The organism is Deinococcus multiflagellatus (assembly GCF_020166415.1).
GTDB lineage: Bacteria > Deinococcota > Deinococci > Deinococcales > Deinococcaceae > Deinococcus > Deinococcus multiflagellatus.
Window position 1 is genome coordinate 1 of the sequence record NZ_JAIQXV010000014.1, and the last position, 55,648, is coordinate 55,648.

At 68.9% G+C, this 55,648-nt stretch carries 53 protein-coding genes and 1 tRNA gene (1 of these 54 cut by a window edge); 24 read left to right on the top strand and 30 right to left on the bottom strand.

The window, feature by feature from the left end:
- Window positions 1-167: 167 nt before the first annotated feature.
- The 4 genes from K7W41_RS15315 to hisB all read right to left on the bottom strand — a co-directional run bounded on the left by K7W41_RS15315 (window position 168) and on the right by hisB (window position 3,314).
- The gene (locus tag K7W41_RS15315) at window positions 168-782 is read right to left on the bottom strand and encodes a hypothetical protein (protein ID WP_224610231.1); all 615 of its coding nucleotides are present in this window, start codon (window positions 780-782) and stop codon (window positions 168-170) included.
- Between the two features lie 149 nt (window positions 783-931).
- The gene (locus K7W41_RS15320; RefSeq protein ID WP_224610234.1) at window positions 932-1,969 is read right to left on the bottom strand and encodes a branched-chain amino acid aminotransferase; all 1,038 of its coding nucleotides are present in this window, start codon (window positions 1,967-1,969) and stop codon (window positions 932-934) included.
- 125 nt (window positions 1,970-2,094) lie between these two features.
- Entirely contained in the window at window positions 2,095-2,730 is a 636-nt protein-coding gene (gene hisH / locus K7W41_RS15325) for an imidazole glycerol phosphate synthase subunit HisH (RefSeq protein WP_224610235.1), read from the bottom strand.
- Complete coding sequence (hisB, locus tag K7W41_RS15330; RefSeq protein WP_224610237.1) at window positions 2,727-3,314, bottom strand: imidazoleglycerol-phosphate dehydratase HisB; 588 nt, start codon at window positions 3,312-3,314, stop codon at window positions 2,727-2,729. Before hisB ends, hisH begins: the two co-directional genes overlap by 4 nt.
- A gap of 132 nt (window positions 3,315-3,446) precedes the next feature.
- Between hisB and ddrA the strand changes: the two genes are divergently transcribed.
- Complete coding sequence (gene ddrA / locus K7W41_RS15335; protein WP_221089043.1) at window positions 3,447-4,049, top strand: single-stranded DNA-binding protein DdrA; 603 nt, start codon at window positions 3,447-3,449, stop codon at window positions 4,047-4,049.
- Window positions 4,050-4,248: 199 nt separating this feature from the next.
- Window positions 4,249-5,025, top strand: coding sequence for a methyltransferase domain-containing protein (locus tag K7W41_RS15340; protein WP_224610239.1), 777 nt, complete (start codon window positions 4,249-4,251; stop codon window positions 5,023-5,025).
- 295 nt (window positions 5,026-5,320) lie between these two features.
- Here the strand turns inward: K7W41_RS15340 and K7W41_RS15345 are convergent, their stop codons facing one another.
- The 7 genes from K7W41_RS15345 to K7W41_RS15375 form a co-directional block, all read right to left on the bottom strand.
- Window positions 5,321-5,821 carry a hypothetical protein gene (locus tag K7W41_RS15345; protein ID WP_224610241.1) on the bottom strand — a complete coding sequence of 167 codons (501 nt, stop codon included), beginning with the start codon at window positions 5,819-5,821 and terminating at the stop codon, window positions 5,321-5,323.
- 85 nt (window positions 5,822-5,906) lie between these two features.
- Complete coding sequence (gene hrpB, locus K7W41_RS15350; protein ID WP_224610243.1) at window positions 5,907-8,393, bottom strand: ATP-dependent helicase HrpB; 2,487 nt, start codon at window positions 8,391-8,393, stop codon at window positions 5,907-5,909.
- A gap of 588 nt (window positions 8,394-8,981) precedes the next feature.
- Complete coding sequence (locus tag K7W41_RS15355; RefSeq protein WP_224610245.1) at window positions 8,982-9,614, bottom strand: HAD family hydrolase; 633 nt, start codon at window positions 9,612-9,614, stop codon at window positions 8,982-8,984.
- 34 nt (window positions 9,615-9,648) lie between these two features.
- On the bottom strand, window positions 9,649-10,644 hold the full coding sequence (locus K7W41_RS15360; RefSeq protein ID WP_224610247.1) for an NAD(P)/FAD-dependent oxidoreductase: 996 nt from the start codon (window positions 10,642-10,644) through the stop codon (window positions 9,649-9,651).
- Window positions 10,641-11,357: an SDR family oxidoreductase gene (locus tag K7W41_RS15365; protein ID WP_224610249.1), complete on the bottom strand. Its 717-nt coding sequence runs from the start codon at window positions 11,355-11,357 to the stop codon at window positions 10,641-10,643. The genes K7W41_RS15360 and K7W41_RS15365 overlap by 4 nt, the downstream gene beginning before the upstream one ends.
- A 117-nt stretch (window positions 11,358-11,474) precedes the next feature.
- The gene (locus K7W41_RS15370) at window positions 11,475-11,852 is read right to left on the bottom strand and encodes an inorganic diphosphatase (protein ID WP_224610251.1); all 378 of its coding nucleotides are present in this window, start codon (window positions 11,850-11,852) and stop codon (window positions 11,475-11,477) included.
- Entirely contained in the window at window positions 11,849-13,726 is a 1,878-nt protein-coding gene (locus tag K7W41_RS15375; RefSeq protein WP_224610253.1) for an N-acetylmuramoyl-L-alanine amidase, read from the bottom strand. The genes K7W41_RS15370 and K7W41_RS15375 overlap by 4 nt, the downstream gene beginning before the upstream one ends.
- A gap of 35 nt (window positions 13,727-13,761) precedes the next feature.
- On the opposite strand from K7W41_RS15375, the gene K7W41_RS15380 reads away from it, so the two are divergent.
- The gene (locus K7W41_RS15380) at window positions 13,762-14,934 is read left to right on the top strand and encodes a GTP pyrophosphokinase (protein WP_224610255.1); all 1,173 of its coding nucleotides are present in this window, start codon (window positions 13,762-13,764) and stop codon (window positions 14,932-14,934) included.
- Window positions 14,935-15,026: 92 nt separating this feature from the next.
- On the top strand, window positions 15,027-15,863 hold the full coding sequence (locus K7W41_RS15385; RefSeq protein WP_224610257.1) for a glycine-rich domain-containing protein: 837 nt from the start codon (window positions 15,027-15,029) through the stop codon (window positions 15,861-15,863).
- A 264-nt stretch (window positions 15,864-16,127) separates the two neighbouring features.
- Here K7W41_RS15385 and tilS read toward each other — a convergent pair whose 3' ends face one another.
- On the bottom strand, window positions 16,128-17,729 hold the full coding sequence (gene tilS / locus K7W41_RS15390) for a tRNA lysidine(34) synthetase TilS (RefSeq protein WP_224610259.1): 1,602 nt from the start codon (window positions 17,727-17,729) through the stop codon (window positions 16,128-16,130).
- A gap of 128 nt (window positions 17,730-17,857) precedes the next feature.
- Between tilS and K7W41_RS15395 the strand changes: the two genes are divergently transcribed.
- Both K7W41_RS15395 and K7W41_RS15400 read left to right on the top strand, forming a co-directional pair.
- Window positions 17,858-18,349: a peroxiredoxin gene (locus tag K7W41_RS15395; RefSeq protein ID WP_224610261.1), complete on the top strand. Its 492-nt coding sequence runs from the start codon at window positions 17,858-17,860 to the stop codon at window positions 18,347-18,349.
- A 9-nt stretch (window positions 18,350-18,358) separates the two neighbouring features.
- A complete protein-coding gene (locus K7W41_RS15400) occupies window positions 18,359-19,132 on the top strand; it encodes a hypothetical protein (RefSeq protein WP_224610263.1) in 774 nt (257 codons plus the stop codon).
- Between the two features lie 58 nt (window positions 19,133-19,190).
- Here K7W41_RS15400 and K7W41_RS15405 read toward each other — a convergent pair whose 3' ends face one another.
- From K7W41_RS15405 to kamA, 3 genes are all read right to left on the bottom strand, one after another.
- Entirely contained in the window at window positions 19,191-20,552 is a 1,362-nt protein-coding gene (locus K7W41_RS15405) for an acetyl ornithine aminotransferase family protein (protein WP_224610265.1), read from the bottom strand.
- 290 nt (window positions 20,553-20,842) lie between these two features.
- On the bottom strand, window positions 20,843-21,118 hold the full coding sequence (locus K7W41_RS15410; protein WP_224610267.1) for a four helix bundle protein: 276 nt from the start codon (window positions 21,116-21,118) through the stop codon (window positions 20,843-20,845).
- A 56-nt stretch (window positions 21,119-21,174) separates the two neighbouring features.
- Entirely contained in the window at window positions 21,175-22,614 is a 1,440-nt protein-coding gene (kamA, locus tag K7W41_RS15415) for a lysine 2,3-aminomutase (protein ID WP_224610269.1), read from the bottom strand.
- A gap of 166 nt (window positions 22,615-22,780) precedes the next feature.
- Between kamA and K7W41_RS15420 the strand changes: the two genes are divergently transcribed.
- The 4 genes from K7W41_RS15420 (at window position 22,781) to K7W41_RS15435 (ending at window position 24,875) form a co-directional block, all read left to right on the top strand.
- Window positions 22,781-23,242: an Lrp/AsnC family transcriptional regulator gene (locus tag K7W41_RS15420; RefSeq protein WP_224610271.1), complete on the top strand. Its 462-nt coding sequence runs from the start codon at window positions 22,781-22,783 to the stop codon at window positions 23,240-23,242.
- A gap of 40 nt (window positions 23,243-23,282) precedes the next feature.
- Window positions 23,283-23,867 (top strand): hypothetical protein, encoded by a 585-nt coding sequence (locus tag K7W41_RS15425; protein ID WP_224610273.1) that lies wholly within the window; start codon window positions 23,283-23,285, stop codon window positions 23,865-23,867.
- A 67-nt stretch (window positions 23,868-23,934) separates the two neighbouring features.
- Complete coding sequence (locus K7W41_RS15430) at window positions 23,935-24,501, top strand: hypothetical protein (protein WP_224610275.1); 567 nt, start codon at window positions 23,935-23,937, stop codon at window positions 24,499-24,501.
- Window positions 24,501-24,875, top strand: coding sequence for a DUF6915 family protein (locus K7W41_RS15435; protein WP_224610277.1), 375 nt, complete (start codon window positions 24,501-24,503; stop codon window positions 24,873-24,875). The genes K7W41_RS15430 and K7W41_RS15435 overlap by 1 nt, the downstream gene beginning before the upstream one ends.
- Window positions 24,876-24,878: 3 nt before the next feature.
- Here K7W41_RS15435 and K7W41_RS15440 read toward each other — a convergent pair whose 3' ends face one another.
- The 8 genes from K7W41_RS15440 to K7W41_RS15475 form a co-directional block, all read right to left on the bottom strand.
- Window positions 24,879-25,778, bottom strand: a complete 900-nt coding sequence (locus K7W41_RS15440; RefSeq protein WP_224610279.1) for an ATP-grasp domain-containing protein — start codon at window positions 25,776-25,778, stop codon at window positions 24,879-24,881.
- A 10-nt stretch (window positions 25,779-25,788) separates the two neighbouring features.
- Window positions 25,789-26,805: an anthranilate phosphoribosyltransferase gene (gene trpD, locus K7W41_RS15445; protein WP_224610431.1), complete on the bottom strand. Its 1,017-nt coding sequence runs from the start codon at window positions 26,803-26,805 to the stop codon at window positions 25,789-25,791.
- Between the two features lie 5 nt (window positions 26,806-26,810).
- The gene (locus K7W41_RS15450; protein WP_224610281.1) at window positions 26,811-27,467 is read right to left on the bottom strand and encodes an anthranilate synthase component II; all 657 of its coding nucleotides are present in this window, start codon (window positions 27,465-27,467) and stop codon (window positions 26,811-26,813) included.
- Window positions 27,464-27,814: a four helix bundle protein gene (locus tag K7W41_RS15455; RefSeq protein WP_224610283.1), complete on the bottom strand. Its 351-nt coding sequence runs from the start codon at window positions 27,812-27,814 to the stop codon at window positions 27,464-27,466. Before K7W41_RS15455 ends, K7W41_RS15450 begins: the two co-directional genes overlap by 4 nt.
- 50 nt (window positions 27,815-27,864) lie before the next feature.
- Window positions 27,865-29,307 (bottom strand): anthranilate synthase component I family protein, encoded by a 1,443-nt coding sequence (locus K7W41_RS15460; RefSeq protein WP_224610285.1) that lies wholly within the window; start codon window positions 29,305-29,307, stop codon window positions 27,865-27,867.
- A 282-nt stretch (window positions 29,308-29,589) separates the two neighbouring features.
- The gene (locus K7W41_RS15465) at window positions 29,590-33,978 is read right to left on the bottom strand and encodes an SNF2-related protein (RefSeq protein ID WP_224610287.1); all 4,389 of its coding nucleotides are present in this window, start codon (window positions 33,976-33,978) and stop codon (window positions 29,590-29,592) included.
- Window positions 33,979-34,120: 142 nt separating this feature from the next.
- Window positions 34,121-35,251 carry a PQQ-dependent sugar dehydrogenase gene (locus K7W41_RS15470; protein ID WP_224610289.1) on the bottom strand — a complete coding sequence of 377 codons (1,131 nt, stop codon included), beginning with the start codon at window positions 35,249-35,251 and terminating at the stop codon, window positions 34,121-34,123.
- A 70-nt stretch (window positions 35,252-35,321) separates the two neighbouring features.
- Entirely contained in the window at window positions 35,322-35,603 is a 282-nt protein-coding gene (locus K7W41_RS15475; RefSeq protein ID WP_224610291.1) for a YiaA/YiaB family inner membrane protein, read from the bottom strand.
- 207 nt (window positions 35,604-35,810) lie between these two features.
- Here K7W41_RS15475 and K7W41_RS23805 point away from each other — a divergent pair, with 207 nt between their 5' ends.
- Entirely contained in the window at window positions 35,811-35,993 is a 183-nt protein-coding gene (locus K7W41_RS23805; protein ID WP_224610293.1) for a tyrosine-type recombinase/integrase, read from the top strand.
- A 79-nt stretch (window positions 35,994-36,072) separates the two neighbouring features.
- Here the strand turns inward: K7W41_RS23805 and K7W41_RS15485 are convergent, their stop codons facing one another.
- From K7W41_RS15485 to K7W41_RS15495, 3 genes are all read right to left on the bottom strand, one after another.
- On the bottom strand, window positions 36,073-37,446 hold the full coding sequence (locus K7W41_RS15485) for a deoxyguanosinetriphosphate triphosphohydrolase family protein (RefSeq protein ID WP_224610295.1): 1,374 nt from the start codon (window positions 37,444-37,446) through the stop codon (window positions 36,073-36,075).
- A 17-nt stretch (window positions 37,447-37,463) separates the two neighbouring features.
- Window positions 37,464-37,694, bottom strand: coding sequence for a hypothetical protein (locus tag K7W41_RS15490; protein WP_224610296.1), 231 nt, complete (start codon window positions 37,692-37,694; stop codon window positions 37,464-37,466).
- 407 nt (window positions 37,695-38,101) lie between these two features.
- A tRNA-Ala gene (locus K7W41_RS15495) sits at window positions 38,102-38,176 on the bottom strand.
- A 123-nt stretch (window positions 38,177-38,299) separates the two neighbouring features.
- On the opposite strand from K7W41_RS15495, the gene K7W41_RS15500 reads away from it, so the two are divergent.
- Both K7W41_RS15500 and K7W41_RS15505 read left to right on the top strand, forming a co-directional pair.
- A complete protein-coding gene (locus K7W41_RS15500) occupies window positions 38,300-39,613 on the top strand; it encodes an HD domain-containing protein (protein ID WP_224610298.1) in 1,314 nt (437 codons plus the stop codon).
- A gap of 77 nt (window positions 39,614-39,690) precedes the next feature.
- Entirely contained in the window at window positions 39,691-41,160 is a 1,470-nt protein-coding gene (locus K7W41_RS15505; protein WP_224610300.1) for a glycoside hydrolase family 13 protein, read from the top strand.
- Window positions 41,161-41,226: 66 nt separating this feature from the next.
- On the opposite strand, the gene K7W41_RS15510 is transcribed toward K7W41_RS15505, so the two are convergent.
- Window positions 41,227-42,417 (bottom strand): molybdopterin molybdotransferase MoeA, encoded by a 1,191-nt coding sequence (locus K7W41_RS15510; RefSeq protein ID WP_224610303.1) that lies wholly within the window; start codon window positions 42,415-42,417, stop codon window positions 41,227-41,229.
- 58 nt (window positions 42,418-42,475) lie between these two features.
- Here K7W41_RS15510 and K7W41_RS15515 point away from each other — a divergent pair, with 58 nt between their 5' ends.
- On the top strand, window positions 42,476-43,582 hold the full coding sequence (locus K7W41_RS15515; protein ID WP_224610305.1) for a CAP domain-containing protein: 1,107 nt from the start codon (window positions 42,476-42,478) through the stop codon (window positions 43,580-43,582).
- Between the two features lie 107 nt (window positions 43,583-43,689).
- The gene (locus tag K7W41_RS15520) at window positions 43,690-44,169 is read left to right on the top strand and encodes an FKBP-type peptidyl-prolyl cis-trans isomerase (protein WP_224610307.1); all 480 of its coding nucleotides are present in this window, start codon (window positions 43,690-43,692) and stop codon (window positions 44,167-44,169) included.
- 123 nt (window positions 44,170-44,292) lie between these two features.
- On the opposite strand, the gene K7W41_RS15525 is transcribed toward K7W41_RS15520, so the two are convergent.
- From K7W41_RS15525 to K7W41_RS15535, 3 genes are all read right to left on the bottom strand, one after another.
- On the bottom strand, window positions 44,293-44,808 hold the full coding sequence (locus K7W41_RS15525; RefSeq protein ID WP_224610309.1) for an HD domain-containing protein: 516 nt from the start codon (window positions 44,806-44,808) through the stop codon (window positions 44,293-44,295).
- Between the two features lie 196 nt (window positions 44,809-45,004).
- The gene (gene trxB, locus K7W41_RS15530; protein ID WP_224610311.1) at window positions 45,005-45,973 is read right to left on the bottom strand and encodes a thioredoxin-disulfide reductase; all 969 of its coding nucleotides are present in this window, start codon (window positions 45,971-45,973) and stop codon (window positions 45,005-45,007) included.
- 75 nt (window positions 45,974-46,048) lie between these two features.
- Window positions 46,049-46,579: a DUF6174 domain-containing protein gene (locus tag K7W41_RS15535; protein ID WP_224610313.1), complete on the bottom strand. Its 531-nt coding sequence runs from the start codon at window positions 46,577-46,579 to the stop codon at window positions 46,049-46,051.
- Window positions 46,580-46,675: 96 nt separating this feature from the next.
- Here K7W41_RS15535 and K7W41_RS15540 point away from each other — a divergent pair, with 96 nt between their 5' ends.
- The 9 genes from K7W41_RS15540 to K7W41_RS15580 all read left to right on the top strand — a co-directional run.
- The gene (locus tag K7W41_RS15540) at window positions 46,676-47,524 is read left to right on the top strand and encodes a 1,4-dihydroxy-6-naphthoate synthase (RefSeq protein WP_224610315.1); all 849 of its coding nucleotides are present in this window, start codon (window positions 46,676-46,678) and stop codon (window positions 47,522-47,524) included.
- 396 nt (window positions 47,525-47,920) lie between these two features.
- Window positions 47,921-49,159, top strand: a complete 1,239-nt coding sequence (locus K7W41_RS15545; protein WP_224610316.1) for a PQQ-dependent sugar dehydrogenase — start codon at window positions 47,921-47,923, stop codon at window positions 49,157-49,159.
- Window positions 49,159-50,592, top strand: a complete 1,434-nt coding sequence (locus K7W41_RS15550; protein WP_224610318.1) for a superoxide dismutase family protein — start codon at window positions 49,159-49,161, stop codon at window positions 50,590-50,592. The genes K7W41_RS15545 and K7W41_RS15550 overlap by 1 nt, the downstream gene beginning before the upstream one ends.
- Before the next feature lie 240 nt (window positions 50,593-50,832).
- Window positions 50,833-51,771, top strand: coding sequence for an ABC transporter ATP-binding protein (locus K7W41_RS15555; protein WP_221088187.1), 939 nt, complete (start codon window positions 50,833-50,835; stop codon window positions 51,769-51,771).
- Window positions 51,772-51,811: 40 nt separating this feature from the next.
- Window positions 51,812-52,585, top strand: coding sequence for an ABC transporter permease (locus K7W41_RS15560; RefSeq protein WP_224610320.1), 774 nt, complete (start codon window positions 51,812-51,814; stop codon window positions 52,583-52,585).
- Window positions 52,586-53,029: 444 nt separating this feature from the next.
- On the top strand, window positions 53,030-53,431 hold the full coding sequence (locus tag K7W41_RS15565) for a globin domain-containing protein (protein WP_224610321.1): 402 nt from the start codon (window positions 53,030-53,032) through the stop codon (window positions 53,429-53,431).
- 444 nt (window positions 53,432-53,875) lie between these two features.
- A complete protein-coding gene (locus K7W41_RS15570) occupies window positions 53,876-54,073 on the top strand; it encodes a hypothetical protein (protein WP_224610323.1) in 198 nt (65 codons plus the stop codon).
- Between the two features lie 84 nt (window positions 54,074-54,157).
- Window positions 54,158-55,327 carry an LLM class flavin-dependent oxidoreductase gene (locus K7W41_RS15575; RefSeq protein ID WP_224610325.1) on the top strand — a complete coding sequence of 390 codons (1,170 nt, stop codon included), beginning with the start codon at window positions 54,158-54,160 and terminating at the stop codon, window positions 55,325-55,327.
- 112 nt (window positions 55,328-55,439) lie between these two features.
- Window positions 55,440-55,648, top strand: partial view of an aliphatic sulfonate ABC transporter substrate-binding protein gene (locus K7W41_RS15580; RefSeq protein WP_224610327.1) — the start only. Its footprint extends 766 nt past the window's final position; 209 of the gene's 975 nt are visible here — the first part of the coding sequence; the start codon lies at window positions 55,440-55,442; its stop codon lies off the right edge, out of view.

The following is a 55,648-nucleotide window of genomic DNA, read 5'->3' on the forward strand; positions in this document are numbered from 1 at the left end:
AGCCTCTCTCCATAGGACCTCCTCCCCAAACTGGATTGATGGCGCGGCCAGGAGCTCTCTCCCACCGCGCCCCGCCTCCCGCTACCCTTAGACCTTCACCAGCCAGCCTTCCGGCGCCGGGCGGTCCCCGGACTGAATCCCCGTCAGCTTGTCCTATAGACCCCTGTTTACGGGAAGGTCAAGGTCTCGCCTGCACTGGTGGTCACCGTCAGCGTGGGCCGTTGTGGATCAGAAACGTCCACACGGCAGCTCACGATGTTCCTGGGGGCGGGCCCGGTACCCTGCTTCAGGCAGTCGCCCCCTTTGGCCTTGCCGTTCACACTGTCAGCGTAAACGCTGAGGTAAGTGTTCATCACGTATGAGCGAATGGCGGCCTCCTGCGCCTCCCCACGGGCTTCCAACAGGCCTGGAATCAGCGAAGTGGCCAGGAACACGACTTGCAGGCCCACCGACAGCACCAGATGAACGCCGATGATGCCCCACTTCAGGGGCTGAGCCAGGGCGGGTCTGGCCCAGTCCTGGGCGGCCTCTTTGGCGAAGGTGTCGCGGTAGTGCATCAGCAAAAAGGCAGTGACAACCAGGGCAACGACAGTGCCCGCCGTCCCCCACGACTCGGTGAACAGGGAAACCGCGCTGGCCCCCACCAGCCACGCCACATGCAGCGGAATGCGGTTGAGGTAGGTAAACCCGGCCCCAGGCGCAATGAAGGTCAAGAACAGGCCCAACCAGTAGTTTGGGCGGCGCGCTGGAATGGGGGCGGCAGCCACAGGCAAAGTGGTCATTTTATGAGAATGAAGTCAAGATTCTTACTTTTCTCTTTAATCAAGTCCCTTTTGTCATTCAAGCTTTGGCCACGACAGCAACGAGAAAGCTGAGGGGCGCGGCCAGGATCTCTCCCCCACCGCGCCCCGCCTCCTGGTCCCCGCTGCCCTTAAACCCTCACCAGCCAACCTTCCGGCGCCGGGCGGTCGCCGTACTGAATCCCCGTCAGCTCGTCGTACAGGCGCCGGGTGACGGGGCCCACTTCCGTTTCGCTGTAGAACACGTGGAACTTCTCGCCATGCTGAATCCCGCCAATGGGCGTGATCACGGCCGCCGTGCCGCACGCGCCGGCCTCGCTGTACTCGTTGAGGCGGTCAATGTACACGTCGCCCTCCACCACCTTCAGGCCCAGGCGGTGCTCGGCCAAGTGCAGCAGGCTGTACTTGGTGATGCTGGGCAGGATGCTGGGCGACTGGGGCGTCACGAAGGTCTGCCCGTCTTTGGTGATGGCGAAGAAGTTGGCGGCGCCCACCTCTTCAATCTTGGTGTGGGTGGCGGGGTCCAGGTAAATGGCGTCAGCGAAGTGGCGCTCCTTGGCCTCAAAGCCGGGGAGCAGGCTGGCGGCGTAGTTGCCCCCCACCTTGGCCGCCCCGGTGCCGTGCGGCGCGGCGCGGTCATAACTGGACGTGATGAAGTTGTGCGGGGTCAGGCCGCCCTTGAAGTAGGCGCCCACTGGAATGGCGAACACGCCGAACAGAAATTCCGGCGCCGAGCGCACGCCGATGTTGTCGCCCACGCCGATCACGTAGGGGCGCAGGTACAGCGCGCCGCCCGTGCCGTAGGGGGGAATCCAGTGCTCGTTGGCCTTCACCACCTGCCGGCAGGCGTCAATGAACTGCTCGGTGCTGACTTCGGGCATCAGCAGGCGGCGGCAGCTGGCCTGCATGCGCGCGGCGTTCTGGTCGGGGCGGAAGAGGTTCACGCTGCCGTCGGCGGCGCGGTACGCCTTCAGGCCCTCAAAGCACTGCTGCCCGTAGTGCAGGGCCGTTGAGCCCTCGCTGATGTGCAGCACGTTGTCCAGGGTCAGCTGGCCGCTGTCCCACTGCCCGCCGCGCCAGTGCGACAGGTAGCGTTCGTCGGTGCGGATGTAGCTGAAGCCCAAGGTGGACCAGTCGAGGTTCACAGGCGGACGGGTCTGGGTCGTCATGCCCCGATTGTGGACCACGGCGCCGGAACCGGTCCACCAGGAGCGGACAGCAGAAGGGTGCAGCGTAGCTGACGGCGCGGACAGCCTACGAACAAGCACCCAGTCCACGCTCCACGCTCCACGCTCTACGCTCCGCCCTCCAGCACATAGCGCCGGAACCGCTCCAGAATCGCCAGGCCCACCGCCCCGCTCTTTTCCGGGTGAAACTGCGTGGCATGGACGTTGCCCTGGCTGAGGGCGGCCCAGAACGGCACGCCGTACTCGGTCAGCGCCCCGGCGTCCACTTCCGTTTCAATGGGCACGTAGTAGGAATGCACAAAGTACGCGTAGGCCGGGCAGGCGAGGTCGCGCAGCAGAGGACTATCGCCCACCTTGTCCAGCGAGTTCCAGCCCATCTGCGGCACCTTCAGGCCCGGCAGGTGCTCAAAGCGGCGCACGGTGCCCGGCACCAGCCCCAGGCCCCGCACCCCAGGCGCTTCCTCAGAGCCGTCCAGGAGCATCTGCATCCCCACGCAGATCCCCAGCAGCGGCGTGCCGGCGTTCGCGGCGTCCAGCACCGGCTGGCGAAAGCCGCTCTCGTCGAACGCCTCCATCACCTGCCGGAAGTGGCCCTGGCCCGGCACCACCACCGCCCGCGCGCCGGGCACGTCGGCGGGGTCGGCGCTGACCTTCACCGTCATCCCGGCCCGCTCCAGCGCCTTGGCCGCGCTGCGCACGTTGCCCGCACCGTAGTCCAGCAGCAGCACCTCCGGCGCGCTCACAGGCTCCCCTTGGTGCTGGGCATGGCGTCCGAGGTCAGCTCAAGCGCGTCGCGCAGGGCGCGGGCCAGGGCTTTCATCACCGCTTCAATGACATGGTGGGCCTCGCGCCCGGCCAGCAGGCGCACATGCAGCGTGATGCCGCCGTGGTTGCACAGGCCGCGCAGAAACTCGCGCAGGTGGTAGTGGGTCATGCCGCCCGCTGTGCCCCACACATCCAGCGTTTCCGGCTCAAAGGCCAGATGCGCGCGCCCGGACAGGTCCACCACCACATGCGCCAGGGTTTCGTCCATGGGCACGAAGGCGCTGCCGTAGCGCTCAATCCCTTTGCGGTCGCCCAGCGCCTGGGTCAGCGCCTGCCCCAGGGTGATGCCGGTGTCTTCAATCAGGTGGTGGGGCTCAATGTGCAGGTCGCCCTCGGCCTGCACGCTCAGGCCCAGGCGGGCGTGGCGGGCCAGGGCGTCGAGCATATGGTCAAAAAACCCGTGCCCGGTCCGGGGCGGGTCATAGGCGGCAGTCTCAAGGTCCAGGCGAACAGTGATGGTCGTTTCGCTGGTCTGGCGGGTCACGGTGGCCGAGCGGCTCATGGCGCGCATGCTAGAGCGTGGAGGCGCCTCCAGACCGTGGCTTGTCGAGGGGGCGGCAGGCGGCGCCTGAGCAGAACACCCGCCCGCCTATTCTGCCTTGACCGTAATTCTATTCTGTTATAAACTAAATACATGAAACTGAGCGATGTTCAGAAACGACTCCAGGCCCCGTTTCCCGCTCATATGGTGGCGTGGAAGCCCGGTGTCATCAGCAAAGACCGGAAACGCGCCCTGATGCTGGCCCACATTGACGCCCGCGCGGTGCAAGACCGCCTGGATTCCATCTGCCCCGATGGCTGGAGCTTCGAGGTGGAAGTCGTGCCCGGCACCCGCCTGCCCACCGTGAAGGGCCGCCTGACCGTGCTGGGTGTGACCCGCGAGGACATCGGCGAGGCCCAGGAAGGCGACCTGGGCACCCTGAAGGCGGCCAGCAGCGACGCCCTGAAGCGCTGCGCTGTGCATTTCGGCATTGGCCGCTACCTGTATGACCTGCCCAAGACCTGGGCCGACTGGGACGACGCCAAGCGCGCCCCCACCACCACCCCCGAACTGCCCGACTGGGCCCGCCCCGATCACGAGCGCACCCCCGGCGGCGCCCACCTGATGCAGGCCATGGAACAGCTGCGCTACGAACTGCCCGAGGACCTGGAACTGCAGCGCGAAGTGTACAAGCACCTGAAGGCCGCCCTGGGCAGCCTGCACCCTGGTTCGCCCCAGACCGGGCGCGCCGCATGATCTGGCGTGGCCGCGAAGGCGACCGCCCCGGTACCCGGCAACTGCTGGCCTTTACCCTCTCGCTGTTCCTGCTGATGCTGCTGGGCGGCACCCTGGCCCGCCTGCTGTAAGTCCCGCCCCAGGCGGGATTTTTTTTGCCCCTGCCTTGTTACCACTAAAGTACGGACAGTTGCCCGCAGCCACCCCTTACGCTGGCCGCATGACCTGGAACCCCGACGTGTACGACCAGTTCAAGGCCGCCCGCAGCGCCCCGGTGCAGGATCTGCACGCGCTGATTCCAGACAGGCCCTACCGCCGGGTGGTGGACCTGGGCTGCGGCACCGGCGAGCACACACTGACCCTGGCCCGCCGCTTCCCCGACGCCGAAGTGACCGGCCTGGACAGCAGCCCCGAGATGCTGGCGCGCGCTGCCGCGCACGAAGCCCCCAACCTGCGCTTTGTGCCGGGAGACATTGCGGCGCTCTCCGGCGACTTTGACCTTATTCACGCCCATGCTTCGCTCCAGTGGCTGCCCGACCACCCGGCGCTGCTTTCACGGCTGTGGACCCACCTGACCCCGGGCGGCGTGCTGGCCGTGCAGGTGCCCGCCAACCACGACCACCCCAGTCACCGCCTGCTGAGCGAGACCGCCGCCGATTTTGCAGCCGCGCTGGGCGGCTATACCCGCTTTGGCACCGCGCACGGCGCCTCGCCGGTCCTGAGCCCGGCCGCCTATGCCGAGCATCTGGACGCCCTGGGGGCGCAGGCCATTACAGCCCTGAGCAAGGTGTACCCGGTGGTGCTGGACGGCGCTGAAGGCCTGATTGCCTGGACACGCGGCACGGCGCTGGTGCCCTACCTGTCGCGGCTGGACGACGCCACCGGGGCGCGCTTCCTGGCCGCTTACCGGGCGAGGTTGCAGGCCGCCTATCCCGGCGAGCGGCTGTATTACGCCTTTACCCGCGTGCTGTTCGTGGCGAGCAAACCGACGGCGTAAGGCCGGGCGCGCTGGGTGACAGCCGCAATGCTCACAACAGGCCCCAGCGCGCCTTCCGGGCGAACGGGGTGGGTGACTCGGATAGAGGGCCGGCGCTGGCGGAACTCGGGGGCTCTTGCCTGGCCCAAGGCTGGAACATGCTGCTCCTGTCAATCAGACCACCGCAGCGGCTCATCCTTGCGGGTCAGAGAATTCCCCTTGCCACGGGCACCCGCGCCCGCCTCACAGCGGTCACTCGCGCTGCTCGCCCCACATAACCTGAAGGCGAACCCTTCAAGTCATGTGGCTACCACTATCAGTCCAGCAGGTCCTTGGGGTCCAGGTTCTGCTCCACCAGTTGCGGGGTCAGCAGCATCACGAGGCGCGACATCTGGCCCGAGCGGTCCCTCACGTTGCCCTCCATGAGGTACAGATTCTTGAACATGCCGTCGCCCAGGCGGTACATGTTCATCACCTCGCCGTCCTTTTTGGCGGCCTTCAGGAAGATCAGCTGCCGCGCGCCCACGAACTCGCCCGCCTTGCCCTTGGGGTTCACCAGCAGAATGGCCCAGTGCTCCGGGCTGCGCTTGGGCATATACATGAACATCAGGGCCTCGGTGGGCACGCCCGCAGGCTGAGCCCACATCTGCATAATCAGCTCCGTGCCCATGCGGCTGTCAATCACGGGCTTGGTCTTGGCCTGCCCGGTGGCGTACGACCACATGGTTTTCGAGTAGTCAGCGGCCTGGGCCAGCCCGGCGGCGCCCAGGGCAGTGGCGGCGAGAGTGGTACGGGAAAAGCGGGCGAGCGTGTTCATCGCCTCCCAGCATGGCAGCCCCCGGCCGGGCATGGGGCCGCAGGTGCGGCCCTCTGGGGGGGGCATGCCCCCAGCGCTGCCCGGCCTAAACGCCGCGCTTTTTGGTGCCGCGCATGGGCGCGTGGTTCCAGGGATCGTCGGGCCAGGGGTGCTTGGGATACCGGCCGCGCAGGTCCTTGCGCACCTCGAAATACGACGAGTTCCAGAACGAGCGCAGATCCTGCGTGACCTGCACCGGGCGCCCGGCCGGCGACAGCAGGTGCAGCAGCACGGGCGTGCGGCCCCCGTTGACGGCCGGCGTCTCGGCCAGCCCAAAGAGTTCCTGCAACTTCACGGCCAGGATGGGCGCCTCGCCGGGGCGGTAGGTCAGGCGAATGCGGCTGCCGGTGGGCACGGTGAGGTGGGTGGGGGCGAGCTCATCCAGCTGCGCGGGCCGGGGCCACGGCAACAGGGCCTGCAGGGCGGGCAGCAGGTTCAGGCGACCCAGATCCTCGCGGGAACGGGCGCTGCCCAAGTGCGGCGCGAGCCACACGTCCAGCGTCGCCAGCAGGCCCGCGTCGGTCAGGTCCGGCCAGCTGTCGTCCGGGCGCCAGTGGCGCAGCGACCCCACCCGGTCCCGCAGGGCCTGGGCCTCGGGGCCAAAGGTCAGCACGCCCAGGCCCTCCTCCCGCACCGCGCCCAGCAGCGCGGCCGTGCGGGCCTCCTGGGGCAGGTCCCGCAGGGGCCGCGTCTCCAGCACCAGGGCGCCAAAACGCCGCTCCTGCTGCGCCACCAGCGTGCCCGCGCGGCTGTCCCAGCGCACAGCGTCCACCCACGGCGCCCCGGCGCTCAGCACGGCCGGGTCCAGGGGCGCGGCCAGGAAGATGCGCCCCTCGGCCTGCGCGGCGTCCAGGTGGGCCACTGCCAGCGCGCAAGTACCCGCCAGCGCGTCGCCTTCGGGCAGGGCCGCGCCCTGTCCCCCCGCCAGCAGAAAGCGCCCCCGCCGCAGGCCCGAATGGGCTTCGCGTGCCAGGGCGGCCCGCTCGGGGTAGGCACGCGCCACCAGGGCGCCCACAGCGAAAGGGTCCGGCGCCGCGTCGTCCGGGCGCACGCCCAGCAGCGCGCGCCACTGCCTGGAAAGGCGCTCGATGCGTTCCAGCACAGCCACGTCGCCCCCATGGCCCTCCCGGCGGCGCCACGCGCGCAGGGCCGCCACCCGGTCGGTCAGGTCCGCGCCGCTGCCCGGGGGGAGGGGGTCGCGTTCTTCCAGCAGCGCGGCCACATCGGCGGCCAGGGCGGGGGTCTCCTGGCCTGTCAGCAGGTGGGCGAGGCGCGGGTGGGTGGGAAAGTCCAGCAGGCGCTTGCCCTCCGGGGTGATGCGGCCACGGTCGTCCAGGGCGCCCAGGCCCCGCAGCAGCTCGCGGGCCGAGGCCACCCGGCGCTCGGGCGGCAGGTCCAGCCATTGCAGGGCGGCCGGGTCCGTTACGCCCCACTGCGCCAGTTCCAGGGTCAGCGGCGCGAGGTCGGCTTCCAGCAGTTCGGGCGGGCGGGCGGCGGGCAGCAGCGCCTGGGTGCGCTCGCTCCAGAGGCGGTAGGCCACCCCCGGGGCCGTGCGCCCGGCGCGGCCCGCCCGCTGCGCCGCTGCGTCCTGCGTGACCCTGCCCGTGACCATGCGCGAGAGCCCGGTGGCCGGATCGAACTGCGCCCAGCGGCTCTGGCCGCCGTCCACCACCACCCGCACGCCCTCAATGGTCAGCGAGGTCTCCGCGATGCTGGTCGCCAGCACCACCTTGCGCCGCCCCTCCGGGTCCGGGCGCAGGGCGCGTCCCTGCTCGCGCACCGGCAGGTCGCCGTACAGGGGCAACACGGCGGCGTCCACCCCAGAGAGCAGGCCCATCGCCCCGCGAATCTCGCGCACGCCGGGCAGAAAGGCCAGCACGTCGCCCTCGTGCTCGGCCAGGGCCGCGCGCACCTGCCGGGCCACGGCGTCTTCCACGCGCCCGGCAGGGTCGACGGCCAGATAGCGCACCTCCACGGGGTAGGCCCGGCCCGCACTCTCGACCAGCGGCGCCCCCAGGCGCCCGGGCAGTGCGGGGTCCAGCGTGGCGCTCATGACCAGCACGCGCAGATCGTCGCGCAGGGCGCCCAGCAGGTCGCGCAGCAGGGCCAGGGCGAGGTCGGCGTTCAGGGACCGTTCGTGAAACTCGTCCAGAATGACCAGCCCCACCCCCGCCAACTCTGGATCGCGCTGCAGCCGCCGCGTCAGGATGCCCTCGGTGACCACCTCCAGCCGGGTGCCGGGTGACACCTGCGCCTCGAAGCGCACCCGGTAGCCCACCGTTTCCCCCACCCGCTCCCCCAACCCTTCCGCCAGCCGCGCCGCCACCGCCCGCGCCGCCACCCGCCGGGGCTGCAGCATGATGATCTTTTGCCCGGCCAGCCACGGTTCGTTCAGCAGGGCCAGGGGCAGGGCGGTGCTTTTGCCGGCGCCGGGGGGGGCCTGGAGGACGACGAGGGGGTGGGTGTGGAGGGCGGTTTGGACGGCGGGAATGACGGTGTGGATGGGGAGGGTGGGGGGGGTCACGGGGGGCATGGTACGGGGGGACGAGGGGGGTGAAGGTGGCATGGGGGGTTGGTGGAAGCTTGGCCCGGGTTGCCCCACCCCCCCAGCCCCCCTACCCCGGAGGGGCAGGGGGGAGCGGCGCTGCGCTGGGCAAGAGTTTCTACTGACGTTGGCTGGGCTTACCTCTTCGGTAACGTGTCCGGCCTCGACGCCATCCTCCGAGACCGCGCAATGGCCCGCGCCCTTCGGGCACGACGGCCTCGTCTGGACCTGGGCGGTAGAGGGGCAAGAAGGCGTGGTGCGTGCGAGAAGGTTCTACTTTGAACAGCAGCAAAGGCCATAGCCGCTTTTGCCTTTCAAAAGTAGAACCTCGCATTTTCAGCGTCCCCACCCTTCACCCCTACGGGGCGAGCAACGGAAGCCGTCGTGCGCGCAGCGCGCGGGCGTCCGCAGATGGGCGGAGAAAGGCGACGGCGTACAACGCGGGGCGAAGCCGGGCCGCCCCAAATCGTCAGTCAACGTTTGCCAGCGCAGCGCCGCTCCCCCCTGCCCCTCCGGGGTAGGGGGGCTGGGGGGGTGGGGCATACACGCAAACGACCCCGCCCAAAAACCCCCCCCTCACCCCAACCCCACCACCCCCCACAAATCCTTCAGCACCACCTCCGGCACCTCCCCCCCCAACCCATGCCCCGTCGGCAAATACGCCGCCCGCACCCCCACCTGCTGCGGCCCCCACACATCGTTGCGCGGCGAATCCCCCACAAACCACGTCTCCGCCGCCGCCACCCCCAGCCGCGCCAGCGCCAGCTCGTAGATACGCGGGTCCGGCTTGCTGAGCCCCACCGACTTGCTGATCACCACGTCGTCCACCAGCCCGGTCAGGCCGCAGCGGTCCAGGCAGGCCTGCTGCACCGCTGGCCAGCCGTTGGTGACCACCCCCAGCCGCACCCCCCGCGAGCGCAGTTCACGCAGAACCTCGTGGGCGTGCGGCATGGGCACGGCGTGGGCCATGTGGCCGGAGTAATGGTCCAGCAGGGCCTGGGGATCATGGGGCAGCCCAAATTCATTCACCAGCTGGGGCACCACCTCGGTCTTGGACCGGTAGCCGAAATCATCCAGTTCCACGAACCGCTCGGCATAGCCGTCTGGCAGGGCAAAGCGCGCGGCGTGCTCGGCCAGCCACGCGCGCAGGGTGGCGGCGCGGTCGTGCAGGGTGCCGTCCAGATCAAAAAGCATGGCGCGTGGGGACATGGGGAGCATCTTACACACGATGCTCAGCGGAGGCTCAGGAGGCTTCGCCCTCCCCTTTCGGTTCATCGGGCGATTTGTGGAAGGCCGCGCCCATGTGCCGCACCTCCTCGTGAATCAGGGTGGTGTTCAGCGACACGGCGGCGATCATGCCGCTGGCCGCCGCGCTCATGACGTACTGCGGCGCGCCGGTCATGTCGCCCGCCGCCCATACGCCGCGCACGCTGGTCATGCCGTGTTCGTTGACCACCACGCGGCCCTTGTCGTTCAGTTCGCAGCCCAGGGCGGCGGGCAGGGTGCTGCGCTGCTGCTGTGTGGGGTTCAGGAACAGGGCGTCCAGGGACAGCGAATCAGCGGAAGTCGCCTCTGAGGCCGGTGGGTCCGCCAGCGGCGCCCGGAAGCGCACGCGCACATCCTGCCGCCCGCCCAGCCGCAGAATCGGCGCCGTGTGCACCGGGATGCCCACGCGGCGCAGGTCCTCGCGTTGCTCGTCGGTCAGTTCGTCGGGCCCGTCGGTCAGCAGGGTCACGCGTTCCGACCACGAGCGCACACTCAGGGCGAGGTGGTGGCCCTCCTGCCCCGAGCCCAGCACGCCCAGCCGGGCGTCCTTGTTGGGCCAGCCGTCGCAGTAGGGGCAGTGGTGCACGGTGGCCCCCCAGCGTTCACGCAGGCCGGGCACGGTGGGCAGCACGTCGCGCACGCCCGTGGCAAACAGCACCCGGCGCGCACGCACCCAGCGGCCTTCCAGGCGCAGGGCAAAGCCGTCCGGGTCGGGGGCCACCTCGCGGGCCAGTTCGGGCCGCACCGTGACCGCGTAGGGCGAAAGGTCTCCCAGCCCCAGCGTCTTGAGGGTCACGGGCGTGGCGCCGTCGCGGGTAAACACCCCGTGGGCGGCCTGGGCCCGCACATTGCGCGGCGGGCCGCCGTCCAGCAGCAGCACCCGGCGCCCGGCGCCCCCCAGCACCAGCGCGGCGTTCAGGCCGGCGGGCCCAGCGCCCACCACCACGGCGTCATACAGGGCGGCGGCACTCACGCGCCGGCCTCGTGGGGGCGGGCGGCCTGGGGCCCGGGGCGCACGCTGAGGTCCGGCAGGGTGGCGTCGCGCGGGGCGTTTAAGGCAAAGGCGATGGTGGCCGCCACGGTTTCAGGCTGGATGAACGCCTCTGGGGTGTAGGGGGCGCCCTCCTGCGTGCGGACCTTTTCCTGCATGGGGGTGGCGGTGCGCCCCGGGTACACCGAGGTCACGCGCACGCCGTGCGGGGCCTCTTCTTCGCGCAGGGCGTCGGCCAGGGCGCGCAGGGCGAACTTGCTGGCGGCGTAGCTGCCCCAGCCCGCATTGGCCCGCAGGCCCGCGCCGCTGTTCACGAACACCACCACGCCCTGTTCGGCGCGCACTTGGGGCAGCAGCACCCGGGTCAGTTCGGCCGGGGCCACGGTGTTCACCGCCAGGGTGTGGGTCCAGACCACGTGCCCCTGCCCGGCCACGGCGCCCAGGTCCACCACCCCGGCGTTGTGGACGAGGTTCGTAACCCGGCCCAGCCCCGCCAGCGCCCCTTCAAAGGTCTCGGGACGAGTCAGGTCCAGGGGCAGCGGCTGGGCGCCCAGTTCGGCACACAGGCGCTCCAGCGCGGCCCCGCCCCGGCCACCCAGAATCAGGTCGTGGGTGGGGGCCAGGGCGCGGGCCAGCGCCGACCCGATGCCCCCGGAAGCGCCAGTGATGAGCGTGACGGGCCGGTGTGTGGTCATGGGGCTGACCTTATCTCACCTTCGGCGGAACCGTTTGCGGTCGAGTCCAGGCGAAACGAGCGGGGACTGGCCGGGCTCCGGGCGCAGGGGGACCAGAGGGGGCCTGGGCCAGTGCGGTCAAGGGCCAGAGGGCGCCGGGCTGGCTTCAGGCCGCACCAGCCGCGTGTGGAAGTACTGTTCCTGAAACCGGATGATGGTCGCAATCGCGTCGTCACTCCAGTGGGTGCCGTCGCGCGCCACCACCAGCTTGTCCTCGGCGTCATTCAGGCGCTCAATGACCGCGATCACCTCGCCCTCGGCCTCGGGCACGGCCGCGTCCCAGCCCAGCAGGTAGGCGTCCACGGGCTGGCCATCACCGCTCTGGGTACCGGGCAGTTCGCCGTAATTCACCGGGTAGCGCAGGTCCGGGTGGCGCGGGTGCACCGAGCCCAGTGGGCGGTCCACCACCACGCGCACGCGCTGGCCCAGGTAGGCGCGCAGGTCTGGCCGGGTCACGGCGCGCCCCCCGCCTGCGCGGCGTACAGGTCGGCCACCCCCTGGGCAATGGCCTGGGCCATGCGCTCTTGTCCGTCGGGGCTGTGGAGCAGGCGCAGGTTACCGGGGTCGGTCAGGTAGGCCAGTTCCACCAGCACACTGGGCTGGGTGGTGGGGCGCGTCAGGGCCAGGTCGGCGCCGGGCTTCAGCCCTGCCCCCGGCCCCAGGTCTGGCAGCCGGGCGCGCAGGGCGGAGAGCAGCGCCGCCGCCAGGGGCTGCGCCTGCGGGTGGGTGAAGTACACCTCCGGGCCCCGAATCCCGCGCGGGTCACGGCCATCGGGCAGGGCGTTGGCGTGAATCGAGATCAGCAGGTCGCTGCCCGCCGCCTCGGCACTCAGGCCCCGTTCCACCAGCCCCAGGGTCACGTCCCCCGTGCGGGTGAGGTTCACGGTGGCCCCCTGGGCGCGCAGGAGTTCGGCGGCGCGCAGGGCAATGGGCAGCACCAACCCCTTTTCAGGCACGCGCAGGCTGCCCGCTCCGCCGTTCTGGCTGCCACCGTGCCCCGGGTCCAGGGTAATCACGCGCCCGGCCAGGGGCCGCGCCGGGTCCACCGTGGGCGGCGGGCGCAGGGTCAGGCGCAGGTCTTCGCCCTCGGGGTTGGCGGTAAAACCCCACAGTGGCGCGGCCAGCACCGCGCTGACCTGGGTGATCAGCCCGCCGGCCAGCGATTGCACTTCCAGCCGCTCCAGCGGCCAGGGCAGCGGCCCGGCCGGCGGCGTGAAAGGCGCGGCTGTCTGGCCATACATGGCGAGCGTGACCCGCCGCGCCGAGGGCTGTTCCAGGGTGAAGGGTGGCCGCGCGGCCCCGATGGGCAGGCGCAGCACGACTTCGGGGGCGGACGGGGCAGCAGTTTTGGGCGGCGCACTGTTGGGCAAGGCCGTGGCGGGCAGGGCTGCAGGGCCCTGGGCCGGCACCAGGGGCTCCGCTGCCGACCCTGCATCGACCGCGATGGCTCCCCCCGTGGGGGCGGGGGGCGTGCCGTCCAGCGGCACCACCTGGGCGGCCGTCACCAGCGCGCCCACGCCGGGGGCCAGCCGCACGCGTAGGTCCGGGCCCACGCGGCCCACGGCGCGGAAGGTCATGTCCTCGCGCGGGTACAGCAGCGGCTGGCCGTCCAGCGTGGTCAGGCGGGTGCCCGCCGCGTTCACGCCCAGGCCCGGCACGCTGCCGGGGGGCTGCGCCACCGTGCGGGCGGTGCCCGGCGCGCTACTCAGCCGGCCGGGGGCCGTGGCGCTCACGGTGCGGCCGTCGCGCCCGCGCAGGCTGACGGTCACCGGGGCGGCCCTCAGCACCGTGCCGGTGGGCAGGGTGTAGGCGCCGCTGTACACGCCGGCCGGGCCCTCGGTCAGGGGCTGCGCGGGGCCGCCCGCCACCCGGAACGTGGCCTGCCCGCCCGGCGAGCCCTGAAAGCGCACCGGCACGCGGCGTTCGGCGGGGCTGTCGCCGGCCGGGTCCCAGAATTCGCTGGGCTGCGCGGGCTGCACGCTGGCGCGCGCAATGGCGGTGGGCACCGCCGGCAGGCTGGCGGGCACCGTGCGGGTGACGGTCAGTACCCGCGACACACTCTGACCGCCCTGGCGCGCCACCAAGCGCAGGGCGTTGGCGCCGGCCTTCAGCGGCCACCAGGTGATGAACAGGCCGTCCGGGCCGGTGGGCACCGCCACGCCGCTGACGGTCAGGGCCGCGCCGGGGCTCACGCTGCCTTCCAAGATCACGTGGTCATACGGCACCCGGTGGCCGTCCGGGGGGTAGGCCACGTACACGCTGGGCGCGGCCTGCGCGCTGGACAGGGCCAGCGCGGCACCCAGAACGAGGCAGGGCAGAGAAACGCGCATGCCCCCCGGGATAGCACGGCGTATGCTGCGGGGCGATGAGTGAAGGGCTGCTGGCCGCATATGAAGCCCAGTTGCCTGCCTTCGAGGGCCTGCGGGAGGCGGCAGTGGCGCACACCGCCCGGTTGATTGCCGAGGCCGGGCTCAACATCCACCACGTCACAGGCCGCGTGAAAAAACGCCCCAGCCTGGAAGACAAGCTGCGGCGCAAGCCTGGGCGCTACGCCAGCCTCTCGGACGTCACGGACCTTGTGGCGGTGCGCGTGATCACCTATTTCGAGTCCGATGTGGGGCTGGTGTCGCGCCTGCTGGAAGAACACCACACCCTGGACTGGGACAACTCCATTGACAAAAGCATGATGCACGACCCGGACCGCTTCGGGTACATGGGCGTGCATTACGTGGTGGAGGTCACGCCGCAGACGCCGGACCTGTCGGCCTACGCCGGGTCCAAGTTCGAGGTGCAGATCCGCTCGATCCTGCAGCACGCCTGGGCCGAGATTGAGCACGACCTGGGCTACAAGAACCGCGAGGCCATTCCGCGCGAGGTGCAGCGGCGCTTTTACCGGCTGGCGGGCCTGCTGGAAATGGCGGACGAGGAATTCATGGCCCTGCACCGCCTGTCGCGCGACTACGCCGAAACGCTGCCCCAGCGTGTGCAAGAGGCCCCCGACAGCGTGTTCATTGACGCCGCCAGCATGACCCACCTGCTGGCCGCGCCCCCGGTGCGTGACCTGGACGCCGAGGTGGCGCGGAGCCTGAACGTGCCGCTGCTGACCGGCTGGAACGACCCGGAGCGCCCGCAGCGACTGGCGAAACTGCTGCACTACGTGGGCGTGCACTCGGTGGGTGGGCTGCACAAGGAACTGCGGCGCTGGCGTGCCGAGGTGGTGCGGCTGGCCAGCGTGCTGATGCCCCAGCTGCGGGTGGCGTGGACGCCCGCCGGCGGCGCGCGGCCCGGCACCAGCGTGGTGCATTACGCGCTGCTGCGCGCCTGCATGAACCCGGCGCTGAACCCCCACGAGATTGTCATGCTGCTGGATATGCGCGGGGTGCTGAGCAGCGAGCAGCTGGTCCAGGCGGTGCAGGGCGCCTACGCGCAGATCAGCGCCGCCCAGGCGCCGCACAAGCTTCAGTCTGGCGGGTCAGCCCGGGCTGATGATGAGGCGCGCGCCCCCGCTGGCCTTCAGGCCGGGCTGACCGACGACTGACACAGGAAGCGCACCCTGCACGTGACGGAGCAAGGTGCACGCTGGCCGTCCTGGCCGGCCCCGAACGCCCTGCCGTCAAGGGAGCCCGGCCCATGAGCCACCACGACACGATCAGTCAGCCGAAGGTCAACGCTGCCCTGTCGCCGCTGCCCACCTCGCCTCTGTGGATCACCCTCAGCACCTACGCCCTGCCTGAAGCCCTGCTGCGCCGCCTCTCGAAGCAGCAGCGCTGGACCTGGGCGCAAACGCAGGCCGCCGCGCAGGAGTACCTGCGCTTCGTGTATCTGGCGGCCACCTGCCCACACCCGGTCACGCCGTCGCGCGCCGTGGACGAGGTGTGGCACCTGCACCTGACCTTCACCCGCGACTACTGGGAGCGCCTGACACCCCTGCTGCCCCGCCCCCTGCACCACGAACCCGGTGAAGGCCTGCCGGGGGACGCGGACCGCTTTGCGGCGCAGTACCAGCAGACCCTGGCGGCCTACGCACAGGTGTTTGGCCATGCGGCCCCGGCCGAGCTCTGGCCGGCACCCCGGCGCCAGCCCCAACCGGCCGCCCCAACCCGGCGCCGGATTCAGGGCAGCGCCCGCGTGACCAGTCTGGGGCTGGCGCTGATCGCGGCTGTGGCCGCCGGGCTGACCTTCGCCTGGAGCGCGGCGGCGCTGTGGATCGCCCTGGGGGCCTTTGTGGCCGTGCTGCTGCTGGCCCAGACGGCCACAGCGGCGGCCACCCCCGCCCGCCCCCGACCCGACCCGGCCTCTGGCACAGGCAGCGACGGCGGGGCCTGGATGGGCGGGGCCAGCAGTGCCCCAGAAAGCTCCTGCGCAGACAGCGCGGCCGACAGCCCTTGCAGCGACGGCAGTTCCGGCGGCGATGGGGGCGGCAGCAGTTGCGGCGGCGGGTGTGGCGGCGGGGGCTGCGGCAGCTGACGCCTGGGCCAACACGCCTGGCACCCACTGGCATACATTCAGGCGGCTGGGCAGAGGGGTGGGGATCTATGGCGCCCCCTCGGTCCAGCCGCCGGTCCTGCGGGCCGCTGCGCCTGTTCTGGCGTGCCGCCCAGCCTCACGGGCGCGGGCTTCTCTCTGGTTCGCCTCGCCGCCCTTGCGGGGGCGACCCCCAGCCGCGCTGGGGACCCTGCGAAGCCAGCAGGCCCAGGGCCGGCAGACCCGAAGCACCTCCAGCACCCGCTGCTAAGCCGAACCCGGCGCTTTTTTCCGGGTCCGGACCTCCTGAAAACTGTCACGCAGCAACCGCGCAGCCTCGCGGGCGCGCACGCCCCCCGTGATCTGTGGCGTGTGGCCCCAGTGGGCGGCCAGCAGATCCTGCACACCGCCCAGCGCCCCGGCCTTGGGGTTGGCGGCGCCGTACACCACGTGCCCGATCCTCGCTTCCAGGGCGGCGCCCAGGCACATGGGGCAGGGTTCCAGGGTCACGACCAGGGTGCACGCCGTGAGATACGGCGTGCCCAGGCTGCGGGCCGCTTCACGCAGGGCCGCCAGTTCGGCGTGGCAGGTCATGTCGCCGTGCTCGCGGCTGGTGTTGCGCCCGCGCCCGATTACGGCGCCGTCCGGTCCCAGCACCACGGCGCCCACCGGCACCTCGCCGGCCTGGGCGGCCAGCCCGGCCTGGGCCAGGGCCTCGCCCATCGCGGCGTGCAGGGGGTCCGGGGGCACCTGGGCCGCTTGCTGGGCGCCCACTGCCCAGACCGGCGGGGTCAGCCCCACCCACTGCACCCCCGCGGCAGACACCAGCAGCGGCACCCCGTCGCGGGCCCCGCGCGGCACCTTGCGGTCGGTGAGCACGTCGCTGAGCAGGCGCGTGCCCCCAGGCAGGCGGATGCGGTCGCCGGGCTGGCGGGTGCGCCGGGTCCAGCCCGCAGGCACCGGAAAGCTGGGGCCCGCAAACTGGGGCGGCGCCAGCACCAGCTGGCCGCCGCTGACCGTCACGGGCCGCTCGCCCGGCAAGGTGACGTGGCGGGTTTCGCCCGCGCCCAGGGCCGCCGCCAGCTGGTCCAGGTGCCCGGCGTGGACCTCAAGGCCAGCCCGCTGCACCTGGGCCCGCACCCAGCGCCGCAGCACGGCAGGCGGCTGGCCCCGCAGCGGCGTGTGGGGGCGCAGGCGCGCGGCCCAGGCCTGCAGGGCCTCGTCGTCCTGGGTCTGGTGGCGGGCCACGCGGGCCAGCGTGTCTTCCAGGGCCGGAAAACGGGCCTGCAGCACCGGCACCACCTCGCGCCGCAGCCACGCGCGGGTGTAGGCGGGGTCGGCGTTCGTCTCGTCCTCGCGCCAGTCCTGGCCCAGGGCGTGCAGAAAGGTTTCGAGGTCGGCGCGGGCCACCTCCAGCCAGGGGCGCTGGACCCGGCCGCGCACCGGGGGAATGCCGCGCAGCACCGCCTCGCCGCGCAGCAGGGCCATCAGGACCGTTTCGGCCTGATCGCGGCGGGTGTGGGCCGTCAGGATGGCCTGGGCGCCCTGCCTTTTCCCCACGCGGCCCAGGAAGTCGTAGCGCAGGCGCCGGGCGGCATCTTCCACGTTCCAGCCGCGCTGGCGGGCCACCGCCGCCACGTCCACCCGCGTGCCTTCAAAGGGCACCCCCAGCGCGGCGGCCAGGGCCTGCACCCACGCGGCGTCTTCGGCCGAACCGGGGCGCAGCGCATGGTCCAGGTGGGCCGCCACGGGCCGCGCGCCGGCCAGAAGCAGCGCCCGCAGCAGGGCCACGCTGTCGGCCCCGCCCGAGATCCCCACCACCACCACCTGACCGGCATAGGGGTGCAGCGGCACCAGCAGAGCGTTCACGGGCGCATTCTACGAACTGCCTGGGGACGAACCGGCGGGGGCGGGGCTAGAATCGGGCCCATGAGTAGGATGCCGTGTGGGCAGGCGGTGGGCCGCAGGGGCAGCGGGGTTCGGCAGCGGGGCCGCGCGTGACCCCGCCGCTGGGGCAGCCCGCCCCCACGTTCACCCGCCGCAGCGACGATGGCCGCGAGATCAGTCTGGAGGCCCTTCGGGGCCGCTGGGTGGTGCTGTACTTCTATCCGCGCGCGGGTTCGCCCGGCTGCTCTATAGAGGCGCAGCGTTTTGAAGCGGCCCTGCCCGAGTTCGAGCGCCTGGGCGCCCAGGTAATTGGCGTGAGCACCGACACCGAAGCCAAGCAGGCCGCCTTCCGCGACAGCTGCGCGCTGAGCTTTCCTCTGCTGCCCGACAGCGACCGCAGCCTGTGCCGCACCTACGGGGTGATGGGCGGACTGGGCGGGTTGCTGGGCATCGCCGGGCGCCAGACCTTCCTGATTGACCCCCAGGGCGTGCTCACCCGGCACTGGCGGGTGCTCAATCCTGTGGGCCACCCAGCCGAGGTGCTGCGCGCCCTGGAGGAGCTTCAGCGACCGGCGGCCCCTTCGCCTGGGGCGCTGCCCTAGACTGGGCGGGTGAAGCCCTCTTCCCTCTGGCTGGCCCTGGCATTTGGGGCCACGGCGCTCACGGGCGCATTGGCCGCCGGTTCAAGCCCGGCGCCGGGCGCGCTGGTGCTCAGCGGCACCCTGAAAGAGCAGTCGGACGACACCGACACGGGCCTCTTTACGGTGCCGTGGCGGGGCGGCGGGGGGCAGGTGGAGGCCCGGATCGCGAGTGTGGCCGGGGTCAGCCCGGTCATCGCCAGCGCGCCCCTTCAGTCGGGCGGCCGGTTTGCCCTGACGCTGCCCGCCACGCTGGACCGCAGCCTGCTGCCCCCTGTGCCCCAGGACCCCCTGCCGGCCACCCTGCCCCCGCCGGTTCCAGGGGCCGCCTGCACCGGCAGCGTGAAGCTGGGGGACCCCACCATTCGCGTGGTGCAGCTGTCCCTGAGCGTAAAGGCCACGAAAAGCGGCGTGGTGGTGCCTGTGGTGGTCAGCACGCCCAATGAAGCCCAGCCCACCGCGCCGGCCCGCACCCAGCAGGGCCTGCTGTACTACGCCGAGCGCCCCACCGCGATGAACGGCACCCAGACCTGCCAGTGGACCGACCACGGCGTCCGCACCCGAATGACCACGCGCATGGAAGGCCCGCTGAAACAAGGCTGGAACAAACTGACCCTGGACATGACCAGCCTTAGCAGCGGCGCCGAGCTGGACGTCACCTTCCACCTGACCAGCGGCGCCCTCCCCACCGACGACTGGACCCTGATGCCCGAGGCGGACCCGGGCCCGGCGCCCAGCGGGGGCTAACGCAAAGCGTGGAGCGTGGCCGGGGGCTGTCCCCACCACGCTCCACGCTCTGCGTTCCTTACTTCAGTTCGCGCAGGGTCTCGCGCATGATCTGCAGGCCGGTGGCGGCCTCTTCCCTGGTCAGGATCAGGGGCGGGCTGATGCGGATGACGGCCTCGCCGCAGTCCAGGTTCAGCAGGCCCTTTTCGAACATCGCCATCGAGGCGCGGTCGCGCAGGGCACCGTCGGGGCTGCCGTCAGGCTTCACGAACTCCAGGCCAATGAACAAGCCCTTGCCGCGCACGTCGCCCAGGAAGGGGAATTCGGCCTGCATGGCCTTCAGTTCGGCCATGATGTACTCGCCCACTTCGGCGGCGTTCTGCATCAGGCTCTCGCCGCAGCCGGGGTGCTTGACCTTGCCTTCCAGCAGGTCCAGCGTGGCGTGCGAGGCCGCCGCCGCCACCGGGTTGCCGCCGTAGGTGCTGCCGTGCGAGCCCACCGGCCACGTCATCACGCTTTCTTTGGCCAGCAGCGCGCCCAGCGGCATCCCCGAGGCAATGCCCTTGGCCGACGTGATGATGTCGGGCTGCACGTCAAAGTGCTGGAAGGAAAACATCTTGCCCGTGCGGCCCATGCCCGCCTGCACCTCGTCGAAAATCAGCATGATGCCGTACTTGTCGCACAGGGCGCGCAGGCCGGGCAGGAAGTCGGCGGGCGGCACGATGTACCCGCCCTCGCCCTGCATGGGCTCCACGATGATCGCCGCCACCTCATCGGCCGGCAGGATGCCCACGAACAGCGACTCGATGTGCTCCAGCACCGCCTGACCGCAGGTTTCGGGGGTGGAGCCCAGCGGCGGGCGGAAGGGGTTGGGGTAGGGCACATGCGACACGGCCGGCAGCAGCGGGCCAAAGCCGCGCTTGTACTTGGTCTTGGAGCCCGTCAGCGTGATCGCGCCGTAGGTGCGCCCGTGGAACGAGCCCATCGTGGAGATGATGTGCTGGCGGCCGGTGTGGTTACGCGCCAGCTTGACGGCGGCTTCCACGGCCTCGGCGCCAGAGTTGCTGAAGAACACGCGCCACTTCTCGCCGGGTTTCTCGACGTGCTGCACGAGCCTCTCCGCGAGGCTGGTGGTGATCTCCTGCGGGTAGTCGGTGAGACAGACGTGCGTGAACTTGGTGACCTGCTCCTGTACGCCCTTCACGACATGCGGGTGGGCGTGGCCGGTGGTGCTCACGGCAATGCCGGCGAAGAAATCCAGCATGGTGTTGCCGTCCACATCGGTCAGCCACACGCCTTCGCCGTGGTCCGGCACGAAGGGGTACGGGCGCATATAGGACGTGGAGAGGTGCTGGCGGTCGCGCTCCATGATCGCCTGGGTCTGGGGACCAGGGAGGGCCGTTTTGAGTTCAGGCTGGCGGGGTTTGGGGAGGGTGGTCATGCATGCTCCTTTGAAGACCGTCTAAGGGTCTAAGGGTCTAAGGGTCTAAGGAGATTGACCGTTAGAGGATGTGGGCTTGGGGTTCAGACGTTTGGCCAGAGTCATCAGCTTTGCCGAGATGGTTTTCGCCTGCTGCCGAAGGGCGGCCAGGGTGTCCGCATCCAGATAAGTAGCTCGCTGTTGATCTTTAGATCAACCGAGCGGAGCGAGAAGCGAAAAAAGTGCCTCGCCCCGAGAATGGAAACATTTCTGCGCTTTTCTGAAATGTTGGAATGAGAGGGGCGAGGTACTTAATTCAGGCGGTGGGCAATCTGGGCGGCGCTCAGGACTTCAAAGAGCGAGCCGCGCGACATCATCAGGAACCGGACGAATTCGCGGTCAGTGCCCCGTCCACGGCCCTCAGCAATGTTCAGAGAGACAGAAACTGCTGCGCGGCGCATCTGATTTGTCAGGCCGAACCGCTCAGTGTCCGGAAAAGTCGCGGTCATCCGGTAAACCTCTGCCGCAAAATCCACAGCCAAGGCATACACATCCAGTTGCTCAAAGGGAAAAAACGTTTCTTCCACCGACCAGACCTTAGACCCTTCGACTCTTTGACCCTTAGACGCCGCGCCAGCGGCCCTCAGTCCCCGCTGACAGTCTGCGCTTCGCCTTCGACGGGCTGCGGCGTCTGCACCATGCCGTCGGGGGCGGTGTCCGTGACGGCGCCGGCTTTGCCAATGCCGTGGGCGGCCCACTTGTCCTCGCGGCTGTTCAGGCGGTGCACGGTGGCGCCGGGGCGGTTGCGGCTCTCGCTGAACTCCTTGGGTTCAATGGAGATGCGCTCGCCTTCCATCAGGCCAAAGATGCCGCTCTGGCCGGGTTCCTTGCGCTGCCACTCTTCGGGCACCACCATGTCGGGGCCGGTGTAGTCGGTGGGCTCACTGTAGGCGGCGATGTAGCCTTCAAAGTTGCGCAGAATCAGCTTCTCGGGGCTGTGCGAGAGCACGTAGTTGGGCGCCACGGGAATCTTGCCGCCGCCGCCGGGGGCGTCCACGACGTAGGTGGGCACGCTGTAGCCGGAGGTGTGGCCGCGCAGGGACTCCATGATTTCCAGGCCCTTGCTGACCGTGGTGCGCAGGTGCCCGGCGCCGTGCACGAGGTCGCACTGGTAGATGTAGTAGGGCCGCACGCGGATCTTCACGAGTTCGCGCACCAGCTTCTGCATGATCACGGGATGGTCGTTCACGCCTCTCAAGAGCACGCTCTGGTTGCCCAGGGGCACGCCTGCGCGGGTGAGGCGGTCGCAGGCTTCGGCCACTTCGGGGGTGATTTCGCGCGGGTGGTTGACGTGAATGTTCATCCAGACGGGGTGGTTTTCCGCCAGCACGTCGCACAGTTCCTGGGTCACGCGCATGGGCATGAACACGGGCACGCGGGTGCCGATGCGAATGATCTCGATGTGCTCGATCTTGCGCAGTTCGGCCAGCAGGCGGCCCAGCACCTTGGGGGCCAGGGTGAGGGGATCGCCGCCCGAGAGCAGCACGTCGCGCACCTGGGGGGTGTTGCGCAGGTAGTTCAGCTGCTGCTCGTACTCGGCGGGGTTAAAAGTCTCGGTGGGATCACCCACGATGCGGCTGCGGGTGCAGTAGCGGCAGTAGCTGGCGCACTGGGTGGTCACCAGCATCAGCACGCGGTCGGGGTAGCGATGCACCAGGCCGGGCACGGGGCTGTGCTTGTCCTCGGCCAGGCTGTCTTCCATCATGGAGGTAAAGGGCTCCAGCTCGTGGTGCGTGGGAATCACCTGACGGCGCACCGGGCAGGTGGGGTCTTCGGGGTCCATGAGGCTGGCGAAGTAAGGCGTGATGTCCAGACGGAAGATGCCGTCGGCGCTGGCACCCTTGTGCTCGCTGGGGGTCAGGCGGATAACCTCTTCGAGTTCAGCCACGGAGTTGATGCGGTTTTTCAGCTGCCACTTCCAGTCGTACCACTGCTCGTCGGGCACGTCGGCCCACTTGGGGGCGCGGTGGTTGCGGGGCAGCATCTGCTGGCTGCGGACTGTGGCCTGTGGGTGAATGGGCATGGGGGCCTCCGGGGCAAAAAAGGTGAAGCAGAAATTGAGTTCTCCTTCATTTTCACCGTTCTGCACAGCACTTTGGAATGCCCGCCGACCCATACAAAGCGCAGGCCGGGAACACAGAAAGCTCGCAAACGACACTCACAACCTTCCAAATGCTAAGGTGGGGCCCATGAGACAGTCTGGCGGCGCCCTCGATCCTCTTGACCACCGCATTCTGCAAGAGCTGCAGACCGACTCGCGCCTGAGCATGCGCGAACTGGGCCGCCGGGTGGGACTCTCGGCCCCCGCCGTGACTGAGCGGGTGCGCCGCTTAGAGGACGCGGGCGTGATTCTGGGCTACGGCGTGCGCGTGGCCAGCAAGCCGCTGGGGCGCACCATCACCGCGTTTATTGGCGTGCAGGACAGCGGGCGCAACGACCCCACGCTGGTGCGCTGGGCCACCAAGCACGACGGCGTGCTGGAATGCCACTCGGTCACGGGCGACAACTCCTGCATTCTGAAGGTGGCGGTGCCCGACGTGGGCGCGCTGGAAGCCATGCTGACCGAGCTCATCAACATGGGTTTTACCTGCGACACCAGCATCGTGCTAAGCACCCCGCTGGAAGGCAAGCTGCTGCTACCGCCGAAATAAAGCGGTGGACACTATTACGCCAATAGCGTAATCTACCCGCATGACGCCTGCTCAGCGAGGGTATTTGGTCTTTGGCCACCACCTGATTTACAACGACGAATACTGCGAGGTGGATGAGGCCGCCGCCGCTTCATATGTGAATCCGGCGGGCATCTATACCACGCTGAACGCGGCTCAGGCCGCCTGCGAGCAGCAGAGTCTGGACGAACTGCGCCAGGCCCACACGGACACTCTGATTCTGGACGAGGCCAGCCGCGAACGTCTGCGGGCCTACCAGGACAGCCAGCCGCCACAGGACAGCACCCTCAATGAGAGGTTGCGGGCCGTGCTGGCGGGGATGGTGTACGGCGAACACCAGCAGCCCTTCGTGTTCCTCAGCGATGAGGAGTTGCAGGCCATTCGTGATGACCTGGGCCTGCCCTCCACCCACGGCATTCTGGAAGCCGACCTGGACGCTGAGCAGGTGACGCAGGCGCAGCAGCTCCTGGACAGCACGCCTGACCACCCAGGTGAGTGGCAGTTCAACGACTTCCTTGAGGACTTTGCCGAGGACGAGGCGGTGCAGCGCCTGGAACGCGTAACCCGCCTGTTTGGACGCAGCTATGGCCTACACCGCGAAGGCTAATTCATGGAACCGCAGGCCAGAGGGCCTCCCCTGGACACGATTATGTTTACAACGTAATATTAATCCTATGCACGCCCACCAGACAGCTTATCTGGTCACTCATCTGTATTCGATCTATGAGGACGAGTATTACACCGTGCTGGACGCGGACAATGACCTGACGGTGGCCAACCCGGCGGGGCTGTACGCGGACCGCGAGCAGGCCGAAGCCGCCGTGCGGCAGCTGACCCGCCAAGCCCTGCGCGGCGCCGGTGCATCCGACCTGCTTCTGGACGAGGAGCAGAGTGGCCTTTTTGCTGAGTTGGAAGCACTTGTAGATGAGCCGCTGGCATCGGTGCTGGCGACCAAAGCGGGTGACGCGCTGCCCCAGACCCTGACGGACGAACAGGCCGACCAGATCATAGGGGTGCTGAACCTGACCCTGTTTGGGATTCTTGAGGCGCCACTGACGGCGGCAGAGCTGATGCAGGCGCAGGCCGAGCTGGCCCAGACCCCCGAGCGCCCCTTTGCCGCGCCGGCCTTCGACGAGCGGGGGGAAATGGAACCGCCTCTGCTGGACGACCCTGCCGCCGCGCGCCTGAACCGCATTACCCGGCTGTTCGGGCGGGACTATGCTACAGACGTGGGGCTCTGATGGCGCATCCCTGGCACCACGCGCAGAGCAGTGCCCGCCGTTTTGGCGGCGTGCCCGACGACTATGTGGCCGTTCATGGCTGGTTCGACCAGACCAAGGGCCACCTGGCCGATGTGCGCCACCGCGCCCTGCTACACAGCAGCTTTGGCATCTTCCTGTGCGAGCAGTTTTTTGGCCCCACCATCCGCCGCGCCAGCGACGGCAAACAGGTGCCCACCCGCCTGATTGGCGAGCAGCATGTGCTGGAAGACCTGGGCCGCATCCCCACGGTGCAGGACTGGCTGGGCGAGTTGCCCCTTCAGCCCTGGATGCTGCGGAACGCGGCGGCCCTAAGCCGGCAGGACACCAAGCCAGCTGAAGAAGGGTCAACGTAAGGATCAGCGGGCCAGGCGCTGTGCCAACGCGGCATACAGGATTTCTGGGTCCACCCGCTCCGGCAGCCCGGCCACCTGCCCGTCGCCCAGTTCCACCACGCGCCATTCGCCGTCCTCACGCTGGGCAAGGTCAATGGTGAAAAAGCGGCTGTCCACCCGGGCGGCGATGACGGAGAGCCACGGCCCTGGGAGGGCCTGGGCCCCGTAGTCGCCCTCGTCCCAGTACTCGGCCTCCACTACCGGCTGACCGTCCAGCACAAAGGCGCGGTACTCGCGGGTCAGGGGCATGCCGCTGCGGGAATGTTGGGTCAGCGCCCCAAACGCCTCAAAGCGGCGCAGCACCAGGCCGCCCTGCCAGTTGCGGCCCTGCCGCTCGGCCAGGGTGCGAATCACCGCGTGGGCATGGTCAAGGTCGGCGGCGTCGGGAAGAAAGCAGGCCTGGGTCCACTCGTGTTTGCGCGACTTCACGTAGTCCTTGACGATCAGTGGGCCAGCGCCAAAGGCCCGCAGCGCCGCGTCCACCTCGGCCCAGTTCAGCGCCTCTGGGGTTACGGCGGGCACCCATTTTGTCTCGGGTGACACGTCCGCGATGTGATGAAACGAGGCCGGCAGCCAGTGGGTGTGCTGGTACTGCGCGGGCGTATTGATCAGCGTCCACCCCCGCGCCTGCAGGGCCATGAACAGGGCCCCGTACACCTCTGGCGCCATCATCCAGCCGCGAAAGATTGCTACGCCCTCCCCCGCTGGCACGCCGCGCAGGGCGCGCGGCAGGTCTCCTTCCAGAAGCGACTCGAAATCCAGCAGGGCCGTGGGCAGGTCCAGGGCCTGCGCCGCCTGCTGTTCGGCGCGGTACGCCTCGTCGGGCGTGCGGGCGGAAAACGGCTCGGCCGGAAAAAGGAGCATTGCCAGCAGGCTACAGCCTGACTACGCCGCGCTGGGTGTGGGCCGCGTAGCGCTGCAGCACGGCCCAGCCCAGGCCCTCATTCATGACCTCGCGGGCCTGGGCCACGCCTTCGCGGATGCTCTCCGCCCGGCCCGCCGTGCGCAGGGCCGCGCCGGCATTCAGCGCCACGATGTCGCGCTGCGCCGGGGTGCCGCCGCCGGTCAGCAGGGCGCGGGTGATCTCGGCGTTCTCGGCCGGGGTGCCGCCCACCAGGGCCTCGCGCGGGTGCACACTGACCCCAGCCTCTTCGGGGTGAATCTCGCGGTCAATCACCTCGCCGCCGCGCAGGCCCGCCACGGTGTTCACGCCGCACACGGTGAATTCGTCCAGGCCATGCCCGTGCACCACCGTGGCGCCACTGGCCCCCAGCAGCCGCAATACTTCGGCCAGGGTGCGGGTCAGTTCGGGCTTGAAGACGCCCACGACCAGATGGGTGGCCCCCGCCGGATTCGCCAGCGGCCCCAGAATGTTGAACACCGTTCTGGCGGCCAGCTCCGAGCGCACCGGCGCGGCGTGGCGCAGGGCGGGGTGGTAGTTGCGGGCGAACATGAAGCCCACGCCCAGGGTGTTGATGGCGTCTTCAACCACCTCGCGCGGGGCGTCCAGATTCACGCCCAGGGCTTCAAGCACGTCGGCGCTGCCCGCGCGGCTGCTGGCAGCGCGGTTGCCGTGCTTGGCCACTGGCACCCCCGCTCCAGCCACCACGAACGCGGTGGTGGTGGAGATGTTGAAGGTGTGGGCGCCGTCGCCCCCGGTCCCCACCACGTCCAGCAGCACCTCGCGCGGGTGCACATTGACCCGCACGGCGTGCTCGCGCATGGCCTGGGCAAACCCCGCAATTTCCTCCGGGGTTTCGCCGCGCACCCGCAGGGCCGCCAGGGCCGCCGCCAGCCGCACGCCGCCCAGGTCGCCCGTCATCACCTCGCGCATAAAGGCCGCCGCCTCAGTCTGCGAGAGCCGTTCGCCGTTCATCAGCCGCGCGTGCATGGCGATCATGCCCCGGCCCCACTGCCTTGCCCCGTCATCCCCCGATGCTCGCGCACCAGCGCCAGAAAGTTGCGCAGCATGTCCATCCCGCCCTGCGTGGCCAGACTTTCGGGATGAAACTGCACGCCGAAAATGGGGTGGTCGCGGTGACGAAGCGCCATCACGATCTCCTCTTCGGGGTCGGTGATCCAGGCGGTCGCCACCAGTTCGGGCGGCAGGTCGCGCACCACCAGCGAGTGGTACCGGGTCACGGTCACGGCTTCCGGCAGCCCGGCAAACAGGCCTGTGCCGTCGTGCCGCAGCGGGCTGGTTTTGCCGTGGACGGGCCGGCGCGCCCGCCCCACCTGCGCCCCAAACGCGGCGCCGATGCTCTGGTGCCCCAGGCACACGCCCAGCACGGGGTAGCTGGTGCCCAGTTCACGGATGACCTCCACGCTCTGGCCGGCCTCCGCAGGCGTACACGGCCCCGGCGAGACCACGATGGCATCGGGGTTCAGGGCCTGCACGTCGGCCAGGGTGAACGCGTCGTTGCGCCACACCGTCAGCTCGCAGCCCAGCTCGCCGAAGTACTGCACGAGGTTGTAGGTAAAGGAGTCGTAGTTGTCGATCAGGAGGATGGTCAGTGGAGAGTGGGGAGTGGGGAGTGGATGGGTGGACGTCATCTGCGGGCCTCCTGAACGTGGACGAAGCGGCTGATGCGGCGCATCAGAAGGGAGAGTGCTGTGAGGAGAGGCTGGAGCTCTTCTGGGTTCGAAAACTTCAATCTTTGGGCCAGCTCCAGATGCGTCATCAGTGCGTACGTCGAGCCCAGAGCAATACGGCAAAAGCGGGCGAGTTCTCCCGCTGATCCACGACCCACACCTTCTGCGATATTGGCCGGAATCGAGACGGAACCCCGGCGAGCCTGACTGGTCAGGCCATAGAGTTCGGACCCCGGCCACCGGGCCGTGACACCATAGACGTCTTCAACCACTTGCATGCCTTCCTGCCAAATCACCAGATCCTGCACACTTCCTGGCACACCCGTGCTTTTTCCACTCACCACTGACCACTCCCCACTTACAGCCCCCCAGCCGCCATCTCCACCGCCCGCATCAGCGCCGCCGCCTTGCTGCGCGTCTCCTGCTCCTCGGCCGCCGGGTCGCTGTCGGCCACCACGCCGGCCCCAGCCTGAATGTGCACGCGCCCAGCGGCAATCACCATCGTGCGCAGGGTCAGGGCCATGTCCAGGCTGCCGTCAAAGGCGATGTAGCCAAACGAGCCCCCGTAGGGCCCGCGCCGCACGGGTTCCAGTTCGTCAATGATCTGCATGGCGCGGATCTTGGGGGCGCCCGAAACCGTGCCCATCGGCTGCACGCTGGCCAGGGCGTGCAGCGGGGTCTGGTCCCCCCGCAGCTGCCCGGTCACGCTGGAGACGATGTGCATCACGTGGCTGTAGCGCTCAATGGCAAAGGCGTCGTGCACCCGCACCGTGCCGTAGGCGCTCACCCGGCCCAGGTCGTTGCGGCCCAGGTCCAGCAGCATCAGGTGTTCGGCGCGTTCCTTTTCATCGGCCAGCAGTTCGGCGGCCAGGGCCTCGTCGGCCTCGGGGGTGTGGCCGCGCGGGCGGGTGCCGGCAATGGGCCGGGTGGTCACGGTGCGGCCGTCGCTGGCGAGCAGGCTCTCGGGGCTGCTGGCCACCAGGGTCACCGGGCCCAGCTGCAGGTAGCCCAGATAAGGGCTGGGGTTCACCCGGCGCAGCGCCCGGTACAGCGCAAACGGGTGCACGGCCCCCAGATCGGCACTGAAGCGCTGGCTGGGCACCACCTGAAAGATGTCCCCCGCCCGGATATAGTCCAGGGCTTTGTCGACGGCGGCGCGGAAGCCTTCGGGGGTGAAGTTGCTGGTAAAGGTGGGGGCCGGCGCCGGGGTCTGGCCCGGGACGGGCGGGAGGGGCCCCCGCAGCCGCGCGGCCAGCGTCGCCACCTCGACGTCCGCCTGGGCCTGGGTGGGGGCCGTGGCTACGGCGATCAGGCGGTGCTTGAGGTGGTCGTAGATCACCACGCCGCGCGGCGCCACGAAGCAGGCGTCGGGCACGCCCAGTTCATCGGGGTTGTCGTCGGGAAGGCGCTCGTAGCAGCGAATCAGGTCGTAGGCAGCGTAGCCCACCGCGCCGCCAATCAGGGCGGGCAGCCCAGCAGGCACGGGTGCCGGGCGCACCGCCGCGCGGTACAGCCGGGCCAGGGGGTCAGCCTCGGGGCCGGCAAAGTCGCCGAATACGCCGCTGCTGCTTACCTGTGAGCCCCGGGCTTCAAAGCGCCCCTGTTCGCCCACGCCGATAAACGAGTAGCGGCCCAGCTTTTCTCCGGCCTCCACGCTTTCGAGCAAGAAGGCCACCGTTTCGCCCTGCGCGGCTTTCAGGTAGGCGGTCACCGGCGTGTCCAGGTCGGCATTGAGTTCCTGCACGGCGACGGCCAGGGGCGGGGCGGCCAGCGAAGGGGCGGCGGGGTCAGGCTGGGTCATGGGTCTCCTGTGCGGCACATGAAAAAGCGCCCGGTGGCTTACAGTCCACCTGGGCGCGGCTTAAAACGGCAACAGCAGTCAGTCCCAGGCGAAACTGGGCCACCACCACATGCCGGCTGTCATGGCAAGCAGGATAGCGCGGCGGGGCTGGCGGGCGCCGGCCGTCACGCGGGCGGCTGTCTACACAGTGCGGGGAGGTGGCTGGGCGCGGGTGGAGGCGGGGCAGTGGACACCTTCAGCCCAGGGTCAAAGCATTGCTCCACGCTGCCTGGCCCTTTCCCCTCAGCCCTGCTCCACCACCTCGGCTGGTCCGGGCAGTTCCAGGTCTTCCAGTGGGGCAAACAGGCGGTCCAGGTCGGCGGCGGTGAGCTGCGTGGCGTCGCTAAGGCCGCCGTCCAGCACCCCGCGCGCCAGACTGGCCTTGCGCGCCTGCAGGTCCAGAATGCGCTCCTCCACACTGCCGGCCGCAATCAGCTTGTAGACGAACACCGGCTTGTCCTGCCCAATACGGTAGGCGCGGTCGGTGGCCTGGTCCTCGGCGGCCGGGTTCCACCAGGGGTCGTAGTGAATCACGGTGTCGGCCGCCGTAAGGTTCAGGCCCACGCCCCCCGCCTTCAGGGTGATCAGGAACACATGGGTTTTGCCGCTCTGGAAGGCGTCAATCTGGCTCTGGCGGTCCTGGGTGCTGCCGGTGATCATGGAGTACGGCAGGCCTTCCTCGCGCAGCCAGTCTTCAAGGTGGCGCAGCAGGGTGGCAAAACCGCTGAACACCAGCACCCGGCGGCCCTCCTCGACCATCTGGGGGAGGTGGGCCTGCAGCCACTCGAATTTGGCGTTGCCCTGCACGCCGCGCGCGGCCTCCAGCTTCACCAGCCGGGGATCGGTGGCGGCCTGGCGCAGTTTCAGCAGCGCGTCCAGAATGGCGATGGTGCTGCGCGAAAGCCCGCGCGCGCGCAGTTCCTCGCGCACCCGCGCCTCGGTGGTCACGCGCACCGTTTCGTACAGGTCGCGCTGATCGCCGTCCAGGGTCACGCGCACCGGAATCTCGGTCTTGGGGGGCAGTTCGCGGGCCACGTCGCGCTTCTCGCGGCGCAGGATAAAGGGGCGCACCCGGGCGGCCAGGGCGGCGCGGCGGCTGGCCTCGCCCCGCTTTTCAATGGGCGTGCGGTACAGCTCGCGGAAGGTCTTTTCGTCGTGCAGCAGCCCTGGCGCCAGGAAATTGAACTGCGACCACAGCTCGCCCAGGTGGTTTTCCAGCGGGGTGCCGGTCAGGGCCAGCCGGTGCCGGGCCGGCAGACTGCCCGCCGCCTTGGCCGCCGCCGTGCGCGTGTTCTTGATGTTCTGGGCCTCGTCCAGAATGACGAGGTGGTACTCGCCTGCGCCCAGTTCGGTGATGTCGCGCGGCAGCAGCGGGTAGGTGGTGAGCACCAGATCATGCCCGGGAATCTGCGCAAACAGCGCGCGGCGGTCCTTGCCGTGCAGGGTCAGCACGCGCAGGGCCGGGGCAAACTTGGCGGCCTCGGCCTGCCAGTTGCCAATCACGCTGGTGGGCGCCACCACGAGGCTGGGGCGGTCTGCGCGGCCCGATTCCTTTTCCAGCAGCAGGTGGGCCAGGGTTTGGACAGTGTTGTGGGTGACGATATAGCCCTCGGTGACATACAGCCGGTCAGCGGCGGCCACGGCGATGCACTGCGCCTCTTTTTCACCCACGTACTCGATGGTGCGGATGCCCCGGCTGGGCGGGTATTTGCTGGGCCGCCGGTACGCGGCGAGCTTGGCCGCAAGGCGGAAAGGGTCCAGTGCCGGTGGCAACTTGAGGGTCACCCGCCAGGTCTCCCCCGTGCGCCGCTCTCCCCGGTACACATGGGTGGTCGCCTTGCGCCGCAGGCGGGCCGTGCCCCCCAGCGACTGCACGAGTTCCACCACGCCGCGCGCCAGCGCCTCCGAGACGCTGCTGTACTCCACGACCACGCCCGCGTGCCCGTCTGTGTCCAGCAGGCCCTGCAGGAGCGCCAGCCGCTGCTCGGGACTGCCGCGCAGGTAGGGTTCGGGAATGAATTTGGTGTGGCTGTTGCAGCGGTGCAGGCCCAGGGCACGCAGGGCGTCTTTGAGGGGATTGGGGGTCCAGCGGCCTCCAGCCACGAGGCGGTACGTGCTGACACGCGCCGTCAGCCGTTCAGCTTGCCGCGCCTCCACGCCCGCCGGCAGGGCCAGGGCGCCCACCAGTTCGTCCTCGGAGGTGATCCCCAACCCGTAGGTCAGGTGGCCGTCGCCCAGCAGCGCCCCCAGGGTGTAGGGGTCAACGGGGAGGTCTTGCGGCGCAAACTGCACCGCGTCTACCAGGGGCAGGTAGTGCTTCAGGTTGCCGGCCGCGTCGGTCAGGGAGGCGTGAATCTGAGCAGTGGTCCGCACTTGTTCAGGCAGGCCGCGCCGCTTGCGCACCGGGGTATTGACCGCCCACAGGTGCTCTTCATCCACCTCCACACTGGCGCCGTCGGTGAGGGTCACGCGGTAGATGGGGCGCCGGCCCTGCGGATAGACCCCGATCACGCGGGTGGGGCGGCCATCGCGGCCGATCACATGGTCACCCACCTGCAGGTCGCCCATGCGGCGCCAGCCCAGCGGCGTGAGCACGCGGGCGTCCAGGGGCTGCGCCTTCCCCAGCCCCATATCGTCGGCCAGGATGCCGCCCACGCCGTACTCGCGCAGAAACTGTAGCCACGCCACCCCCTGCAGCTGGTAGGGACGCAGTTCGGCCCGCAGGCCCTGGGGCGGCTCAACGTCGCGCACGCCGGTAAAGTCGCGCAGGCGGCGGCCCAGGTCCAGCAGGCGCTCGGCGCCCAGCCAGCGGGCCTGCACCGCTTCTTCCAGCTGCGCCAGCCGGGCAGCGTCCAGCAGGGGCAGCCGCAGGGGCCCGGGGGGCAGGTCGCGCAGGTTCAGCTCAACCAGCACGCCCAGAATGGCGCGCACCCGCCCGGCGGGTAGGGCCACGCGGCGGCCGTCGTCCAGGGCGGCGTGTAGCACCTCGTCGTCGGGCAATTCGGCCAGGGCCTCGGGGGTAAAGAGGTGCGGCTGCCGGGCAATCAGGTCGGCCAGGATGGGCAGCAGCGACAGGCGCTGGCCGTCCACCACAATCCCCAGGTCCAGGGTGAACCAGCCGCCGTGGCTGTCGTCGGCCTCGCCGTACCAGTCGGTGATTTCGGCGTAGTTCAGCGGAAAATCCGGGTGCAGGTGGATGCTCAGGCCCTGCGCTTCCAGGTCCGCGCGTCCGCCGCCCTGCAAAAAGGCCATCCAGGCGGCCTCGTCGCCCAGGGTCAGCAGGCGCTCGGCGTCGGGCAGGGTGTAGTCGTGGCCGTACGCCTCTTCCAGGGTCATGAAGCCGGCCAGCGCCACGCTGCGCGCCGCTTCACGCTCGGCGGCCGGGTCGCGGCTGACCCGGGTGAGCACCCCGCCTCGGAACACCGCCGGCCCCGCGCCGCTGTCCTGGTGGTCGGGGACCGTCAGGCCCGCGTATGCGTGGCGCAGTTCGGCCACCGGGAGGGTCACGGCGGTGCGGGCCCCGCTGTAGGCGTGGTGGGTGGCGGGCCGGGCCAGCAGGTGCAGCTGCGGGGTGTACGGCAGGCGCTCCTCGCGCACCTGGACCGTGTGCGGGATAGGCAGGTTGAGCCCCGAAGCGGTGATCGCGTGGGCCAGCGCCACCGCCTGCGCGGGCGGCAGGGTGGGCCCCGACAGAAAGCGGGCCACCGTTTCGGCCGGGGCGCCCGTCTGCACGCGGCACAGCGTCAGCGCACCGGGCAGCACCGCCCAGGGCTTGGGCGCCGGCAACACCTGAGCGTCGGGGTGGTCCTCGACATGCAGGGTGGGCGTCTGGGCGCCCCGGGCGTCGGAGAGCCACGCCAGTTGCCCGGCCAGCACCGGGCCCCGGGTGAGGGGCTGTTCGGGGCGCTCCCAGCACAGGCGGCCGGTGGCCAGCAGCTCCTCCAGCAGCAGATCGGCCGCCGGGTGGTCGTTCAGGGCGTGCAGCTCTTCCTGCCAGCGCCCGGGTTCGTGGGTGGGGGTGGCCGCCACCTCCAGCAGCCGCAGCAGCCCCGCGTCGCGCCGGGCAAAGGCAGGGGCCGTGGACAGCGTGCGCGGCAGGGCGTAGGGCTCGGCGCCGCGCAGGTCGGGCCCTTCGGCGCTGCGCAGGGGCAGGCGCACCAGTTTGACCGCCACGCGCCGCCCGCCGCCCGCCGTGGCCGGGGGCAGCAGCCGCAGCACATAGCGCAGCTCGAACTGCCGGCCCCGGCCCGGCGTTTGTGTCTCGCTGAACGACGCCAGCCACTGCTGGGTGCGGGCGTCCAGGGGTTCTTCGGTGGGAGGCGCCTCGGCCGGCACCTCTTTGGGCACCGGGCGGGGGCCGGGGGGAGGATCGGTGGCGAGGACCAGCGCGGCCACATGGCGGCAGCGGTAGCGCCCGCAGGTGCAGCTGGAGCCGCGCAGCTGCGGGTCCGGGGGCGGCAGCAGGTCCACGGTGGCGTGGTAGACCGCGCCGTCGTCGTGGACATTGGCCTCGGCGTGCCAGCCCAGATCGGTCCAGGTGCGCACGGTGTCCTGCACCGCCTCTTCACGCAGGGCCAGCCCCTGGGCGGCGGTGTCCAGCGCAAAACCGGGTGGCAGTCGGCTGAGCTTCATGCGGCGCCGGGCGCCAGCAGGGCGGCCCGTCCCGGCACAGAAGCGAGGAGCGGCGGTGCAGCGGGAACAAACACGCCCCCGAGTCTAGCGCGCCCTGGCAAAAAGGGAGGTGGGTTGTGGGCCGTGGGGTGTAGGCAAAGGCTCAGCGGGCCTGAATGCGCCACACCTTGCCGGCGCCGTCGTCGGTGAGGAGCAGCGCGCCGTCTGCGGCCACGGCGAGGTCCACCGGGCGCCCGCTGACCGCGCCGCCCTTCAGGAAGCCGGTGAGGAAATCCGCCGTCTGGCCACTCTGGGGGTCCACGGTGATAACCTTGTAGCCACTCTTCTCCGTGCGGTTCCAGCTGCCGTGCAGCGCCACGAACATCTGCCCCTGGTAGCGGGCCGGGAAGGTCTTACCGGTGTAAAAGGCCAGCCCCAGCGGCGCCGAGTGCGCGGTGGTCAGTGCCAGGGCCGGGGCGGCGCCCGTGCAGGTTGCGGCGGTGCGGCGGCCAAAATTGCTGTCCCACACCTGCGGCTGCCCAGCCTGGGTGGGGTAGCAGTAGGGCCAGCCATAAAAGCCGCCGTCGGTCAGGCGCCAGAAGGCTTCAGGTGGAAGGTCGTCGCCCAGCTGGTCCCGGCCGTTGTTGGTGGCGTAGAGCTGCCCACCAAACCATTCCAGCCCCACCGCGTTGCGCAGGCCGCTGGCGTACAGGCGGCCATTTTTGCCATCCGCGTCGTATACCCAGACGGCGGCGCGCCGGGCGTCGCTTTCCTCGCAGACATTGCAGGTGCTGCCCACCGAAACATACATGCGCCCGTCTGGCCCAAAGACCACGGTGCGGGTGGAGTGGCCGCCGCCCCCGGGCAGCGCCACCACCGGCTGCGCGGGGCCGCTGGCCTTCAGGTCGCCGGCCGCGTAGGGAAAGCGCACCACGCCGTCGGTGTTCGCCACGTACAGGAAGCCCCCGTGCAGCGCCAGACCATGCGGCTGGTTCAGGCCGCTGGCGTATACCTCTTTGCTGTCGGCCACCCCGTCGCGGTTGCGGTCGGGCAGCACGTACACAGTGCCGGCCCCGGTGTCGCTGAGCAGCACGTCGCCGTTACCCGCCACTTCCATCAGGCGCGGCTTTTTAAAGCCCTCGGCGTACAGCGACACCGAGAAGTCCGCCGGCACAGTCAAACCACTCGTGCCCGGCGGGGTGCCCGGCGCAGGGTTTGCTCCCGTGCCCAGCTGGGTGCAGGCAGTACTGGAGAGGGCCAGGGTCAGCAGGGCGGCGCAGGCGCGGAGGGTCATACCCCATCACACCAGCGCCCGGTGAGGCAGGGATGGTGCGCTGCTCAGGCTGCGCTTAAGGACGACGGGCTCAGCTTTCGTACTTGCTCAGCACCTGCTCGGTGCGGGCGTGCTTCACGCGGTTGACCAGCCGCTCGTGCTCGTGCTTGTCGCGCAGGCTTTTGCTGAGGGTCAGCGTGCTGGCGGTCAGGAACAGGGTGCCCATGTACAGGTAGCCCTTGATCCACCAGTTCACCGGAATGAAGTAGATGCCCAGCAGCAGCAGGCAGAGGCTGACCAGAAAGGCAATCCAGATAAAACTGAGCCAGGCGGGCGAGTCGCCCTGCAGATCGGGGTTTACATACTGGGTCATGCGCGGGCCTCCTTAGGGAAAGGGAACAGGTTGACCCGCAGTGTAGAAGGGCAGGCCGCGCGGCGCTGCCCAATGTGAACAGGGTGCAGCCGGCAGGGGCGTAAGCCTTCGGAGGATGACAGGGAAGGCGGGGGCGAGGCGCTGCTTACGGATATATCGCCTCTTTCCGTAATCCCAAAGCAAGAAGTTCAGCCTTCCCATTTCAAGATGGGACAGGAGGCTACGGTGCACGGGCTGAGGCATACGCATGCCTCGCTGATGCTGCGCCAGGGCGTGCTACTGGAAGTGGTGAGCGAGAAGCTGGGGCATTCGCGGCCCAGCTTCACAGCGAACGTGTACCGCCCGGTCTATCAGAGCGAGAGTGGGCCATTGACCTTAGTAGGCTCATAATCCGCTCCGAATTCTCTTTGAAATAGCCTGAATTTTAACTAAAGGAGCCAACTTAGTTGCCCCTTTGATCTCTTGAAGATTAGTTTGCTATGAAATCAGTAATCTTCCCTGGATCTACTCCGATTAGACGCTTATACATCTCAAGCGCTTGCCCATCAGATAGACTCGCAACAATGTCGACAGCAAGGCGGATCTGCCGCTCATGATCATCCCGAGTGTTTTTCTCACCCTTGATTTCATCGAATATTCCCCGTAAAGATTGAGGAATAATGCGTTCATCCCCAATTTCAGGAGTTATTATCGTCTCATAGTAAGTTTCAAAGAGACCTTTGATTATCTTACGCATCCCGTGCTGTTGAGTTCCCAATTGCGGTCGATCAATTATGTAATGCCATATAATCTTCTTCAGAAAATTAATCTGAAGAAGCTTTTCACTAGGTATCCTAAGAATAGGAGGGTGACCAAGTCGCATTGGTTCCCAATCGACCTCTAGGCCAGGATCTTCCGCATCGGTGATGCTTTTTGGTCTAATGTGCTGATTGATACGCGCACCCGACCAGCTAATTAGTGCCAACTGCTCTTCAAGTGACCCATCATAAGGCCTACGCCTAAAGTCTATATTCTCAAGAAGGTATTTTTGCGCATCCTCAGCGCTCATATTTGTACCCTCAAGTATATCTTTCGAATAAGAATCAAAAAACTCCTGCATTCCTTCTCGGCTGGTCAAATAGTGCATAGGAATTAGACCAGCCTTATAAAAGTCAACCAGATCGTGCACCGCGTAAGCAATCGCATCTGCATGATCCATAATTTGAGCTTCTAAAGATCTCGGTTCATGGCCTTCCCCATGTGTTCCTTCTCGAGCAAACCGGTAGGCCTCCATATCATCCCTGTATGCGCCAAACTTTTTATACTTGGAACTTCCTTTAGGACCACTTCTTGGCCAAGGGTACTTTAAAATGGCATTTAAAGTAGCTCGCGTTAGGTCAAGGCCAGGGACGTTAAGTTTCCGAAGAGCTAGGCGAGTCACAATTCTGAAGGATTGAGCATTGCCTTCAAACCCTTCAAAATTCTCGATACCTCGCTCTTTGGCCGCAGCAATACTCAGGTTATCAAGAGTCTTTTCTGCAACATGCCCAAAGGGAGGGTGACCTAAATCATGAGCTAAACAAGCAGCCTCGACCACGTCAGGAGAAATGAGCTCCCTACGCTTATCTCCATCAGGGAGCTCATTTAGGAGGTACTGAGCCATCCGCTGTCCTATCTGAGAAACCTCAATAGTATGGGTCAACCGATTATGGAACGTATGGTCATGAGGGCTGATCACCTGTGTGATGCCGCCCAAACGCCGGAGCGACTCGCTATAGAGAATCCTATCGCGATCACGCTGAAAAGAGTTCCGGGGGTCATCCCCGGAACTCTGCGTGTGAAGTCTAATATTTCTGGAGGTCATACCCCCATTTTACTGCTTCACTGGGCAGCTGCCGTGTACTTCACGCCATCACGCACGCGTACCAGTTGCTTCTGATCCATCAGGTAGTACATAGCCAGTTCGGCGTCAACCGCTCGGGTACCCCGATTATTCTGGACCACGGTATCCATCAGTGCCTGTGATGGCATGCGGCCACCTGCACCCTCAAGAACTTGGACCATTTGCTGTGTCGCTCGCATGACGCGTTCATGCAATTCCTTGTTCGTCATGTTCTCTCTCCTCTCGGATCCATCGTCCGTGTTGGACCCATGACCGAGAAACCTAGGGGCAGCCTTGGCCGGCAGAGACCACTAGGATCGAATTCATAGCACCACCACGGCTGTGGACTTTCGTTAACGAAAGTTGGTGCTTATGCATCATATGTCTCTGCAGACGACATCAGGTGAGATATTCAGCAGGGACGTTAAAACTCACGTGGTCTAACTCGAAATTTTTATCGTCCCAGGGGGCGAATCTTGTCTCCGAAGTTGTTAACACCTACAATGGGGGTAAGACGCTTGGTCGACTAAATGTCTAACTCGTTTGACATATATATATAGCGATATGGTTGGTCACAGCACCGTCCCATGGAGGGAAAGCCAAAAAGAAAACCGCGCACTAGGCGCGGTCTTTTCTTTGGTGGAGGCTTGGGGATTCGAACCCCAGACCCTCCGCTTGCAAAGCGGATGCTCTCCCGCTGAGCTAAGCCCCCTCAGCGCCCGGCACTGTAGCAGAGCCTTCCGGGCTTGGCAAGCGCGGCGCGGCTGTCCCCCCCTTTGCCCGCACCGCCAGATGGCCGATGCCCACCCGCAGCGGCGGCGCGTAGCATGCGCCCATGTTTCGCCGCCGCCCCCCCCTGCCACCCTTTCCGCCCGGCGCCTTGCTGGTCGGCGGCGCGGCGCGCGACTGGCTGCGCGGGGTGGCCGCCAAGGATTACGACTGGGCGGTGCCCGACCCCAGGGCGGCGGCGCTGGCACTGGCGGCCACCACCGGGGGCGCGGCCTTTGCCCTGGACGACGAACGCGGCTACTGGCGGGTCCATGCCCCGGGCGGCGTGCAGCACGATCTGGTGCCACTGCCGGGCGACGTGCAGGCCGACCTCTGGCGGCGCGACTTCACGGTGAATGCCATTGGGATAGACGCGGCGGGGCAGGTACTGGACCCCACGGGTGGCGTGCGCGACCTGCGGGCGCGGCGGCTGCGCATGGTCTCGCCCCAGAACCTGCGCGCCGATCCCCTGCGGGCGTGGCGGGCGGCGCGCTTTGAAGCCACGCTGGGGTTCCGGCTGGAAGGCGACACGGAACGCACTGTGCATGAGGTGGCGGCCGAACTGGCGCGCGGCGCCTTACCCCTGCCGGCCCCGGAACGGGTGCGCGACGAACTGCACGCCCTGCTGGCCCACCCAGAGGCAGCGCGCGGCCTTCTGCGCCTGGAAGGGCTGGAGCTGCTGGCCCTGACGGTGCCCGAACTGCGCGAGGGGCTGGGGCTGGGGCAGGGCGGCTTTCACCATCTGGACGTGTTTCACCACGGTATAGAGGCGCTGCACCAACTGCTGGCCCGCCAGCCCCACGCCCCGTTGCCCCTGCGCTGGGCCGCCCTGCTGCACGATGTGGGCAAGCCGCGCACCCATACCCGCGATCCCGACACCGGGCGTCAATCCTTCCACGGCCACGACAAGGTGGGCGCGGCCCTGACCACGCAGATCCTGACCCGCCTGAAGCTGCCCGGCGACGACATCCGCCACGCGGCGGCGCTGGTGGGGGCGCACATGGTGCCGCTGCCGGCCACGGAGCGCGAGGCCCGGCGTTTTGTGCACCGCCGCCGCGAGGTGCTACCGGACCTGCTGAGCGTGATGCTGGCCGACCGCGAGGCCGCGCGTGGCCCGGCGAGTTCCGAGGCCAGCCGCCGCGCCTACGCCCAGGCGATGGACCGGGTGCTCGCGGCGCTGGAGGCCCAGCCCAGCCCCCCGCCCCCACTACTACGCGGCGAGGCCATCATGGCGCTGCTGGGCGTGCCCCCCGGCCCCCGCGTGGGGCAGGCGGCGCGGGCTCTGGGCGAAGCCGCTGCCCTGGGCGAAGTGCACACCCCCGAAGAGGCGCGGGCGTTCGTGCAGCGCTGGGCCCAGGCGCATCCGGCCGAAGACCACTGACCGGCCTCTGCCCTGTCCCGCCTATCGTGCCGCTGTCAGAGGCGCGAGAGCCTGGGGCCGCTATCCTCTCCCCCGACATGGAAGCCCGCAGCCCGAACCAGACCCTTGCCCCGCACCCCGTGACCCCCGACTGGGTGACGGACGCGGTGTTCTACCAGATTTTTCCTGACCGCTTTGCCCGCTCTGGCCGCGTGGAGGGCCTGAACCTGCAGCCCTGGGGCTCGGCCCCCCATTTTCAAAAGTACATGGGCGGCGACCTGTGGGGTGTGGCCGACAAACTGGACTACATCGCCTCGCTGGGCGTGAACGCCATTTACTTCTGCCCGGTGTTTCAGTCGGCGGCCAACCACCGCTACCACACGCACGACTACTACCAGGTGGACCCCATGCTGGGCGGCAACGCGGCGCTGCGCCACCTTCTTGACGAGGCGCACGCCCGGGGCATTCGCGTGGTGCTTGACGGCGTGTTCAACCACGCCAGCCGGGGCTTTTTTCAGTTCAACGACCTGCTGGAACAGGGCGAGGGCAGCGCCTACCGCGACTGGTTTCACCCCTCGGCGTGGCCGCTGAACGCCTACGACGAGAGCAAGCCCGCCAACTACGCGGCGTGGTGGGGCAACCGCGCGCTGCCCAAGTTCAACACCGACACGCCCGCCGTCCGCGAATTTCTGTGGGACGTGGCCGAGCACTGGATCCGGTTTGGCATCGATGGCTGGCGGCTGGACGTGCCCAACGAGATTGACGACGACGCCTTCTGGCAGGAGTTCCGCCGCCGCGTCAAGGCGATCAACCCGGACGCCTACATCGTGGGAGAAATCTGGGGCGACGCCCACCGCTGGCTGGCCGGCGACCAGTTTGACGCCGTGATGAACTACCACTTCACCCGGCCCTGCCTCGCCTTTTTTGGCGCGCGCACCCTGGACCACCCCATGAACGAGCGCAGCGGCACCGGGCGCGTGGAGCCCATGGACGCCGCCGCCTTCGCCGCCCGCATGACAGAAGTCACGCAGATGTACCACCCGGACGTGGTGCGGGTGCAGCTGAACCTGCTGGACTCGCACGACACCGCGCGCTTTCTGACGGCGGTGGGGGGCGACGCCAGCGCGTTTGGGCTGGCCACGGTCTTTCAGATGACCTACGTGGGCGCGCCGTGCATCTACTACGGCGACGAGATCGGCCTGCCCGGCGGCCCCGATCCCGACTGCCGCCGCGCCTTTCCCTGGGACGAGCGCGAGTGGAACATGGACACCCTGACCCTGATCCGCCGCCTCACCGCCGCGCGCCACGCCACCCCCGCCCTGGGTCACGGCACCTTTGAGGTGACCCACGCGCAGGGCGAAGGGCTGGTCTACGCCCGGCGCCACGAGCGCGGCGACGCCTACGTGGGCCTGAACGCGGGCCTGAAGACGATGCACCTGCCTTTTACCGGCGTGCGCCCCGGCGCCTACCGCGACGTGCTGACCGGCCGCGAGGTTCACCTGACTGGCGACACGCCGCTGGGTGTTCCCGGGCGGGGCGCGCTGGTGCTGGTGCCAGAAGGGATGTAGGTCGTCGGTTGTGGGTTGTGGGGTTCTCCTTCCCCCTACAACCCACAGCCCACACCCCACAACCCCTCAGAGCAGCAGCACCTCCACCTCATCCCCCGCTGCCACCGCCTGCCCCTCTGGCACGACCACCAGGGCCTGGGCCTCGCTGAGGGACCGGAGGATGCCGCTGCCCTGCGCGCCGTAGTCGTGCGCGGCGCCGTCCCGTAGCACCGCGCGCCAGAACGCCGTTTTATCGGGCAGGGCAGCAAAGGGCGTGGCCGCGCGCAGGCGCAGGGGGTGTGGCGCCTGTCCGGTCAGGACCGGGCGCACGATGACCTCGAACACCACGAGGCTGCTGACCGGGTTGCCGGGCAGGCCAAATACGGGCAGGCCATTCCAGCGGCCCAGCAGGGCGGGGCCCCCAGGGCGCATGCGCACCTTCCAGAAGCTCACCTGCCCGCGCTCCAGCAGCAGGTCGCGCAGAAAGTCGTACCTGCCCATGCTGACCCCGCCGCTGCTCAGCAGCAGGTCGGCGCCGCCCGCCTGTTCCAGCGTGGCGGCCAGGGCGGCCGGGGAATCGGGGGCGTGGCCCAAAGGCATCACCTCGCAGCCGCACTCGGCCAGCAGGGCGCGCAGGCCCACGCTGTTAGAGTCGTACACCTGCCCTGGGCGCAGGGGCTGGCCCGGCAGCACCACCTCGTCGCCGGTAGACAGCAGCGCCACCCGCAGGCGGCGCCTGACCGGCACCTCGGCGTGGCCCAGCGCGGCGGCCAGGGCCAGCCGGGCCGGGGTCAGGGGTGTGCCGGCCCGCAGCACCACGTCCCCGGCGCGGAAGTCACCGCCCTCGGCGCGCACATCGCCGGGGCGGGCGGGGCGCCGCAGGGCTACGTGGTCGGCGCCGTCCTCGGTCAGCTGTTCCACCGGGCAGATGGCATCGGTGCCGGGCGGCAGCGGCGCGCCGGTATAGATGCGCACGCACTCGCCGGGGCCCACGCTGCCGGCGAAGGGCACCCCCGCGCGGCTCTCGCCTACCATGCGCAGGCGCACCGGGGCCTCCGGGCGGGCAAGCAGGGTGTCGGCCTCACGGGCGGCAATGCCGTCCAGGGCGCTCTCGGTGGCGCTGGGGTGGCTGACCAGCGCGGGCAGATCGGCGGCCAGGGTGCGGCCAGCGGCCTGCGCCAGCGGCACGGTTTCGTGGCCCAGCGTGGGCAGCAGGGCCGCCAGATGGGCGCGGGCCTGGGGCACGGTGACGTGCATGGGAAAGTCGGGCCGGGTCATGAAGGCAGGATAGGCGCGCGGCGCACCCAGCACGGGCCCGCGCGGCCTACCCTGGGGCATGGGCGCGTGGTGGTGGCTGCGTCGGGCGCTGCTGGCGCTGGCCTGGACCCTGGGGCTGTTTGCCCTGGGGGTGTGGGGGTTGCAACAGGCCGGCTGGTGGCCGGAACAGGAGGAGGCCAGGCCGGTGGCCCAGCCGGCGCCGGCCCCAATCCAGGTGGGCGCGGCGGTACCGGCCGATAAACCACCACACCCGGAGCCCGTCGCCACCATCTCCCCGGGCACCCCGCAGGCCACGGCGGCGCCAGCCCCACAGCCCCCGCGAACGCTTCTGACGCCCCCGGCGCCGTCCGGGGCGGCGTCGGCCCCGTCGGCCAGTCCTGCTGCCCCCAGCCCCGCCGCCCTGGCCCCCCTGAACGCCGTGCGCCGCCGCGCGGGCATGGCCCCGGTGAAGCTGCAGGCCGCGTGGGCGCCCGGGTGCGCGGCCCACGCCCGCTATCTGGTGCGTGAGGACCGCGCCGAGCACCGCCAGGACCCGAAAAGCCCCTACCACAGCGCGGCGGGCGAGGCCTGCGCGCCGGGGCACTACTTCGTGTCCTCGCGGGCGGATTCCGGCGCGGACCGGGCGGTGGGCTACTGGGCCAGCGGCGCGTTTCACCTGCCGCAGCTGCTGGACCCCCGCCTGACCCAGGTGGCGCTGGGCGTGGCCCACGACGGGGGCGGCGCCCTGCGCACGGCGGTGGTGCTGGACGTGCGCAGGGGCCTGGGCAAGGCCGCCGGGCGCTACCCGGTGCGCTACCCGGCCCCCGGGGCGACGGGCCCGGGTGGCCCGGCGGCGGCGGGTGAATGGCCCGACCCCACCGCTGGCTGCGCGGGGCTGGCGGGGACGCCGGGCGCCCCGGTGGCGCTGCTGCTGGGCCCGGATGGGCCGGCGGTGCGCTCGGCGCAGGTGTGGGTGAACGCGCGCCCGCAGTCCGCCTGCCTGCTGACCCCCCAGACCTTCCAGGGCGCCAATGCCAGCGAGACCCGCGCCGGGCGGCAGATTCTGGCGGCCCAGGGCGCTGCGGTGCTGCTGCCCCACGCCCCTTTGCCCCAGGGCGCGCAGGTGAAGGTGCGCTTTGACACGGCGCGCGGCCCGGTGGGCTGGGCTTTTCGCGTTGGGCCCTGAGCGCGGAGCGCCGCACCCCGCCCTCCCCCCTTGGTAGACTCCGCCCAGGCCCCAGCGCCCACCCGGCCGCCCCCGCTTTCTCTGGCGGGCCGGGGAACGGAGACCCCATGAACATCACCCAGGACAAGGTCGTCGAACTCGACTACACGCTCACCGTGGACGGCGAAGTGATTGACCAGAGCGAAAGCGGCGAGCCGCTGACCTACCTGCACGGCCACAGCAACATCATCCCGGGCCTGGAACGCGCCCTGGAAGGCAAGGCGGCGGGCGACAGCCTGCAGGTCACCGTGGCCCCCGAAGATGGCTACGGCGAGCGCGACGAGGACAATGTCGAGGAACTGTCGCTGGAAGACTTCGAGGACGATGTGGAAGTGGGCGCCACCTACTACGCCCAGGCCGAAGACGGCAGCGTGATGCCCTTTACCGTGATGGCCGTGGAAGGCGACCGCGTGCAGGTGGACTTTAACCCCCCCCTGGCCGGCATGACCCTGAACTTCGACGTGAAGGTGGTCAGCGTGCGCGACGCCACCCCCGAGGAACTGGAGCACGGCCACGCCCACGCCGACGGCGATCACCAGCACGACTGAAGGCTGAAGGAAAAGCGCCCCCACCTGTACGGGATGGGGGCGCTTTTCTGGCCGTGAGCTCTGAGCCGTGGGCCATAAGCTTCGGGGTTCCTCATGGCTCATGGCCCAGAGCCCATGGCCCCTTCACTCCTGATCGTCGTACAGATGCAGCAGTGCGGCGTCCGGGTCGCCGCCGGGGTGGTGGTGGCGGGCCACCAGGCGGGCCACGCGGGGGCGGGCACCGGCGTGGGCCAGCAGGCGGGCGCCCAGTTCGGGGTGGTGGGCGCGGATACCCAGGGCGCCCACGGGCGGCAGCAGGCGGGTCAGGCGGTTGGGAATCAGGCCCACGGCCACGCGCTCCCACAGGTAGTAGGGGCGCAGGCTTTTGCCGCAGTCGTGCAGCAGGGCGGCGGCCACCAGTTCGCTGTCCACCTGCGGGTGCTCGCGCAGCAGGTGGCGGGCCACGCGGCAGGCGTGCTCGCGGTCACGGGGGTCCATGCTCTGGTACACGCGGGCCTCGGCGCCGGTCAGGTGGCGCTGGGCCCAGGCGTCGTCGGGCTGGGCGTCTTCGGGACTCATGGAGCGCCACAGCCGACGGGCCTTGGCGCGGTAGCCATTCACCTTGCGGCGAATGCGGGCGCTGAGGGTGCGGTGCGGCATACCCAGAGGATACGCAAAGCCCGCCCACGCGCCGGGCACGGACGGGGCAGGCAGGAGCCATAGCGGTAACCAGATGACCTGAAGGTGAACCCTTCAGGCCATCTGGAGCGAGCGAAGCGAGTGACCGCGACAGACAGCGGTTGGCGTGGCGTTCAGGGGGATGCTTTCCTCCCCTGGGCGCAACGGAAGGCCGCTGTCAGTCTGCGGCGGTTTCGGCTTCCACTTCCAGGGCGGCCAGGGCGCGCTCGGCGCTCATGGCGGCGCGGGTGCCGGCGCCCACGCTGGTGCCCAGCTGACGGTAGATGTAGTCACTCACGTCGCCGGCCGCAAACAGCATGGGCACGCTGGTGTAAATCTCGTCGGTCACGTCCACGTAGCCGTCGGGGCGCAGGTTGACGGTGTCTTTCACGAACTCGGTGTTCGGCACGTGCCCGATAAAGATAAACACGCCGTCGGTGGCCATGTCGGTCACCTCGCCGGTTTTCAGGTTCTTCAGCCGCACGCCAGTCACGGTGTCGTCGCCCTGAATTTCTTCCACGGCCGTGTCCCAGATGAACTTCATCTTGGGGTTGGCAAAGGCGCGGGCCTGGGCCACCTTGTTGGCGCGCAGGGTGTCGCGGCGGTGAATCAGGGTGACCTCGTCGGCGAACTTGGTGAGGAACAGGCCCTCTTCCACAGCCGCGTCGCCGCCGCCCACCACGACCACTTTCTTGCCCCGGTAGAAAAAGCCGTCACAGGTGGCGCAGGTTGACACGCCCTTGCCCCAGAAGTGCTCCTCGCCGGGCACGTTCAGGCGCTTGGGGTTGGCGCCGGTGGCCAGAATCACGGCCTTGGCGCGGTAGGTGCCGCCGTAGCCGGTGACCGTGAAGGGGTACTCGTGGTCGTGCTCGTCGCGCACGATGGCCTGCACCTCGTCCATCTCGATCACGCCGCCGAACTTCTCGGCCTGCTGCTGCATGCGGCTGGCGAGTTCCATCCCGCTGATGGGCTCGGGGAAACCGGGGTAGTTCTCGACTTCCTCGGTCTGGGCGATCTGACCGCCGGGCAGGCCCTTTTCCAGAATCAGGGTTTTCAGGCTGGCGCGGCCGGTGTAAATCGCAGCGGTCAGGCCGGCGGGGCCGCCGCCGACGATCACCACGTCATAGGTGTGGGTGTTGCCCGTCATGGATGAAGCGTACCACCGGCCACGATTCGGGATGGTCAGCCATGCACAGTTTGTTTTTTAAAGTACTTCAGATCTTCAGGGCAGTGGAGTGAAGCGCGAGACGGTCCACTCGCCAAAACCGTCTGCGATGCCCTTGTCGCCCCGGCCGCTGTACAGGTACACCGGCAAGCCCAGCGCCGGGTCGTAGCGAATCCGCACCTCTGGGCAGGGCAACGTGGCCTGATACCGCAGCGTCTGGGCAAGGCTGTCAAAACGGCCCTCTACGGTCAGCCGGGCCAGCGGGCTGGGCTGACCTGCCTCGCCGGGCACCAGATTCAACGCCACCACGGCGCCGTCCCGAACCGTTACCCGCGTGGCGGGCAACAGCACCGGCGCCGCCACCTGCCGCACCTCGTAGCTGTAGGCGCTCAGGCCCTGGGCGGCCCAGCGCGCCCGGGCCTGGGCCAGTTCGCGGCTCAGCGCCGCAAAGTTAGGGCGAACAAAGCCTGGGCGGCAGCCCTCGGCCGCCGGACCCGGCGCCCCCGCACCCCCCGCCTGGGCCAGCGGCGCGGCCAGGGACAGACACACACTCAGACTCAGCAGGGCCACGCGCAGGGGTGCAGACATGGCCTCAGGCTAGCGGGTCCGGCCGCACGCCGTTTGAAGCTGGCCTTCAGCAGGCGCGGTCCAAGGTCCCGGGGGCCGGGGCGTACCCTGAGCGCCATGACCACGCCGCCCCCCATCCTCGACCTGGGGTATTCGCTGTGCCCCAACGACACCTTTATTTTTCACGCCCTGCACGCCGGGCTGACCCCTTCGCCGCTGCCGGTGCGCGAGGTGCTGGAAGACGTGCAGACCCTGAACGACTGGGCGGTGGCCGGGCGCCTGCCCATGACCAAGATCAGTTACCGCGCCTATTTTGAGGTGATGGACCGCTACGTGGCGCTGCGGTCGGGCGGCGCGCTGGGCCGGGGCGTGGGCCCCCTAATCGTGACGCGCGGAGACGTGCAGGACCTGAACGGCGCGGCGGTGCTCTCGCCCGGCGCGCTGACCACCGCCGAACTGCTGCTGCGGCTGGTCTTTCCCGGTGTGCAGGTGCTGCGCGCCCGCTACGACGAGATCATGCCGGCGGTGGCGCGCGGCGAATGGAACGGCGTGCGTATAGACGCCGGGCTGATCATCCACGAGTCGCGCTTTACCTACCCGCAGCACGGCCTGCACAAACGGCTGGACCTGGGTGCGTGGTGGGAAGGCGAAACCGGGCTGCCGCTGCCCCTGGGCGCCATTCTGGTGCGCCGCGACCTGCCGCACGACCTGCAGGGTCAACTGAACGAGGCGGTGCGCCAGAGCCTGGAGTACGCCTACGCCCACCCGCAGGCGTCCAAGGCCTACGTGCGCCAGCACGCCGCCGAACTGTCTGAGGAGGTGATGCAGGCACACATTGACCTGTACGTGAACGCCTTCAGCCTCGACGTGGGCGAAGAAGGCGAGCGGGCCGTGCAGGAGTTGCACCGCCGGGCGGTGGCAGCAGGCGCGGTGGCCCCCAGTGCCCTGCCCCTGTTCGTGCGCTGATCCGGCCTCCAAGAAGTTCCGGCATATTCCCAACCGGAGGGACTCGCAGCACGGCGCGGCAGGGAGGAGAAGGATCGCTGGCAATTGGCGTTGGAAGGGGCTGGCGGTGGGGAACATCCAGTGCGGCTCTGGCTGGTTCGGAGACACACGGCCTGACCGTTCAACGGCCGGTGGCGCCTGAAGCTGGCCTTCAGCCCACCTTGAGACCACGCTAAAGCGGCGCTCAGAAGGTATGCATGCCCCCACTGTGCCCCTGGGGTGGCCCTTAAGTTGGCCTCGTTCTACGTCCGGCGCGGCGCCGCCTTCCTCAGTGCTTCCTCTGCCCGTGCATTTGCTGGCCGGGGCCCAGGCTGTTCGGGGGCGATTTCTGGTGCTCGCGCCGCCCGAGGTCCTTGCATGCGTCTTTCCCTGCTGACCCTGAGTGCGCTGCTCACCGCCTCTGCCCTGGCCCAGAGCGCGCCCCCCACGCCCCGCCCCCTGCCGCCCTCGGAGCCGCCCGCCACCGTGACGGCCACGCGCAACGAGCCCACCGCGCTGGAGTTCACCCCGGACAAACTGGCGCGGCTGAAGGTGCCTGCCGGCTTCACCCTGAAGGTGATGGCCACCGGCCTGGGCAACGCCCGCATGCTCTACGTGATGCCCGACGGCGGTATCTACCTCACCCGCCGTCAGCAGAACGACGTGTGGTACCTGAAAGACGTCAACAAGGACGGCAAGATCGAGGCCACCGAGCGCAAACAGGTGGCCCAGAACCTGAAGCTGGCGCACGGCCTGGATGTGAAAGACAACAAGCTGTACGTCGTGGGCGAGAAAACCATCTGGGTGATGGACATGGCCCGGGACGGCACCCTGAGCGTGCCGCGCGTGTTTGCCGACGGCTTCCCGGACGCCGGGCAGCACCCCGCCCGCACCCTGAAATGGGGCCCGGACGGTTACCTGTACGCCAGCTTTGGCTCCACCAACAACGACGCCCCCACCCCCAACCCCGAAGAAGCCACCATTCTGCGTATTGCCCCAGACGGCAAAACCCGCGAGGTGTACGCCCGGGGCCTGCGCCACACCATTGGCTTTGGCTGGCACCCGGTGAGCGGCGTGCTGTACGGCGCCGACCAGGGCAGCGACTGGCACGGCGACAACATCCCGCCCGAGGAAATCAACGTGATCGAGCGCGGCAAGAATTACGGCTGGCCCTTCTGCTACGGCGACAAGCAGCCCGACCCGTACGTGAACGTGGGCAACATTCCTGGCAAGGTGGCCAAGGAGGCCTACTGCGCGGGCACCCAGGGCAGCGTGCTGAACTACACCGCCCACGCCGCCGCCATTGCCCTGAACTACTACACCGGCACCCAGTTCCCGGCCGAGATGCGCAACGACGCCTTTATCGCCTACCGGGGGTCGTGGAACCGCGCAGAGCCCAGCGGCTACGAGATTGCCCGGCTGGTGTTCGACGCCCAGAACAAGCCCGAGCGCATTGAGCCTTTCGTGACCGGTTTCGTGTTCCAGGACGCCCAGGACGGCCTGTGGAAACAGTTTGGCCGCGTGGCGGGCGTGGCGACCTACACCGACGGCAGCCTGCTGTTCACCGATGACCAGAGCGGCGTGCTCTACCGCGTGCTGTACACGGGAGGCCAGTGATGAGAAGGGCTTTTGCCAAACAGGCCCTGCTGGGGCTGATGGCACTGGGCGCGGCGGCAGGTGCGGCGCTGGCCGGCGGCATGAACATGGGGGCGATGGCCGCCCCCGCCAGCACACCCCTGAAGGCCACGGCCGCCCTGCGCGACGCGGCCGGGCAGGTGCTGGGCACCGCCACTTTCGAGCAGCAGGGGATGGGCATGCGCGTCACCGTCCGCGTGTCCGGCCTGACGCCGGGGCAGCACGGCATGCACATCCACGAGTTCGGGCGCTGCACCCCGGGCATTGACCCGGCCACGAACACCGTGGTGCCCTTTGGCGGCGCCGGCGGCCACTTTGACCCCGGCATGAGCCGCAACCACGACGACCCCCAGGCTGGGAACAAGTACGGCCACGGCGGCGACCTGCCCATGCTGACCGTGGGCGCCGACGGCACCGGCACCGCCACCTTTACCACCCAGAAGTCCAGCCTGACTGGCATGAACGGCGTGCTGAACCGCTCACTGGTGATTCATGCCCGCCCTGACGACTACAAGAGTGACCCCGCCGGCATGACGGGCCCGCGCGAACGCTGCGGCGTGATTACCCGCGACAACTACAGCGCGCGGGATTACCCGCTGCCCGGCCCACAGGACTTTCCTGAAGGCGTGGCCTACGACGCCAAGCGCGGGTTGCTGTTCACGGGCAGCGCGGCCACCGGCACCATCTATGCCATCAATGCCAGCACTGGGGCGGTCAGCAAGTTCAACGAGGGCGGCGGCCAGGGCCGGGCCTCCTCACTGGGCCTGAAGGTGGACACCCGGAGCCGCGTATGGTCCGCAGGCGGGGCAACCGGCAAGATCAGTGTCTTTTCCCCAGACGGCTTCCCGCTGGCGATTCTGGACACGCCCAAGTCGCCCAACAAGTTCATCAACGACCTCGCCTTCGGCCCCGACGGCTCGGCCTATGTGACCGACTCCTTCCGGCCCGTGATCTTCCGCGTGGGCCCGGACCTGAAGCTCAGCGCGTGGCTGGAGCTGGGCGGCACGCCGATCAAGTACGGCCCCGGCATCAACCTGAACGGCATCGTCGCCACGCCGGATGGCCGGGCGCTGCTCACCATTCAGCTGAACACCGGCGAGCTGTGGCGCATTGACCTGCGCACCAGGGCCGTGCGCAAGGTGATGGGCGGTCTGGTCAACGGCGACGGCCTGCTGCTGGACGGCCGCACCCTGTACGTGGCGCGCAACAAGGATCAGGTGGTCAGCAAGGTCAACCTGAACGCCGACTACACAGCCGGCACCCTGGTGGCCGAAGAACCCGTGACCGGCCTGCGCTTCCCCGCCACCCTGGCGGCGGTCGGCGGCGACCTTGTGGTGACGCAGTCGCAGCTGGACAAGCTGCAGGGCGGCACCCCCGAGACGCCTTTCAAGCTCACCCGCTTCAAGAAGTTCTGAGCCGCGCCACGCAGAGAAACCCTGCGGCTGGCCCGCGCGCCCGCTGAGGCAGGGCCACGACAGACGCTTCCTCTTCCCCCGGCCCCAACTGGCCGGGGGTTTTTCCTCGTGCCCCATGCCCGCGCCCGGTCTATGCACCGTCCCTGCACCGCCTCTTCACCACGCTCCACGGTCCACCCCCACGCCCCCCATGAGCCACTTGTAAGAGCGCCGCACCAAATCGTGAGTTACGCTGGGCAGGTGACGAAACAAGGTGGCCCAGCCACCCCAGCCATCGAGGTGCGGGGGCTGTACAAGAGATACGGTTCAAACAGCGTCCTGGAGGACGTGCACCTGACCGTCATGCCCGGCGAGGTGTACGCCCTGACCGGCCCCAACGGCGCGGGCAAAACCACGCTGATCCGCGCCATGACGGGTCTGGCCTTTCCGTCGGACGGCGAGGTGCGGCTGCTGGGGCGCGACGTGCATCTGGACGGCCAGCGGGCCCGCGCCTACCTGGGCGCCGTGGTGGAGGCCCCGGCCAAGTTCTATCCGCAGTTCACCGGCACGCAGAACCTGCAGGTGCACGCCAATCTGGCGGCGATGGCCCCGGGCGGGCGGCGCATCAGCCGCGACCGCATCCGCGAGGTGCTGGCGCTGCTGGAACTGACCCGCATGGCCGACAAGAAGGTGGGCGAATATTCGCTGGGCCAGCGCCAGCGCCTGGGGGTGGCGAGCGCCATGCTGGCCGAGCCCAAGGTGCTGATTCTGGACGAGCCCACCAGCGGCCTGGACCCCCTGGGCATCGGCCTGATTCACCGCATTGTGACCAGCCTCGCCACCAGCGGCTGCGCGGTGGTGCTCTCCACCCACCACCTGCGCGAGATCGCCACCTACGCGCACACCGTGGGCATCCTGACCGGCGGGCGACTGGTGGACACCGTGGACCTGCGCGCCCGGCAGGCGGCCTACCGCTTTCGGGTGGACGACCCGGTGGGCGCGGCGGCGGTGCTGGAGCGGCTGCCCTTTGTGCGCCGCGTGTCTACCCGCACGCCCTACGCCATCGCCCACCTGGGCGGCGAAGCCCGCGTGCCCGATGCCCTGAGTCACCTGCACCAGGAAGGCATCCGGGTCTTTGAAGCCAGCCCGGACCACTTTGACCTGTACGAGTACTACCGCGAACGTGTGGAGCAAGCCTGATGACTGACCGTGCCCCCCTGCCCATGCCCCGGAGCGCCCCATGCTGACGCTGCTGACCCTGGAATTCCGCAAGCTGTTCGGTGCGCGCAGCGTGCGGCTGGCCCTGCTGGTCACGTTCCTGCTGCCGCTGCTGTGGGCCTTTGCGCCCCGGCTGGACCAGCTGATTCAGGTCAAGCTGACCAGCGGCTGGCAGTTGCCCGCCGTGAGCATCGGCGTGACCATCGGGTATCTGCTGCCCCTTTTCATTGCCGTCACGGTGGCCGAGATGATCGGCTCCGAGGTGGCGCAGGGCACGCTGGCGCCGCTGCTGCTGCGCCCGGTGGACCGCACCAAGGTGATTGCCAGCAAGCTGATCGTGGCGCTGACCTATCCCTTCCTGCTGATTTTCACCACGGTGCTGGGCTCGCTGATTGCGGGGATTCCGCTGGGTTTTGGCAGCTTTGCCGGGGGCACGGGCCTGGGGCCGGGGCTTTTTGTGGGCGTGGGCCAGCTGAGCCCGGACGCCGCCTTTGCCGAGGTGCTGCGCGGCTCGCTGCTGGCCGGCGTGGTGCTGATGCCGATTGCGGCACTCTCGCTGCTGTTCGGGGTGCTGTACCTGAACACGGCCGCCGCCGCCCTGGCGACCTTTGCCGCCCTGATCGTGATGCGGCTGCTGGTGGTGCTGCCCGACGCTATTCAGCGCATTCTGCTGACCAGCCACCTGAACCTGTACGTGCAGCAGGGCGACATCCTGACCTCGGTGGTGCTCCTCCTGATCTACACCGCCGGCTTCGGCCTGATGAGCATCTTCGCCTTCGACCGCCGCGACGTGTAGGGCGGGGCCAAAACCTGCTGCTCCGGTGCCCAGACACGGCACCGGCTTTTTTTGGCCCCAGGATGGGGGCTCAGCCGATCACGCAAGCTGAGCTGAACCCTGGACAGCATGGGGGTCAGATCAAAGTGGTGGACTGTGGCGGGGTCTGGGATGAGCAGGCGCTCTAGGCGGCGTCTGTGCAGGGCGTGCAAGTGAAGCATTCTGGCTTCGGGCGCAGCCTTGGTGCCTTCTGCAACGCCCTGTGGCGCGGTCCGGGCTGGCCACAGACTGACAAAGGCCGCTTCATTCGGAGGGCCTCCCTCGCCGCCGTGCGTGGTGGAGCGTTTGTCGCACGGCTCAGGGCCATTGGAGGAGAGGTCGCGACGGTTTGCCTGACTTTCGAATGGTCTCGACATCCGGTCGAACCCAACCATTGCCCCAGCCCCTCCGCGCTAGCCTGACCCCATGACGGCTCCCCTCTCGCTGCATCCTGGCGGCAGCCTGTACGAACGCCTTGGGCCACAGGCGCTCTCGGCGCTGGTCACGCGCTTTTACGGCCATGTGGCGGCGCACCCGGACCTGGCCCCCATCTTCCCGGCAAACCTCACCGAGACGGCCGAGAAACAGCTGGCTTTTCTGACGGGTTTTCTGGGCGGCCCGCCGCTATACCACGAGCGCTACGGGCACCCCCGCCTGCGCGCCCGCCACCTGCCCTTTCCCATCACCCCGGCGCGCGCCCGCGCGTGGCTGGCCTGCATGAACGCGGCCCTGCGTGAAAGCCCCGAAATCGGTGAGGCCGAGGCCCGCGAGCTGTACGCGGCGCTGTCGCGCGTGGCCGTGCATATGGTGAACACGCCCGGCGACTGAGCACGACACCCAGAACTTGTCCGGGCGCAGGTGCGCCGCATTCACCGGCCCACCCTTGTTCACCACCCACAATAGTTGACAAGATTTGTCATCTACTTTAGGGTAGGGCCAACCCTGCACAGGGTCACTATCCAGAGCGGCTGAGGGAACAGGCCCGACGACGCCGCAGCAACCAGGAGTGCCATGAACCAGTTCCGTGTCAACCCAGCCCCCTGCGTCTGCCCCCCGCACGCGCGCTGCCGCTGCTGTTGACGCCAGAGCCTGGCTTCTGATTTTCCTCCCCGGTGCTTCACGCCTGCCCGACCCCCGGGACCGATAGGACGAGCGCCCACGCGCTGCCCTGAAAGGACAACCTATGACGACTGCACGATGTCGCCGCTGACGACAGCTGGCCCCAGCGCCGCTGGCCCCTCTTTTTTCGTTTTCTTGCCCAAGGAGCGGTCCATGACCGAGACCCTGCACGTCCGCTGGAAGCCCGGGACCCTTGACACCCTGCTGGTGACCTCGCCGCACGGCACGCTGGAATGGAACGTGCTGATTTTCGAGCGCGTGTTCGGCGCGCCGGCCGTGGGTCAGCTGTATCTGCAGGGCCGCGCCACCGTCACCCGAGAGGCCCTGCCCGCAGCGGCCCAGGTGGCTTAAGCCTCCACCCGACGCACCCACTTTCCCCCGTCCTGACCGCCCGCTGGCAGCTCAGGTGCTCTTCCCTACCCCCACGAGGTTTCCATGACGCACGCCCCCACCCCCGCCAGCCCCAGCCTGTACTGGTTCATTCCTTCGGGCGGCGACGGCCGCCAGCTGGGCCAGCCCAGCCGCCCGGCGCATTTTGCCTACCTGACCCAGGTGGCCCAGGCCGCCGACACCCTGGGCTTTGACGGCGTGCTGCTGCCCACCGGCGGCACGAACGAGGACACGGTGATTCTGGCCAGTGCCCTGAGTGCCCTGACCCGCCAGCTGCGCTTTCTGGTGGCGCTGCGCCCAGGGCTCTTCTCGCCAGTGCTGGCCGCGCGCCTGACCGCCTCGCTGGACCGCATCACCAACGGGCGCATCAACCTGAACATCGTAACCGGCAGCGGCAACTTCGACTTTGAAGGCCTGAAGCTCAGCAGCGAGGAACGCTACGCCCTGACCCACGAGTGGCTGGTCGTGTTCCGCCAGCTGCTGCGCGGCGAAACGGTGACGCGTGAAGGCCAGCATGTGCAGGTGCACGAGGGCCGCGCCCTGCTGCCCAGCGTGCAACGCCCCTACCCGCCCATCTACTTTGGGGGCAGCAGTGAACCGGCCCTGGCGGTGGCGGGCGAGCATGTGGACGTGTACCTGAGCTGGGGCGAGCGTCCCGAACAGGTGGCCGAGAAGTTCGAGGCCGTGCGCCGGGAAGCGCAGCGCCATGGCCGCACGGTGCGCTTTGGCCTGCGCGCCCACGTGATCGTACGCGAGACAGAGGAAGAAGCCTGGGCCGACGCCGAGCGTCTGATCGAGCACGTGAGCGACGAGCAGATTGCCCAGGCGCACCAGGCCTTCCTGAACAGCGGCTCCGAGGGCCAGCGCCGCCAGAGCGCCCTGAACGGCGGCACGCGTGAGAGCCTGCGGGTGGGCCAGAACCTGTGGGCCGGCGTGGGCCTGCTGCGCGGCGGGGCCGGCACGGCCTTTGTGGGCAGCCCCGAGAACGTGGCCGCCGCCCTGCGCGAGTACCAGGCCGTGGGCGTGGAGACCTTCATCCTCAGCGGTTACCCGCACCTGGAAGAAGCCTACCGGGTGGCGGAACTGCTGTTTCCGGTGCTGGGGCGCACCAGCCCGGTGTTCACCCCGCGCGACGGGCAGGCCCTGACCCACACCGCCACGCCCACACCCGCCGAACCGCTGAAAGAGCCGGTGGGCCGCTTCCGCTCCATCTGAGCGCGACGCTCTCAGGGCTGAACCCCTGAACTGATCCCCGTCCCTGGTCTGGGCCGCCCAGCTGCGGCCCGGCGCCCTCCCCTCTTGCTTTCCCCTGTTTGAAGGAGCCCCCATGCGCCGTTCTGTTCTGCTTCCCCTTGCCCTGTCCGCCCTGTCACTGGGCAGCCTTGCCCAGAGCGTCACCTTCACCATTGGTTACCAGAAAGGTGGCCTGCCCAACATCCTCAAGGCGCGCGGCACCCTGGACCGTTACGCCGCGCAGGGCATCACCTTCAAGTGGGTGCTGTTCACCGCTGGCCCACCGCTGCTCGAAGCCGCCAA

Excerpts from the sequence above, each read along its gene's own strand:
- K7W41_RS15380 (WP_224610255.1), top strand. The coding sequence starts at position 13,762 with ATGAGTGAAGGGCTGCTGGCCGCATATGAAGCCCAGTTGCCTGCCTTC.
- K7W41_RS15315 (WP_224610231.1), bottom strand. The coding sequence starts at position 782 with ATGACCACTTTGCCTGTGGCTGCCGCCCCCATTCCAGCGCGCCGCCCA.
- trxB (WP_224610311.1), bottom strand. The coding sequence starts at position 45,973 with ATGACGGGCAACACCCACACCTATGACGTGGTGATCGTCGGCGGCGGC.
- K7W41_RS15550 (WP_224610318.1), top strand. The coding sequence starts at position 49,159 with ATGAGAAGGGCTTTTGCCAAACAGGCCCTGCTGGGGCTGATGGCACTG.
- K7W41_RS15565 (WP_224610321.1), top strand. The coding sequence starts at position 53,030 with ATGACGGCTCCCCTCTCGCTGCATCCTGGCGGCAGCCTGTACGAACGC.
- K7W41_RS23805 (WP_224610293.1), top strand. The coding sequence starts at position 35,811 with ATGGGACAGGAGGCTACGGTGCACGGGCTGAGGCATACGCATGCCTCG.
- K7W41_RS15475 (WP_224610291.1), bottom strand. The coding sequence starts at position 35,603 with ATGACCCAGTATGTAAACCCCGATCTGCAGGGCGACTCGCCCGCCTGG.
- K7W41_RS15570 (WP_224610323.1), top strand. The coding sequence starts at position 53,876 with ATGACCGAGACCCTGCACGTCCGCTGGAAGCCCGGGACCCTTGACACC.
- hisB (WP_224610237.1), bottom strand. The coding sequence starts at position 3,314 with ATGAGCCGCTCGGCCACCGTGACCCGCCAGACCAGCGAAACGACCATC.
- K7W41_RS15485 (WP_224610295.1), bottom strand. The coding sequence starts at position 37,446 with ATGACCTCCAGAAATATTAGACTTCACACGCAGAGTTCCGGGGATGAC.
- K7W41_RS15320 (WP_224610234.1), bottom strand. The coding sequence starts at position 1,969 with ATGACGACCCAGACCCGTCCGCCTGTGAACCTCGACTGGTCCACCTTG.
- K7W41_RS15425 (WP_224610273.1), top strand. The coding sequence starts at position 23,283 with ATGACGCCTGCTCAGCGAGGGTATTTGGTCTTTGGCCACCACCTGATT.
- kamA (WP_224610269.1), bottom strand. The coding sequence starts at position 22,614 with ATGCCCATTCACCCACAGGCCACAGTCCGCAGCCAGCAGATGCTGCCC.
- K7W41_RS15510 (WP_224610303.1), bottom strand. The coding sequence starts at position 42,417 with ATGACCCGGCCCGACTTTCCCATGCACGTCACCGTGCCCCAGGCCCGC.
- K7W41_RS15465 (WP_224610287.1), bottom strand. The coding sequence starts at position 33,978 with ATGAAGCTCAGCCGACTGCCACCCGGTTTTGCGCTGGACACCGCCGCC.
- K7W41_RS15340 (WP_224610239.1), top strand. The coding sequence starts at position 4,249 with ATGACCTGGAACCCCGACGTGTACGACCAGTTCAAGGCCGCCCGCAGC.
- K7W41_RS15365 (WP_224610249.1), bottom strand. The coding sequence starts at position 11,357 with ATGACCACACACCGGCCCGTCACGCTCATCACTGGCGCTTCCGGGGGC.
- K7W41_RS15545 (WP_224610316.1), top strand. The coding sequence starts at position 47,921 with ATGCGTCTTTCCCTGCTGACCCTGAGTGCGCTGCTCACCGCCTCTGCC.
- K7W41_RS15420 (WP_224610271.1), top strand. The coding sequence starts at position 22,781 with ATGAGACAGTCTGGCGGCGCCCTCGATCCTCTTGACCACCGCATTCTG.
- K7W41_RS15560 (WP_224610320.1), top strand. The coding sequence starts at position 51,812 with ATGCTGACGCTGCTGACCCTGGAATTCCGCAAGCTGTTCGGTGCGCGC.
- K7W41_RS15540 (WP_224610315.1), top strand. The coding sequence starts at position 46,676 with ATGACCACGCCGCCCCCCATCCTCGACCTGGGGTATTCGCTGTGCCCC.
- ddrA (WP_221089043.1), top strand. The coding sequence starts at position 3,447 with ATGAAACTGAGCGATGTTCAGAAACGACTCCAGGCCCCGTTTCCCGCT.
- K7W41_RS15375 (WP_224610253.1), bottom strand. The coding sequence starts at position 13,726 with ATGCGCGTTTCTCTGCCCTGCCTCGTTCTGGGTGCCGCGCTGGCCCTG.
- K7W41_RS15440 (WP_224610279.1), bottom strand. The coding sequence starts at position 25,778 with ATGCTCCTTTTTCCGGCCGAGCCGTTTTCCGCCCGCACGCCCGACGAG.
- hrpB (WP_224610243.1), bottom strand. The coding sequence starts at position 8,393 with ATGCCCCCCGTGACCCCCCCCACCCTCCCCATCCACACCGTCATTCCC.
- K7W41_RS15470 (WP_224610289.1), bottom strand. The coding sequence starts at position 35,251 with ATGACCCTCCGCGCCTGCGCCGCCCTGCTGACCCTGGCCCTCTCCAGT.
- K7W41_RS15520 (WP_224610307.1), top strand. The coding sequence starts at position 43,690 with ATGAACATCACCCAGGACAAGGTCGTCGAACTCGACTACACGCTCACC.
- K7W41_RS15525 (WP_224610309.1), bottom strand. The coding sequence starts at position 44,808 with ATGCCGCACCGCACCCTCAGCGCCCGCATTCGCCGCAAGGTGAATGGC.
- trpD (WP_224610431.1), bottom strand. The coding sequence starts at position 26,805 with ATGCACGCGCGGCTGATGAACGGCGAACGGCTCTCGCAGACTGAGGCG.
- K7W41_RS15405 (WP_224610265.1), bottom strand. The coding sequence starts at position 20,552 with ATGACCACCCTCCCCAAACCCCGCCAGCCTGAACTCAAAACGGCCCTC.
- K7W41_RS15515 (WP_224610305.1), top strand. The coding sequence starts at position 42,476 with ATGGGCGCGTGGTGGTGGCTGCGTCGGGCGCTGCTGGCGCTGGCCTGG.
- K7W41_RS15490 (WP_224610296.1), bottom strand. The coding sequence starts at position 37,694 with ATGACGAACAAGGAATTGCATGAACGCGTCATGCGAGCGACACAGCAA.
- K7W41_RS15355 (WP_224610245.1), bottom strand. The coding sequence starts at position 9,614 with ATGTCCCCACGCGCCATGCTTTTTGATCTGGACGGCACCCTGCACGAC.
- K7W41_RS15430 (WP_224610275.1), top strand. The coding sequence starts at position 23,935 with ATGCACGCCCACCAGACAGCTTATCTGGTCACTCATCTGTATTCGATC.
- K7W41_RS15505 (WP_224610300.1), top strand. The coding sequence starts at position 39,691 with ATGGAAGCCCGCAGCCCGAACCAGACCCTTGCCCCGCACCCCGTGACC.
- K7W41_RS15500 (WP_224610298.1), top strand. The coding sequence starts at position 38,300 with ATGTTTCGCCGCCGCCCCCCCCTGCCACCCTTTCCGCCCGGCGCCTTG.
- K7W41_RS15460 (WP_224610285.1), bottom strand. The coding sequence starts at position 29,307 with ATGACCCAGCCTGACCCCGCCGCCCCTTCGCTGGCCGCCCCGCCCCTG.
- K7W41_RS15435 (WP_224610277.1), top strand. The coding sequence starts at position 24,501 with ATGGCGCATCCCTGGCACCACGCGCAGAGCAGTGCCCGCCGTTTTGGC.
- K7W41_RS15535 (WP_224610313.1), bottom strand. The coding sequence starts at position 46,579 with ATGTCTGCACCCCTGCGCGTGGCCCTGCTGAGTCTGAGTGTGTGTCTG.
- K7W41_RS15450 (WP_224610281.1), bottom strand. The coding sequence starts at position 27,467 with ATGACGTCCACCCATCCACTCCCCACTCCCCACTCTCCACTGACCATC.
- K7W41_RS15385 (WP_224610257.1), top strand. The coding sequence starts at position 15,027 with ATGAGCCACCACGACACGATCAGTCAGCCGAAGGTCAACGCTGCCCTG.
- K7W41_RS15575 (WP_224610325.1), top strand. The coding sequence starts at position 54,158 with ATGACGCACGCCCCCACCCCCGCCAGCCCCAGCCTGTACTGGTTCATT.
- K7W41_RS15345 (WP_224610241.1), bottom strand. The coding sequence starts at position 5,821 with ATGAACACGCTCGCCCGCTTTTCCCGTACCACTCTCGCCGCCACTGCC.